Origin of the sequence: Autumnicola psychrophila (genome assembly GCF_031846645.1) — a bacterium.
GTDB lineage: Bacteria > Bacteroidota > Bacteroidia > Flavobacteriales > Flavobacteriaceae > Autumnicola > Autumnicola psychrophila.
In genome coordinates this window covers 57,672-115,342 of the sequence record NZ_JAVRHN010000011.1, presented here as the reverse complement: position 1 = coordinate 115,342, position 57,671 = coordinate 57,672, and the positions used below count along the sequence as shown (strand labels likewise).

General features: G+C 38.6%; 53 protein-coding genes (1 of these 53 only partly in view). 25 read left to right on the top strand and 28 right to left on the bottom strand.

Translation table 11 applies throughout. The features are described from left to right. Nucleotides 1–189 precede the first annotated feature (189 nt). The 3 genes from RM541_RS14290 to RM541_RS14280 are packed head-to-tail and all read right to left on the bottom strand — an operon-like array spanning nucleotide 190 to nucleotide 1,864. Nucleotides 190–453, bottom strand: a complete 264-nt coding sequence (locus RM541_RS14290; protein WP_311500812.1) for a SemiSWEET family sugar transporter — start codon at nucleotides 451–453, stop codon at nucleotides 190–192. Nucleotide 454: 1 nt separating this feature from the next. After that, the gene (locus tag RM541_RS14285) at nucleotides 455–979 is read right to left on the bottom strand and encodes a DUF421 domain-containing protein (RefSeq protein WP_311500811.1); all 525 of its coding nucleotides are present in this window, start codon (nucleotides 977–979) and stop codon (nucleotides 455–457) included. Nucleotides 980–1,015: 36 nt separating this feature from the next. Then, a complete protein-coding gene (locus RM541_RS14280) occupies nucleotides 1,016–1,864 on the bottom strand; it encodes an SDR family oxidoreductase (protein ID WP_311500829.1) in 849 nt (282 codons plus the stop codon). Between the two features lie 207 nt (nucleotides 1,865–2,071). On the opposite strand from RM541_RS14280, the gene RM541_RS14275 reads away from it, so the two are divergent. After that, entirely contained in the window at nucleotides 2,072–2,758 is a 687-nt protein-coding gene (locus RM541_RS14275) for a glycerophosphodiester phosphodiesterase (RefSeq protein WP_311500810.1), read from the top strand. A gap of 153 nt (nucleotides 2,759–2,911) precedes the next feature. Further along, the gene (locus RM541_RS14270; protein WP_311500809.1) at nucleotides 2,912–4,126 is read left to right on the top strand and encodes a BaiN/RdsA family NAD(P)/FAD-dependent oxidoreductase; all 1,215 of its coding nucleotides are present in this window, start codon (nucleotides 2,912–2,914) and stop codon (nucleotides 4,124–4,126) included. Here the strand turns inward: RM541_RS14270 and RM541_RS14265 are convergent. Continuing rightward, entirely contained in the window at nucleotides 4,123–4,599 is a 477-nt protein-coding gene (locus RM541_RS14265) for a TspO/MBR family protein (protein ID WP_311500808.1), read from the bottom strand. The genes RM541_RS14270 and RM541_RS14265 overlap by 4 nt on opposite strands. A 93-nt stretch (nucleotides 4,600–4,692) precedes the next feature. Between RM541_RS14265 and RM541_RS14260 the strand changes: the two genes are divergently transcribed. The 10 genes from RM541_RS14260 (at nucleotide 4,693) to RM541_RS14215 (ending at nucleotide 14,407) form a co-directional block, all read left to right on the top strand. Beyond that, nucleotides 4,693–5,784 carry a diphosphomevalonate decarboxylase gene (locus RM541_RS14260; RefSeq protein WP_311500807.1) on the top strand — a complete coding sequence of 364 codons (1,092 nt, stop codon included), beginning with the start codon at nucleotides 4,693–4,695 and terminating at the stop codon, nucleotides 5,782–5,784. Between the two features lie 23 nt (nucleotides 5,785–5,807). Further along, nucleotides 5,808–6,161 (top strand): four helix bundle protein, encoded by a 354-nt coding sequence (locus RM541_RS14255; protein WP_311484303.1) that lies wholly within the window; start codon nucleotides 5,808–5,810, stop codon nucleotides 6,159–6,161. Nucleotides 6,162–6,198: 37 nt separating this feature from the next. After that, nucleotides 6,199–7,137: a mevalonate kinase family protein gene (locus RM541_RS14250; protein WP_311500806.1), complete on the top strand. Its 939-nt coding sequence runs from the start codon at nucleotides 6,199–6,201 to the stop codon at nucleotides 7,135–7,137. 12 nt (nucleotides 7,138–7,149) lie between these two features. After that, on the top strand, nucleotides 7,150–8,055 hold the full coding sequence (locus RM541_RS14245) for a geranylgeranylglycerol-phosphate geranylgeranyltransferase (protein ID WP_311500805.1): 906 nt from the start codon (nucleotides 7,150–7,152) through the stop codon (nucleotides 8,053–8,055). 100 nt (nucleotides 8,056–8,155) lie between these two features. Next, nucleotides 8,156–9,007 carry a pseudouridine synthase gene (locus RM541_RS14240; protein ID WP_311500804.1) on the top strand — a complete coding sequence of 284 codons (852 nt, stop codon included), beginning with the start codon at nucleotides 8,156–8,158 and terminating at the stop codon, nucleotides 9,005–9,007. Nucleotides 9,008–9,650: 643 nt separating this feature from the next. Then, nucleotides 9,651–11,054: an arginine decarboxylase gene (locus RM541_RS14235; protein WP_311500803.1), complete on the top strand. Its 1,404-nt coding sequence runs from the start codon at nucleotides 9,651–9,653 to the stop codon at nucleotides 11,052–11,054. A gap of 60 nt (nucleotides 11,055–11,114) precedes the next feature. Beyond that, nucleotides 11,115–11,990, top strand: coding sequence for an agmatinase (gene speB / locus RM541_RS14230; protein ID WP_311500802.1), 876 nt, complete (start codon nucleotides 11,115–11,117; stop codon nucleotides 11,988–11,990). After that, nucleotides 11,983–12,954: a deoxyhypusine synthase family protein gene (locus RM541_RS14225; protein WP_311500828.1), complete on the top strand. Its 972-nt coding sequence runs from the start codon at nucleotides 11,983–11,985 to the stop codon at nucleotides 12,952–12,954. Before speB ends, RM541_RS14225 begins: the two co-directional genes overlap by 8 nt. A 103-nt stretch (nucleotides 12,955–13,057) precedes the next feature. After that, a complete protein-coding gene (locus RM541_RS14220; RefSeq protein ID WP_311500801.1) occupies nucleotides 13,058–13,654 on the top strand; it encodes a hypothetical protein in 597 nt (198 codons plus the stop codon). Between the two features lie 117 nt (nucleotides 13,655–13,771). Continuing rightward, nucleotides 13,772–14,407, top strand: a complete 636-nt coding sequence (locus tag RM541_RS14215; protein ID WP_311500800.1) for a lipid-A-disaccharide synthase N-terminal domain-containing protein — start codon at nucleotides 13,772–13,774, stop codon at nucleotides 14,405–14,407. Here RM541_RS14215 and mptB read toward each other — a convergent pair. The 5 genes from mptB to RM541_RS14190 form a co-directional block, all read right to left on the bottom strand. Beyond that, nucleotides 14,397–15,782, bottom strand: coding sequence for a polyprenol phosphomannose-dependent alpha 1,6 mannosyltransferase MptB (gene mptB / locus RM541_RS14210; protein WP_311500799.1), 1,386 nt, complete (start codon nucleotides 15,780–15,782; stop codon nucleotides 14,397–14,399). The genes RM541_RS14215 and mptB overlap by 11 nt on opposite strands. Nucleotides 15,783–15,826: 44 nt before the next feature. Beyond that, the gene (locus tag RM541_RS14205) at nucleotides 15,827–17,296 is read right to left on the bottom strand and encodes a cellulose synthase family protein (protein WP_311500798.1); all 1,470 of its coding nucleotides are present in this window, start codon (nucleotides 17,294–17,296) and stop codon (nucleotides 15,827–15,829) included. After that, complete coding sequence (locus tag RM541_RS14200; RefSeq protein ID WP_311500797.1) at nucleotides 17,296–17,988, bottom strand: glycosyltransferase family 2 protein; 693 nt, start codon at nucleotides 17,986–17,988, stop codon at nucleotides 17,296–17,298. Before RM541_RS14200 ends, RM541_RS14205 begins: the two co-directional genes overlap by 1 nt. Before the next feature lie 76 nt (nucleotides 17,989–18,064). Further along, nucleotides 18,065–19,651 (bottom strand): 4Fe-4S binding protein, encoded by a 1,587-nt coding sequence (locus RM541_RS14195; RefSeq protein ID WP_311500796.1) that lies wholly within the window; start codon nucleotides 19,649–19,651, stop codon nucleotides 18,065–18,067. A gap of 14 nt (nucleotides 19,652–19,665) precedes the next feature. After that, nucleotides 19,666–20,952 carry an NAD(P)/FAD-dependent oxidoreductase gene (locus tag RM541_RS14190; RefSeq protein WP_311500795.1) on the bottom strand — a complete coding sequence of 429 codons (1,287 nt, stop codon included), beginning with the start codon at nucleotides 20,950–20,952 and terminating at the stop codon, nucleotides 19,666–19,668. A gap of 96 nt (nucleotides 20,953–21,048) precedes the next feature. On the opposite strand from RM541_RS14190, the gene RM541_RS14185 reads away from it, so the two are divergent. Further along, nucleotides 21,049–21,756, top strand: a complete 708-nt coding sequence (locus RM541_RS14185) for a DUF547 domain-containing protein (protein WP_311500794.1) — start codon at nucleotides 21,049–21,051, stop codon at nucleotides 21,754–21,756. A 71-nt stretch (nucleotides 21,757–21,827) separates the two neighbouring features. Here RM541_RS14185 and arsM read toward each other — a convergent pair whose 3' ends face one another. The 5 genes from arsM to RM541_RS14160 all read right to left on the bottom strand — a co-directional run bounded on the left by arsM (nucleotide 21,828) and on the right by RM541_RS14160 (nucleotide 25,709). Next, the gene (gene arsM, locus RM541_RS14180) at nucleotides 21,828–22,796 is read right to left on the bottom strand and encodes an arsenosugar biosynthesis arsenite methyltransferase ArsM (protein WP_311500793.1); all 969 of its coding nucleotides are present in this window, start codon (nucleotides 22,794–22,796) and stop codon (nucleotides 21,828–21,830) included. Between the two features lie 3 nt (nucleotides 22,797–22,799). Beyond that, nucleotides 22,800–23,612, bottom strand: coding sequence for a purine-nucleoside phosphorylase (locus RM541_RS14175; RefSeq protein ID WP_311500792.1), 813 nt, complete (start codon nucleotides 23,610–23,612; stop codon nucleotides 22,800–22,802). A gap of 7 nt (nucleotides 23,613–23,619) precedes the next feature. Continuing rightward, entirely contained in the window at nucleotides 23,620–24,234 is a 615-nt protein-coding gene (locus tag RM541_RS14170; RefSeq protein WP_311500791.1) for a TIGR04282 family arsenosugar biosynthesis glycosyltransferase, read from the bottom strand. A gap of 15 nt (nucleotides 24,235–24,249) precedes the next feature. After that, nucleotides 24,250–25,305: an arsenosugar biosynthesis radical SAM (seleno)protein ArsS gene (gene arsS, locus RM541_RS14165; RefSeq protein WP_311500790.1), complete on the bottom strand. Its 1,056-nt coding sequence runs from the start codon at nucleotides 25,303–25,305 to the stop codon at nucleotides 24,250–24,252. Nucleotides 25,306–25,373: 68 nt separating this feature from the next. Continuing rightward, the gene (locus RM541_RS14160) at nucleotides 25,374–25,709 is read right to left on the bottom strand and encodes an arsenosugar biosynthesis-associated peroxidase-like protein (RefSeq protein WP_311500789.1); all 336 of its coding nucleotides are present in this window, start codon (nucleotides 25,707–25,709) and stop codon (nucleotides 25,374–25,376) included. Nucleotides 25,710–26,428: 719 nt separating this feature from the next. Here RM541_RS14160 and RM541_RS14155 point away from each other — a divergent pair. After that, nucleotides 26,429–27,448, top strand: coding sequence for a helix-turn-helix domain-containing protein (locus tag RM541_RS14155; RefSeq protein WP_311500788.1), 1,020 nt, complete (start codon nucleotides 26,429–26,431; stop codon nucleotides 27,446–27,448). A gap of 164 nt (nucleotides 27,449–27,612) precedes the next feature. On the opposite strand, the gene groL is transcribed toward RM541_RS14155, so the two are convergent. From groL to miaB, 7 genes are all read right to left on the bottom strand, one after another. After that, a complete protein-coding gene (gene groL, locus RM541_RS14150) occupies nucleotides 27,613–29,250 on the bottom strand; it encodes a chaperonin GroEL (RefSeq protein WP_311494894.1) in 1,638 nt (545 codons plus the stop codon). A gap of 72 nt (nucleotides 29,251–29,322) precedes the next feature. After that, the gene (locus RM541_RS14145) at nucleotides 29,323–29,598 is read right to left on the bottom strand and encodes a co-chaperone GroES (protein ID WP_311494895.1); all 276 of its coding nucleotides are present in this window, start codon (nucleotides 29,596–29,598) and stop codon (nucleotides 29,323–29,325) included. A gap of 152 nt (nucleotides 29,599–29,750) precedes the next feature. After that, a complete protein-coding gene (gene secG / locus RM541_RS14140; protein WP_311500787.1) occupies nucleotides 29,751–30,077 on the bottom strand; it encodes a preprotein translocase subunit SecG in 327 nt (108 codons plus the stop codon). A 2-nt stretch (nucleotides 30,078–30,079) separates the two neighbouring features. Beyond that, nucleotides 30,080–30,994 (bottom strand): DUF8458 domain-containing protein, encoded by a 915-nt coding sequence (locus tag RM541_RS14135; protein ID WP_311500786.1) that lies wholly within the window; start codon nucleotides 30,992–30,994, stop codon nucleotides 30,080–30,082. Then, nucleotides 30,994–31,497, bottom strand: a complete 504-nt coding sequence (locus tag RM541_RS14130) for an LptE family protein (RefSeq protein WP_311500785.1) — start codon at nucleotides 31,495–31,497, stop codon at nucleotides 30,994–30,996. The genes RM541_RS14135 and RM541_RS14130 overlap by 1 nt, the downstream gene beginning before the upstream one ends. 56 nt (nucleotides 31,498–31,553) lie before the next feature. Continuing rightward, on the bottom strand, nucleotides 31,554–32,819 hold the full coding sequence (locus tag RM541_RS14125) for a sigma-54 interaction domain-containing protein (RefSeq protein ID WP_311500784.1): 1,266 nt from the start codon (nucleotides 32,817–32,819) through the stop codon (nucleotides 31,554–31,556). Between the two features lie 61 nt (nucleotides 32,820–32,880). Beyond that, nucleotides 32,881–34,326 (bottom strand): tRNA (N6-isopentenyl adenosine(37)-C2)-methylthiotransferase MiaB, encoded by a 1,446-nt coding sequence (miaB, locus tag RM541_RS14120; RefSeq protein WP_311500783.1) that lies wholly within the window; start codon nucleotides 34,324–34,326, stop codon nucleotides 32,881–32,883. A 136-nt stretch (nucleotides 34,327–34,462) separates the two neighbouring features. Here miaB and RM541_RS14115 point away from each other — a divergent pair, with 136 nt between their 5' ends. The 8 genes from RM541_RS14115 (at nucleotide 34,463) to RM541_RS14080 (ending at nucleotide 45,422) form a co-directional block, all read left to right on the top strand. Next, nucleotides 34,463–35,701, top strand: coding sequence for an LVIVD repeat-containing protein (locus tag RM541_RS14115; protein WP_311500782.1), 1,239 nt, complete (start codon nucleotides 34,463–34,465; stop codon nucleotides 35,699–35,701). Between the two features lie 153 nt (nucleotides 35,702–35,854). Then, nucleotides 35,855–38,377 carry a type I DNA topoisomerase gene (gene topA / locus RM541_RS14110; RefSeq protein ID WP_311500781.1) on the top strand — a complete coding sequence of 841 codons (2,523 nt, stop codon included), beginning with the start codon at nucleotides 35,855–35,857 and terminating at the stop codon, nucleotides 38,375–38,377. Between the two features lie 3 nt (nucleotides 38,378–38,380). Continuing rightward, nucleotides 38,381–39,544 (top strand): formimidoylglutamase, encoded by a 1,164-nt coding sequence (locus RM541_RS14105; RefSeq protein WP_311500780.1) that lies wholly within the window; start codon nucleotides 38,381–38,383, stop codon nucleotides 39,542–39,544. A gap of 115 nt (nucleotides 39,545–39,659) precedes the next feature. Next, nucleotides 39,660–41,027, top strand: coding sequence for a T9SS ring complex lipoprotein PorK/GldK (gene porK, locus RM541_RS14100; RefSeq protein ID WP_311500779.1), 1,368 nt, complete (start codon nucleotides 39,660–39,662; stop codon nucleotides 41,025–41,027). A gap of 65 nt (nucleotides 41,028–41,092) precedes the next feature. Then, on the top strand, nucleotides 41,093–41,749 hold the full coding sequence (porL, locus tag RM541_RS14095) for a type IX secretion system motor protein PorL/GldL (protein WP_311494905.1): 657 nt from the start codon (nucleotides 41,093–41,095) through the stop codon (nucleotides 41,747–41,749). Between the two features lie 49 nt (nucleotides 41,750–41,798). Next, nucleotides 41,799–43,352: a type IX secretion system motor protein PorM/GldM gene (gene porM / locus RM541_RS14090; RefSeq protein ID WP_311500778.1), complete on the top strand. Its 1,554-nt coding sequence runs from the start codon at nucleotides 41,799–41,801 to the stop codon at nucleotides 43,350–43,352. A gap of 15 nt (nucleotides 43,353–43,367) precedes the next feature. Continuing rightward, nucleotides 43,368–44,261 carry a type IX secretion system ring subunit PorN/GldN gene (porN, locus tag RM541_RS14085; RefSeq protein WP_311500777.1) on the top strand — a complete coding sequence of 298 codons (894 nt, stop codon included), beginning with the start codon at nucleotides 43,368–43,370 and terminating at the stop codon, nucleotides 44,259–44,261. A gap of 102 nt (nucleotides 44,262–44,363) precedes the next feature. Then, nucleotides 44,364–45,422, top strand: coding sequence for an NAD(P)/FAD-dependent oxidoreductase (locus RM541_RS14080; protein ID WP_311500776.1), 1,059 nt, complete (start codon nucleotides 44,364–44,366; stop codon nucleotides 45,420–45,422). A gap of 294 nt (nucleotides 45,423–45,716) precedes the next feature. On the opposite strand, the gene rho is transcribed toward RM541_RS14080, so the two are convergent. Next, the gene (rho, locus tag RM541_RS14075) at nucleotides 45,717–47,465 is read right to left on the bottom strand and encodes a transcription termination factor Rho (protein ID WP_311500775.1); all 1,749 of its coding nucleotides are present in this window, start codon (nucleotides 47,463–47,465) and stop codon (nucleotides 45,717–45,719) included. A gap of 192 nt (nucleotides 47,466–47,657) precedes the next feature. Between rho and RM541_RS14070 the strand changes: the two genes are divergently transcribed. From RM541_RS14070 to mazG, 3 genes are all read left to right on the top strand, one after another. Continuing rightward, nucleotides 47,658–48,068 (top strand): DUF4293 domain-containing protein, encoded by a 411-nt coding sequence (locus RM541_RS14070; protein ID WP_311500774.1) that lies wholly within the window; start codon nucleotides 47,658–47,660, stop codon nucleotides 48,066–48,068. 215 nt (nucleotides 48,069–48,283) lie between these two features. Beyond that, on the top strand, nucleotides 48,284–48,706 hold the full coding sequence (locus RM541_RS14065) for a lipocalin-like domain-containing protein (protein WP_311500773.1): 423 nt from the start codon (nucleotides 48,284–48,286) through the stop codon (nucleotides 48,704–48,706). A gap of 104 nt (nucleotides 48,707–48,810) precedes the next feature. Further along, nucleotides 48,811–49,584 carry a nucleoside triphosphate pyrophosphohydrolase gene (mazG, locus tag RM541_RS14060; protein WP_311500772.1) on the top strand — a complete coding sequence of 258 codons (774 nt, stop codon included), beginning with the start codon at nucleotides 48,811–48,813 and terminating at the stop codon, nucleotides 49,582–49,584. A 74-nt stretch (nucleotides 49,585–49,658) separates the two neighbouring features. On the opposite strand, the gene RM541_RS14055 is transcribed toward mazG, so the two are convergent. From RM541_RS14055 to RM541_RS14030, 6 genes are all read right to left on the bottom strand, one after another. After that, on the bottom strand, nucleotides 49,659–52,100 hold the full coding sequence (locus RM541_RS14055) for a DUF349 domain-containing protein (RefSeq protein WP_311500771.1): 2,442 nt from the start codon (nucleotides 52,098–52,100) through the stop codon (nucleotides 49,659–49,661). Between the two features lie 115 nt (nucleotides 52,101–52,215). Continuing rightward, nucleotides 52,216–52,947: a shikimate dehydrogenase family protein gene (locus tag RM541_RS14050; protein WP_311500770.1), complete on the bottom strand. Its 732-nt coding sequence runs from the start codon at nucleotides 52,945–52,947 to the stop codon at nucleotides 52,216–52,218. Further along, complete coding sequence (locus RM541_RS14045) at nucleotides 52,944–53,960, bottom strand: DUF368 domain-containing protein (protein ID WP_311500769.1); 1,017 nt, start codon at nucleotides 53,958–53,960, stop codon at nucleotides 52,944–52,946. Before RM541_RS14045 ends, RM541_RS14050 begins: the two co-directional genes overlap by 4 nt. Then, a complete protein-coding gene (locus tag RM541_RS14040) occupies nucleotides 53,947–54,885 on the bottom strand; it encodes a DUF368 domain-containing protein (RefSeq protein ID WP_311500768.1) in 939 nt (312 codons plus the stop codon). Before RM541_RS14040 ends, RM541_RS14045 begins: the two co-directional genes overlap by 14 nt. 289 nt (nucleotides 54,886–55,174) lie before the next feature. Next, the gene (locus tag RM541_RS14035) at nucleotides 55,175–56,572 is read right to left on the bottom strand and encodes a tetratricopeptide repeat protein (RefSeq protein ID WP_311500767.1); all 1,398 of its coding nucleotides are present in this window, start codon (nucleotides 56,570–56,572) and stop codon (nucleotides 55,175–55,177) included. A 91-nt stretch (nucleotides 56,573–56,663) separates the two neighbouring features. Continuing rightward, nucleotides 56,664–57,671, bottom strand: partial view of an aspartate aminotransferase family protein gene (locus RM541_RS14030; protein ID WP_311500766.1) — the 3' portion only. The gene runs 189 nt beyond the window's last position; 1,008 of the gene's 1,197 nt are visible here — the last part of the coding sequence; the start codon falls outside the window, past its right edge; its stop codon occupies nucleotides 56,664–56,666.

The following is a 57,671-nucleotide window of genomic DNA, read 5'->3' as shown; positions in this document are numbered from 1 at the left end:
AAATTTAAATGTTAGGCAGAAGATCGGGAAGTTCTTTAAGATTTTCTTAATGCTTATTTATGGAAGATTAACTCGCACAAAGCTTTGGCGTTAATATTTTGATCATTACCGTTACTTTCTCGCGAGAGGAAACGCTGTTTTTGCATATTTCAATAGAGTATAACAGCTTTGATTTTGATTAGCGGGTAATTATTTCTTTTTCCTGTAATGTATCATCAGGTAAAGCATAAAAGAATTTAAAGCAAGCGAGGCGCCGTTAGTTATAATTATCGGCAAATCATTTTGAGTGATTCCGTAAATTACCCAAAGACCAACGCCAAGCATCAAAGTGGCGAACATTCCCGGAGAAACATCATCAACTTCTTTTGTTTTCCACGCCTTACGTATCTGCGGAACCACAGAAGCCGTGGTGCAAATCCCTGCTACTATTCCTAAAACATCTGTCCACTCCAAACTACTTTCGCTTTACGTCCTTAATAAGCCAATCTTCAAAAAATTCACTTTCGTCCTCACTGTGCAATACTGAAATATCGCCGGTGGTTTCGAAAATTACTGCCCGCACCTGTGATAAATTCAGCACATTTGCTTCTCTCAGTTTTGAACGTAAATCCCCCTCGGTAACACGGGCTTTTTTCAGGTTTTCCTGAAGTATTTCATTTCCGTCCATTAGTAGCAAGGGCGAGTTATCCACATGATCACTTACAATTTTAAACCTCCGTAGGTAGGCGACGCTAATCTGTAAAGCGTAAATAGCAGCCAGGCCTACAATGCCCTCAATTAAGGCAACAGAGGAACTTAAAAGTGTTGAAGCGATGATGGAGCCCACAGCTACAGTCATGGCAAAATCGAAACTGGACATTTTTGAAAAACTCCGTTTTCCGACTATGCGCGTGAATAGAATTACAGCCACATAAATGCCAATCCCCGTTAAACAAATTGCTGCCAGTGCTTCCCAGGAGCTGCCAAACCATTTTTCCATTCGATTAAATTTTTATCAAGGTACAACAAAGAAAAATTATCCTCCAATTTGCTCACCTCCATTAATGTGAATCACCTGTCCCGTCATGTAGCTGCTGTCTTCTGAAGCCAGAAACACATAAGCCGGCGCAACTTCTGAAGGTTGGCCGGCCCTGCCCATCGGCACCTTTTTTCCGAAGTCTTTCACATCGTCGAATGTTGAGGGAATTAGCGGAGTCCAGATAGGTCCTGGCGCAACGGCATTTACTCTTATTTTTTTGTCTACCAGCATTTTTGAAAGGGACCTGGTGAAAGTGGTGATTGCACCTTTGGTGCTGGAATAGTCCAGCAGGTGACTGCTCCCGCGATAGGAAGTTACAGAGGTGGTGTTGATGATGCAGTCGTTTTCTTTAAGATGTTTAACCGCTTCTTTTGCAATAAAAAAGTAAGGATAGATATTCGTTTCAAAAGTTTCCTTCATCTGCTCTGTAGAAACATCTTCTATGTTACTTTTCGGAAATTGTACCGCGGCATTATTCACCAGAATATTTAGGTTACTAAATTCTGAAACACACTTCTGTAATGCTTCTTTACAGAAGGATTCATCTTTAAGATCACCTTCAATAATTAAACATTTTTGTCCCTCATCTTCCACCATCTTTTTAGTCTCTAGCGCATCTTCATCTTCTGCGAGGTAAACAATGGCAACATCAGCACCTTCCCGGGCAAAATGTACGGCAACACTGCGTCCAATTCCGCTGTCACCACCAGTAATAAAGGCTGTTTTTCCTTTAAGTTTTTCGCTGCCTTTGTAATTATCCCTTATAATTTTTGGTTCAGGATTCATTTTATGCTGTTCTCCCGGCTGGGATTGATCCTGTTCCGGAAAATTTTTCGATTGTGTCATATCTTTATTTTTATTCTGAATTGTTGCATGTGCCTTCTTAAAGAGCAGGTCGATATTTGCCAATTTTCGACCTCCCCTTAAACTTTTACCAAAACCGGAATCTAAAATTAAGAAGTGTAGCACCAAAAAAAATGTTAAGCGGTACTAAGTCTTTCTAAACAACCCCAGATAGCAGAAATTTCAGAAGCTAATTAATATCTTAGCGGAATGGATTCAATATTAAAAATCGGACATAGGGGCGCAAAAGGGCTTTTAGCTGAAAATACTCTCGAAAGCATTCAGCTGGCGCTGGATTTTGGCATGGACATGATAGAAATTGATGTTCACAAATGTTCTTCAGGAGAAATCGTAGTGATTCATGATTTTACGCTGGACCGCACTACCAATGGCAGTGGTGAAATAGCCACTAAAAGTTGGGAAGAGTTGAAAAAACTGGAGATTTCCGGAAGGTACAAGATTCCGTTACTTACTGAAGTCCTGGATTTGATTGAAGGAAAATGTACGATAAATATTGAATTAAAAGGTTCAAATACGGCAGTAGCCACCTGCAAAATTGTTCAGGATTATATAGATAGTAGGAACTGGAATTATTCCGACTTTATTATTTCGAGTTTTCAGGTAAATGAACTTTTTAAAGCACGAAAATTTAGTGAAGAAATTCCAATAGGTGTTTTGAGCAAAGCAAATATTTCAGAAGCTATTAAAATAGGAAAAGACCTGAAGGCACTGGCCATTCATCCATCCATAGGAATTGTGACACAAAATAATATAAAGCAGACTAAAAATGCAGGTTTTAAAGCAATTGTCTGGACCGTAAATGAGCCTGATGCTATTGCCAGAATGAAACAATGTGGTGTCGACGGAATTATATCTGACTTTCCTGACAGGTTTTAGGTTGAAGTGAAGAGTGAAGTGATAGTTTAAAAGTGAAAGAGAAAATAGGAGAGAGGAAAGATTTCGGGAGAATGTGGACAACTTTTTTGATTATGATTTTTGAACCTATTGCGAACACCGGAAATTTTGATAATTGATAATTGATAATTGAGTATGCAGTATGATATCTTAATAGTAGGAGGAGGGGCCGCGGGTTTTTTTGCGGCTATAAATGCTGCAGAAATGAATCCCGGGGCGAAAATTGCCATTTTAGAACGTGGGAAGGAAGTACTTTCTAAAGTACGGATTTCCGGTGGTGGTCGCTGCAACGTTACTCATGCCGAATTTCTTCCGAAGGAGCTTGTAAAGAATTATCCGAGGGGAGAAAAGGAACTTCGGGGTCCTTTTCATCAGTTTATGACAGGAGATACGATCGCCTGGTTCGAAGAACGGGGAATAGAGCTTAAAATTGAAGAAGACGGAAGGATGTTTCCGGTTTCAGATACTTCAGAAACCATAATCAACTGCTTTTTATCAGAAGCTGAAAGGCTTAAAGTGCAAATATTAAAAAACGAATCTGTAAAAAGCCTGGTTTGGAAAAACCCGTACTGGAAAGTGAGCACTCCAAAAAGCACATTATCGGCCTCTAAAGTTTTGATTGCCACAGGAAGCAATCCCAAAATCTGGAATTTTCTCGAAAAGCTTGGTCATAGCATATCCCCGGCGGTTCCGTCGCTTTTCACCTTCAATATAAAAGATAAACGGATTGCAGACCTTCCGGGAATTTCCACATATGCCGAAGTTAAAGTTCAGGGAGCAAAACTTCAGGATGAAGGGCCGCTTTTGATAACGCATTGGGGATTAAGCGGCCCCGCAATTTTACGATTATCGGCCTGGGGAGCGCGGGAACTTCATGATATGGATTATACATTCAGGATTCAGGTAAACTGGTTACCCGGATTTTCTTCCGAAGAAATTCTGGAGAAAATGAAAGCGTTAAAATTTGAACTTGCAAAACAGCAGGTGCTTAAAAATGCCCAATTTGAACTTCCGAAGCGATTATGGCAAAATCTTGTGATTGCCGCCAAAATAGAACCTACCGTGACTTGGGCAGATATTAATAAAGATCAACTTCTTGATCTTGCACAGCAACTTACCGAGGCTGTTTTTAAAGTCAACGGAAAAAGTACTTTTAAAGAAGAGTTTGTAACTGCCGGTGGCATCGATCTTAAAGAGGTGAACTTTAAAACTTTTGAAAGTAAAGTACTAAAAAATCTGTTTTTTGCGGGAGAAGTACTAAATATTGATGCTGTGACGGGAGGTTTTAACTTTCAGAACGCGTGGACGGGCGGCTTTCTCGCTGCAAAAGCAATGACTTCTACAGCTTAATTAAGACGCCAGATTTCAAAATTAATTATTGCTGCAAACAATACCCAAACTGCATAGGGAACCAGAAGATATGCTGCACGATCGCTTATTATTTTAAACCATTTTATGGTGATAATCAATAGTATAAAAAGTGCGATTATGTCCAACAAGGCCCAAAAAGGTTTATGCAGTCCAAAGAATAATATAGACCAGAAGGCATTGAGCAATAATTGGAATCCGAAGTGATAAAGAGCAACTTTTACCCATTTATGATAAAAGCCTTTGTGCCATACAATCCCCGCAGATATGCCCATAAGTATATACATAAGTAGCCATACCGGGCCAAAAATCCATTCCGGCGGGTTAAAAGAGGGCTTGTCCAGTTGCGTATACCAATCTGTAATTCCGGTTTGTGTAGCCAACGAAGCTATAAACCCGAAAAGCAGGCAAATTGCTACGGCTATAGAACTTCTTATGATTAAATTCTGGCTCATGCTGGGTGTATTCTTTACTAAAATAGAAATTTATTTGAATTTCTTCTTCATCCGGGGCTAACATAAAAGATTATCTTTGTTAAAATTTTCAAGATGACTGAAAAGGATTTTATTCCGAAGAAATATTCAGAAAGTATTGAGGAGGGAAGTGTTTCCTGGCAGGCTCCAAGTAATATCGCATTGGTGAAATACTGGGGTAAAAAGGAGCATCAGATTCCCGCAAATCCATCGGTAAGTTTTACGCTGAAGAATTGTAGGACAATTACGAGACTGGATTTTTCACGAAAGCAAAATCAGGAAGATTTCGAATTTGAAGTGTTTTTTGAAGGGAATAAAAAAGAAGATTTTAAACCCAAAATCAGGACGTTTTTTGAAAGAATTGTCCAGTATTCTCCTTTTCTGAAAGACTACAAATTCGAAATCCATTCAGAAAATACATTTCCGCACAGTAGCGGAATTGCTTCTTCGGCAAGCGGAATGAGCGCAGTGGCGCTGTGTGTTATGAGCCTGGAGAAAAAACTAAATCCCGAAATTTCTGAAGATTTCTTTAGAAAAAAAGCCTCTTTTTTGGCGAGGTTGGGATCTGGCAGTGCCTGCAGAAGTATTGAAGGTGATCTTGTGGTTTGGGGTGAACACCGGGAAATAGCTGATAGCAGCAATTTATTCGGAGTAAATTATACTGATGAGGTTCATGATAATTTTAGAAATTATCAGGATACAATCCTGCTGGTTGATAAAGGCCGGAAGGAAGTAAGTAGCAGTGTTGGCCATAATTTGATGCACAACCATCCTTTTGCCGAAGCCAGATTTGCACAGGCTCACGATAATCTTTCGATGCTAAAGCCGGTTTTTGCTGAAGGTGATCTTGGAAAGTTTATTGAAATTGTAGAAAGTGAGGCTCTTACGTTGCATTCTATGATGATGAGTAGCCGCCCTTATTTTATCCTTATGAAACCAAATACGCTGGAGATTATCAACAAGATTTGGAACTTTAGAAAAAGTACAAATTTGCCCGTTTGTTTTACGCTGGATGCCGGTGCGAACGTACATGTGCTCTATCCTGAAAAAGATAAAGTAAAAGTTTTAGAATTCATTAAAAATGAGTTAGTTGCGTATTGCGAAAATGGGCACTATATTTGCGATTCGGTAGGAAGCGGCGCAAAGCAATTGTCAAATGATAATTGATAATTGACAATGGAGAGAGAAAAATGGAGAGAGAAAATGCGATAAGAAAAAAGAGCTTTCTATTCTCTGTAAAAGTTGTTACTTTGTATAAGTTTTTGGTTTCTACGAAGAAGGAGTTTGTGATGTCTAAGCAACTACTAAGGTCGGGAACGGCAATAGGAGCATTGGTAAGGGAAGCTGAACAAGCAGAAAGTAGAGCAGATTTTATTCATAAGCTATCCATAGCACTAAAGGAGGCGAATGAAACGGAATATTGGCTTGATTTATTGAAGGCGACGGAATATCTAAATCAAGAACAGTATGAGGAGTCGCAAAAGGACATAAAGGAGATTTTGAAATTATTGATTGCTATAGTTAAGAAGATGAAGCAGAAATAATTGTCAATTTTCCATTAACAATTGTCAATTTACATTTATGAAAGGACCTTTATTTTATTCGAAAATTTTACTCTTTGGGGAGTACGGGATCATCAAAGATTCCAAGGGTTTATCTATTCCCTATAATTTTTATAACGGGGCCTTAAAAGTTTCTGAAGATCCTTCTGAAGCAGCTAAAAAATCTAACGACAATTTAAAGAATTTTGCCGGCTACTTAAAAACGCTGGAGGAGAGGCTTCCTGAGCTAGTTCATTTTGATTTTAAAAGCCTTAATAAGGATATAGAAAAAGGAATGTACTTTGATTCCAGTATTCCGCAGGGATACGGAGTTGGTAGTAGCGGTGCCCTTGTTGCCGCGATCTATGATAAGTATGCGACAGATAAAATTACCGTTCTTGAAAATCTAACCCGTGACAAGCTTTTAAAACTAAAGAAGATTTTTGGAGAAATGGAGTCTTTTTTCCACGGAAAATCTTCAGGTTTGGATCCGTTAAATTCCTATTTAAGTATTCCTATTTTAATTAATTCCAAAGATAACATCGAGCCGGCAGGGATTCCTTCTCAAACCGAAAAAGGAACAGGTGCTGTTTTCTTATTAGACAGTGGTATTACAGGTGAGACTGGACCTATGGTGAGTATCTTTATGGAAAACATGAAGCAGGAGCCTTTCAGGAAAATGCTTAAAAATCAGTTTGTAAAGCATACAGATGCTTGTGTGGAAGATTTCTTAAAGGGCGATGTAAAATCACTTTTCACAAACGTTAAAAGTCTTTCTAACGTTGTGTTGGATAACTTCAAGCCAATGATTCCAGCTAAATTTCATGAAATCTGGAAACGGGGTATTGATACGAATGATTATTACCTCAAACTCTGTGGTTCTGGTGGCGGCGGTTATATTCTCGGTTTTACAGAAGATATAGAAAAAGCTAAAAAGGCTTTAAAAGGTTATAACTTAGAAGTGGTTTATAACTTCTAAAACTTCAGTTACATGGCGGCCTTAATGAACAAACGCTTTTTATTGAAGCTACTAAGTTTGTTCTCCGTAGTTCGCGGTTACAACATTTTAATTGTTGTTATTGCCCAATACCTTACTTCAGCATTTATACTTGCACCAGAGCTTCCTTTGCGGGAAATCTTTTTTGATGATAATTTATTTTTTTTGATACTTTCCACGGCAACGGTTATTGCTTCTGGTTATATCATCAATAATTTTTATGACAGTGAAAAAGATCTTATAAATCGTCCTAAGAAGACGATGTTAGATCGCGTTGTGAGTCAGCGTACAAAGCTTTCGGTTTATTTTATTCTGAATTTTGCGGCCATTTTCTTTGCCAGTTACGTGTCTTTTAGGGCAGTGGTTTTCTTTTCACTATATATTTTTGTGATCTGGTTTTATTCCCACCGTCTCAAGAAGATTTTGTTTGTGGGAAATCTGGTAGCTTCCATTCTTTCTATTACGCCGTTTTTCGCCATTTTCATCTATTACAAAAATTTTGAAACTGTCATTTTTATTCACGCTACTTTTCTTTATTTAATGATTGTAATGCGGGAATTGGTTAAAGATCTGGAAAATATGCCGGGTGATATGGCTCAGAATTATCGTACTATTCCTTTAGTGTACGGTGAAAAGTGGAGTAAATTTTTCCTGGCAATCCTTACGTTTCTTGCCCTAATTCCCATTATGCTATTAACCACGACGTTTGAAACCGGTTATATGGATTATTATTTCTATGTTTCTTGTCTTTTTTTGATCCTGTTTTTGCTGTTTCTCTACTTCAGTAAAGCGAAATGGCAATATTTATTATTGCATAACATTCTTAAACTTATTATTGTAGCCGGTGTTTTCAGTATTCTTTTAATAGATATGGACGAGGTACTTAACCGTGTATTCTAAAATTTCTTCGGAAGAGATATAGGATCCTTTGCGTTTAAAAATTTTAACAATAACTTAGTTAACTCACAATCTAACCAGTATCTTTGCAAAAAATATCAGTATGAGCAGGAACGATAAATCTTCAGGAGGAAAAATGAGCGGAAGGCAAGGTGGTGGAGAACGAAAAAAATCTTATTCCAGGGGAAATGCTCCCGTTAAGAAAAATACAGAAGCTAAAGAAAAGTCGAAATCTTCTTCAGCTTCTGATGGAATTCGTCTGAATAAATATATTGCTAATGCCGGAGTCTGCTCAAGACGGGATGCCGATATTTATATTTCTTCGGGAAATGTGACGGTAAATGGAAAAACCGTAACAGAAATGGGTTATAAGGTTCAGCTGAATGATGATGTGAAGTTTGACGGCCGCAGTTTAAACCCTGAAAAACCTGAATACTTTCTACTGAATAAACCAAAAGGCTTTTTTACTACTGGAAGCGTGGTGAAAGGAGGGCGTACCGTAATGGATATTATGGGTAAGGCTTCAAAATCCAAACTTGATCCTGTAGGAAAACTGGATACGCAGGCCATGGGGCTTTTGTTATTCACCAACGACGGCACATTGGCTAAAAGCCTTGCAAAACCAAAGAACGGAATCAGGCAGATTTATCATTTAGAACTAAATAAAGTCCTTAGCCAGGAAGACCTGGAGAAAATAAGGGAAGGTGTTTTTGTAGATAGGACCAAACTTATCGTTCAGGATGTGAGTTATGTCACCGACAGACCCAAGAATGAAGTTGGCCTGGAAATTAAAAGTATAAAGCCACATATTGTTCAGAAGTTATTTAAAACCCTTGGCTACGAAATTGTGAAAATGGACAGGGTGGTATACGGCGGACTTACTAAAAAGGATCTACCAAGAGGACACTATCGTTCTCTTACACAGCAGGAGTTAATAAATCTGAAAAATCTTTAAAGGAACTTCTGTAGGACGAAAATTGCCATTTTGAAGGGTTCATTTAAATTTTGAATTTTATATTCTAAATTGTTTTGATCCTAAAAAGGACAATTTTGTCACTCGAATTCTGAGTTTTCTTTCAGAAAAGGCTGGAGTTGGGTTTAAAAAGGTGCTTGTCTCTTATAGCCTATAAAATGCATCAACTCCCTGATTTAATGCGTTATTTCTTATCAAAAGTTGGCACTTATTAGAGGTCATTTACATTTCAAAATTCAGAATTTAGATTTTTTCACTCCAGAAAATAACAGAGGTCGATAATTGCCATTTTTCAGTTATGGCTCTCTGGATACTGCTACAGAAAATTATTATAATGATTAGCGGTAAAAATTTACGCTCTTATAATAAATTACTTTTTATACATTTGCATCAGTTTTATTTCAACAAAAAAGCTAAAACTACTGATGACCTATATTTTAAAGGGTTGAATAAGATTCTTTTTCATCCCGAAAAAATACATTCCACGTATTGCAGCCGGTTTCCCGTAGAGGGGAAGCTACGACTACTGTTCCCTCAGTTTTTCTTAACAATAATTTATAAATCAAATTTCCTGATAGTATAAATTAATACCTAATTTCTCTCTTTTAAAAATTAAATCAAACCATTGAATACTAAGTATAGCGATCTCATAGACCAAACCTATTATTTCCCGCAAGAGGAATTTAAATTAGAAGAAAATAGCCTCCATTTTCACAATATCGATCTCATGGAACTTGTGGAGAAATATGGTGCACCCTTAAAATTCACTTATTTACCCAAAATTTCTGAAAATATTGGTCGTGCGAAAGGCTGGTTTAAAGCAGCGATAGAAAAACACGATTATAAAGGGAAATATAATTATTGCTATTGTACTAAAAGCTCACATTTTGAGCATGTATTAAACGAAGCACTTAAAAATGATATTCATATCGAGACCTCTTCGGCCTTTGATATTAATATAGTGGAGAATCTGAAGGCTTCCGGAAAGATCACCGATGACACTTATGTAATCTGTAATGGATTTAAGAGGGATCAATATATTTCAAATATTTCCGAATTAATTAATGGCGGCCATAAGAACTGCATCCCGATAATTGACAATTATGAGGAGATAGATCTTTTGTCAGAAAATATAAATGGTGATTTTGAAGTAGGGATAAGAATCGCTTCAGAGGAAGAGCCTAAGTTTGAATTTTATACTTCCCGTCTCGGGATTGGATATAAAAATATTGTTCCGTTTTATAATCAGAAAATTAAGGACAACGATGAAGTGAATCTTAAAATGCTTCACTTTTTCATAAACACCGGGATTCGGGATACAGCATATTATTGGAATGAACTTAATAAATGTTTAAAAGTTTACACCAGCCTTAAAAAGGTATGCCCAAGTTTGGATAGCCTTAATATTGGCGGCGGATTTCCTATAAAAAACTCTCTGGCATTTGATTATGATTACGCCTATATGGTAGATGAAATTATTAATCAGATCAAACTTGCCTGTGAAGAGGCAGATGTGGATGTTCCGCATATTTTTACAGAATTCGGAAGTTTTACTGTAGGTGAAAGTGGCGGTGCGATTTATGAAATTTTATACCAGAAACAACAGAATGACCGTGAAAAATGGAATATGATAAATTCTTCATTTATCACCACACTTCCTGATACCTGGGCAATTAGTAAGAAATTTGTGATGCTTGCAGTTAATCGCTGGAACGAAGAATACGAACGCGTTCTTCTTGGCGGATTAACCTGCGATAGTGACGATTATTACAATTCTGAACAGAATACCAATGCGATTTACCTTCCGAAGTTTAGGAGGGACAAACCGCTTTACATAGGATTTTTTAATACAGGTGCCTACCAGGAAACAATAGGCGGCTTTGGAGGCTTGCAACATTGCCTTATTCCGCAGCCTAAACATATTCTTATAGATAGAGATGAAGAAGGCACAATTACCACCGAAGTTTTCAGTAAACAACAAAATGTGGAAGATATGCTGAATATATTGGGTTATGCATCAGGCAATTGAATTTAAAATTTATAAATTAGTTCTCATAAAATTTCAGTTTAAAACAATCAACAATTAACGATGAGCAAAAAGAATTACGCAGGCATACCAGATAAATATGCTCGTATAGACGACGCAAAAGTGGTATTAATTCCTGTTCCTTATGATGGGACCAGTACCTGGCAAAAAGGAGCAGATAAAGGTCCTGATGCATTTTTGGAAGCTTCAGAGAACATGGAGCTTTATGATATTGAAACCCGCAGTGAGGTGTATAAGAAAGGAGTTTACCTTGCTCCCCCGGTGACAGAAGATTCTTCTCCCGAGAAAATGGTTGAGGCGGTTTACAAAACCACTAAAAACTACATTAAACAGGACAAATTTGTAACCCTTTTTGGAGGGGAGCATTCTATTTCTATAGGCTCTATTCGTGCTTTTAATGAGGCTTTTGAAGAATTAACCGTTGTACAGTTTGATGCTCATGCAGATCTTCGCCCGGAGTATGAAGGGTCTAAATGCAATCATGCCTGCGCGGTTCACGAAGCCAGTAAAACTACAAACCTTGTGCAGATAGGAATCCGCTCTATGGACATTTCTGAAACTGACCACATGGACGAGAATCAGGTTTATTTTGCTCATGATTTATATGAAGACTGGCAGGAGGATGCTATTGGACAAATGACGCCAAACGTTTTTATCACAATAGATTTGGATGCTTTCGATCCATCTATTCTCCCTTCTACGGGAACTCCGGAGCCGGGAGGATTGTTTTGGTACGAAACGCTGGAATTCCTGAAAACCATGTTCAAAAAGAAAAATGTTGTAGGCTTTGATATTGTAGAGTTAAACCCGAATAAAAGTGATAAATCTTCAGATTTCCTTGCGGCCAAACTTTACTATAAGATGTTGAGCTACAAATTTAAATATGCAAATTTTAACGAAGAAGACGAAGATGAGTAAAGGAGCGATCTCCCAATTTATAGAAAAATATTATTTACATTTTAATTCCGCAGCGCTTGTAGATGCGGCCAAAGATTACGAAAAGCAGCTGGAAAAAGGCTCCAAAATGCTGGTTTCACTGGCAGGAGCAATGAGTACGGCAGAGCTGGGTAAGATTTTTGCTGAAATGATCCGTCAGGACAAGGTGCAAATCGTTTCCTGTACGGGAGCCAACCTGGAAGAGGATGTAATGAACCTTGTGGCGCATTCACATTATAAGCGAGTGCCAAATTACCGGGATCTTACGCCAAAAGAGGAGTGGGAACTTTTGGAAAAAGGGCTAAATCGTGTAACCGATACCTGTATTCCTGAAGAAGAAGCTTTCCGTAGAATTCAGCAGCATATTGTAAAAATATGGAAAGATGCCGAAGAAAAGGGAGAACGTTATTTTCCGCATGAATTCGTTTACAAATTAGTGCTTTCAGGAGTTTTGGAAGAATATTACGAAATCGATCTAAAGGATTCCTGGATATATGCTGCTGCAGAAAAAAATCTGCCTATGGTTGTTCCTGGTTGGGAAGACAGTACTTTAGGGAATATCTTCGCTTCCTATTGCTTAAAAGGAGAACTGAAGCCTTCTACCATGAAATCTGGGATTGAGTATATGACTTTCCTTGCCGACTGGTATACAGATAATTCCAAGGATGGAATTGGATTCTTCCAGATTGGTGGTGGTATCGCCGGGGATTTTCCAATATGTGTGGTGCCAATGCTTTATCAGGATATGGAAAGAACAGATACTCCTTTCTGGAGTTATTTCTGCCAGATTTCAGACTCCACGACCAGTTATGGATCATATTCCGGAGCTGTTCCAAACGAGAAAATTACATGGGGAAAATTGGATATCGATACTCCAAAACATATTATAGAAAGTGATGCTACCATTGTAGCGCCACTGGTTTTTGCATATTTACTGGATATGTAGATTTGCTTATAAACAAACCGGGGGTCTAAAAGGCACAATATCGTCCTGCTGAAGATTTGAGCCAGATGAATAATTCCTTTTAGACTCTTTTTTATTTGTTGAAATGAAGAAATTGTTAAATCATGTCTGTTTAGTCCTTTTGCTTTTTCTTACTTCCTGCCATATTCCTTCCTATACTTTTGATCCACGATCTACCAGGTCTGCTATAAAATTTGAAGAAGGCAAATATCTTCTGAATGACATTAAGGCTCCGGAAAGTATCAGGGGAAAGCTTGAAGTAATGGTCACAGAAGAAATTTCGCAGTATCTGCAGGATGAAATCACATTAGTAAGGAATGCAAGGGGAGTCTTTATTCCTTTTACTATTTCAGAAAATCCAGATGCAGAATTTCTTGAACGTTTAAAAACAGGAACATCTGGTTATGACTATTTGATAAATGTTAAGACAGATATCCTTAGTGAAGATATTAGTGACATAGAAGTGGGAAATATTCAGAATTCAGAAGAAAATCTGGTAAGCGTATCTTTGGAAATATTCGACTTGCAGTCCGCTCAAAGTATATATTTTCAGAAAGTTACAGGACATCTTTCTGCCAGGGACGACAGTAAGGATTTCTCGTTTGCCAAAGGATCAAAAAGCATGATCGTGAAAAGCCTTAAGAAAATCCTGAAAAGGATCGAAAAGCGGCATATCCTGTAATGCTCAACTTGCCGCTATTAACAGAGATTTACCAAAAATTACCATAGAACAATTATCTTATTGTCTGATATTGTGCAAACAATTGCCGTCCCTCAATTGTTGAATAATATAATGAATATGAGTAACTGGATCATTTTTTCAATTGGATTTGTAGCCCAATTGCTGTTTTCTGCAAGGCTTATAATGCAATGGTTTCTTTCTGAAAAGGCAAAAAAGGTAGAAACCCCCGTTGTATTCTGGAAACTCAGTTTGTTGGCTTCTGTTCTGCTTTTTACGTATGGATATTTGCGTGAAGACCTGGCAATTATGATGGGGCAGTTCCTGATCTACGGAGTCTATTGGAGAAATTTGGACATTCAGGGCGAGTGGAAGAACAGGAACATCTTCTTTAAAGCATTTGTAGTAGTCTTACCTATTTTAATTCTCACTTATATTCTATTCTTCGGAAAACTAAACTGGGGGGATTTAGTAAAAGGAGAGCATCTTGCGCCCTGGCTCATAGCTCTGGGGATATTTGGGCAATTGGTATACACCGCCCGCTTTTTTTATCAATGGTATTATGCTGAAAAAACCCAGGAATCTTGCCTGCCGCAGGGATTTTGGGTGTTGAGTTTAATAGGTTCTTCTCTTCTGCTTACCTATGGAATATTCCGGTATGATCCGGTTTTAATTTCTGCACATTTTTTTGGAGGTTTGATTTATATGCGGGATATATATCTTTCCCGGAATACTGAAGTTGAGGTTAAGCCGTAAATTTTTTTCTCTGAAAAACCTCCCAAATAAGAACAGAAAAAACCACCAGGTACTCCAGCGCTACCAGCCATAAATTTTCCTGAAATTCCGGATTACTGTAGGCTGAATAACTCAAAATTACAACAAGCGTCCAAACCAGTATGTACCGATAATTGCCAAATATTGATAGGAGCAGTGGCGTGGCAAGATACCAGGGATGAATGGTCGTACTTAGAAAAAAATAGAAGGAAATGCCCAACATCATAGATGCTATCAGAATTTGGGAATTCTCATTTCTTCGGAAGAAGGCGAAATGGATTAAAATTGCGGTAGTAATTACCGGAAGTATTATTCCGGCATAGCGAATAACATTGAAGCCGGCAAGCTCAAACCCTATCCAGCGGAGCACGTAAAAAACACTTGCATTATATTCAAATTTCTGAAACCACAGACCAATGCTCTGGAAAAAATTCTGAAAAAATTCTGAAGATAAAAAAGGAAGAAAAGTAACTGCTGCTGTAGCAATGGTAATAAGGTAGAATCCGCTGAGTTTCTTAAAATCAATTTTCTCAAAAAAAGAGCTATTTATTCTGTCAATTTCGCGCTCAGGTTTTTTGAAATACCTTAGAAATAGCGGAAGAAAAAGCAGGGGCAAAAGTTTTATTGAAATGGAAATTCCGAGTAAAACAGCACTGGGAATCCATTTTCTAAGATGCAGGAGATAAAGTGACCAGATAAGGAAAAACAGCATTATACCTTCAAAATGTAAATTACCGGTAAGTTCTATAATAATAAACGGATTCAGGATATACCAGAAGATCCTGTGCGCCGGCAACTTTAGGTATAATAATAATTTTCTTCCGAAGTAAAGTATACCGAGATCTGCAGCGATTATAAAGCTGCGCATCGCAATAACAGAACCTGGAATACTCTCTCCGGAAAGCCAGGACGAGGCAGCAAAAAGTAGTTGATTAACCGGAGGATAACTAGTGTAATTTCCGGCACTAAGGCTGCCCATTCCATTGATCAACTTTTGTCGTATTTCTGTGCCTCCCGCAAATGTTTTCAGTAACTCATAAGGGGTGTTCAGATACGGGTTTATACCTTCAGCAACTGAATTGCCATCCCAGATAAAGCGGTAGAAATCCTGGGATAAATTTGGAAAAGCTACTAAAAAAATAAGCCGAAAAACTATAGCGGCGATGGCCAGGAACAAGAAATTACGCTTTTCAAGCTGAATAAGTTTAAAACTGACAGCAAAAAGTGCTGCGTAAAGAGTGATTAGTTTTATAAAATCTGTTCGCTCCAGGTCATAGCTAAATGCAAAATAGAAAGCAATTCCAGATAGAAGGAGCAGGAGTGAAAACTTATGGTATTTTAGAAATTGCAGGTCCATCTGGTTTTTTTCCAGACCTCACAGGGCTCCAAAACCTGTGCGGTCTATGGAATTTGTATCGATTTAAAAACCACGAATCCAAAGCCGGCAAACAGCATTAAATGAAAGATTAGCAGGCTAAAATCATTTAGTGCAAAAGCGCTGTAAATAGCAAAACCGAAATAAAGGAAAAGCAGGAATTCGATAATAATATTGGCTGAAAATTTTTTACTGATGTATTTATTGCTTTGCCGGGTGCCTTTCAGCGAATCGAGGTTAAATTTAGGTGTTCTAATAAAGTCCGACTTCTTGCCAAAATGGCCTTCCAGAACCGCGAGGGAATTGTGAACTGAGAATCCCATTGCGACCGAAAAAAATGTGAAAAACATTCCGATAAAGCGAAAGAAGCTTCTAATGCCTTTTCCGTGAATTCTGGAATATGCGATATAGTAACAGAAGAAGAAGATAATCGTACTTATTGCAAAAAAAGCGACTACATTAAAGTACCAGCTAAATTGCGGGTTGTTATTTTTTATAAAAAGAACAGGTACACTTAAAACCCCAAGCAAAAGAACGTTAAGGAACATACTGGAATTTAATAAATGAAAAAATGCGTGGAACTTCGTTCTTCCCGGAATGGTTGAACTTCTAAAAATTTTCCAGTAATTTTTCCTGAAATTCTCTGCGCCGCCTTTATTCCATCGAAATTGCTGGGATTTTGCGGCGCTCATCACCACGGGGAGTTCGGCGGGAGTTTCCACGTTTTCAAGATATTTGAATTTCCAGTTTTTAAGCTGTGCCCGGTAACTCAAATCCAGGTCTTCAGTTAGCGTATCGCCGCTCCAGTTTCCGGCTTCCAGAATGCATTGCTTTCTCCAGATTCCCGCAGTCCCGTTGAAGTTTATAAAATGTTTTCCGAAGTTTCTGCCGGTTTGCTCAAGGATAAAATGAAAGTCGAGGGCAAAAGCCTGTATTTTGGTAAGCAGTGAATAATTGCGGTTTAAATGACCCCAGCGGGTTTGAACTACCCCAATTTCAGGGTTTTTAAAGTGCGGAACAGTTTTCAAAAGCCAGTCTTTCTTCGGCATAAAATCTGAATCAAAAATTGCTATAAATTCGCCTTTTGCAATTTCCAGTCCCTCTTTTAAAGCACCGGCTTTAAATCCTGTACGATTTGTTCGGGTAATGTGCTTAATGTCGAGTCCGTTTTTTTGAAGTTTTCGAATAATTTCAGCGGTTTTTGCTAAAGATTCATCAGTAGAATCATCCAGAACCTGGATTTCAAATTTTTCTGAAGGATATTCAATTTCAGCTATATTTTTCAGCAGGCGTTCTACCACGTACAGTTCATTGTAAAGAGGAAGTTGAATGGTCACAAAGGGAATCTCTTCGGAATTAGAAAAATCAAATTTCTCTGAAGTGTCAACGGCTTTTTTCGCTTTTAAGTAATTCAGCAATAACTGAAGCTGCGAAATGCTGTAAAAAAAAATGAGCAGCAGTGCCAGTGTATAAAGTATGATAATTACCAAATCCATTACTTAAAACTATATTTAAAAATCCAGCTCAGGATTTTTACTCCTGCAAAGATAGCACCTTTCACGGTGCCAGAAACTTTTGAGATGCCAATGCGGTTTTTGTAATGCACAGGAACTTCCTTGTAAGAAAGATTTTGTCGGAGAACTTTTAGCTGCATTTCTATTGTCCAGCCATAAGTTTTGTCCTGCATCTTCAGCGCCAGCAGTTTTTCATATTTTATAGCCCGGAAAGGCCCGAGATCTGTAAATTTTGCATTAAAAAAGAGCTTCATTAAAGAGGTCGCAAGCCAGTTCCCGAAGATTTGCGGAAAGGTCATCGCACCTTTTTCACGCCACTTTTTGACTCGGGCACCAATAACGAAATCTATATCTTCTTCTATAATGAGATCCACAAGATTTGCCAATTCTGAAGGATAATCACTGTAATCACCATCTAAAAAAACCACAATATCGGGTTTGGTGCCTTGGGTTGACAAATATTCTATGCCCTTCAGGCAGGCATAGCCGTAACCTTTCCTTTTTTCTGATAAAACAGTCGCTCCGGCAGCTTCAGCGTTCTCTCTTGTGGCATCTGTGGAGTTATTGCTCACGACAACTATCTCATCTACGATTTTTGGAACCTCGGCAACTACTTTTCCTATAGAGGCTTCTTCGTTGTAAGCAGGAATAATAACTTTAATCAGGTGAGGCATCAAAAATGGCAATTTTCGGCATTATATATAAAAGGAGACCCTAAATTTTCAGCAAATAAAAGGTTTTGCCTGCAAATTATTTGCTTTTTTGGTTAATCAAATCCATCAGGTCAACATCATTTCCTAGAAGAACTTCTTCAGAATTAATTCTGCCTTCCTGAGGTCCGTTTTCAAGCTTTAATACTCCGCGTGGACAAACTGCAGAGCAAATTCCGCAGCCTACACAGCTGGAACGAACAATATTCTCTCCCTTTTGCGCATAAGCCCTTACATCTATACCCATTTCGCAATACGTGGAGCAATTTCCGCAGGAAATACACTGCCCGCCGTTGGTGGTAATCCTAAAACGGGAAAACAACCGCTGCTGCATTCCTAAAATTGCCGCCATTGGGCAGCCAAACCGACACCAGACCCGGTTTCCGAAAATTGGATAAAATCCCACCCCAATAACTCCTGAAAATGCAGCACCAATTAAAAACCCGTACCATTGCCGCAGTTGTCCGCCATGAAAAAAGAAGATATTGCTGTTCCCGCTAAAGTAATTGATGCTGATAATTGCCAAAATCACCACCAGGAATCCTACAGCAGCATATTTGGCATCTTTAGCCAGTTGATCTCTCTTAAAGATCATAATAAGTGCGAACAGAAGCGTTAAGAAACCAGCCGAGCCCCAGAGAAAAACATCCCTGGAAAGCCATGTTTCTGAAGGGTTTTCACTTAAAAAACTATACACCACCGCAATGGTCATCACAACAACAAACACGAGGACACTGTGGATGATCCAACGTTCAAATTTCCACGATCCCAGGGATTTATCGGAAAGGTGACGGTAAGGATCACCGGCTGTTTCTGCGAGACCGCCACAGCCGCAAACCCACGAACAATACCAGCGTTTGCCATATTTATAAGTTAGGATTGGAGTAATGATAAACACGAAAACTATCCCAAAAACGAGCATAATCATTCCGACATTTCCTGCGGAAAAAAATCCTTCCAGCTTATAATCTGCAAAAAGATCGTAGTTCAACGGCCAGATATTTACCGGATTAAAGTACGGCTGATTTAACCGCATAAGGATTTCCGGAATTAAAAATGCAAACCCAAGCTGAAAGAACATTACGGAAAATGTACGCAGTACTTCGTAGCGGTTGTGGCGGTATTTCAAGATAAATTTGTAGCCAAAAGCGAGAATCGCAAGGGTGTAAAGTGTCCCATAAACAAACCACTGACTTGCGGGTTGGCCGCTTATCAACCTGCTTAGTGGGTCGAACAGCGCGATAATACCGGTATTTTCTCCATCAGGATTCAGTCCCAGGTATTGCGGAAACCAGTAAAGGACGATGTAAAAAATTGTTAGTCCCAGCCCCAGAATCCAGGCCCAGAGTCCTCGCGAGGTGAGCGATTTAAACCATAGTCCGTCGTTTTTTATTCCGGCCTGTTTTCCCAGATAAGCATCATTGGCAAAAATGATCGTGCCGATAGCAATAAGGCCTATTGCCAGACTAAGGAATAAAGTTTTATTCGGGAAATTGACATTAAAGACCGCCAGTAGGAGAATAAATAAGCCGGTAAAACCTATTCCCGTAGCCACTTTTTGGGTGGTGGAAATCGTTTCCGGTGGTTCTCCCGTAAGAGACATATTGTGATGGATTTTGTCGCTCATTGTGTTATTAATTGTTACGCCTTTTCAAGCTCATTCTTAAAACTCCTAAAAATTTCCTTTTCATGACGGGTATAAAACTCCGGGTCGAAATTAGCTTCTTTAAGGTTAGCCAGGACATAGCCAATACTCCTCTTTTCATTTAACCAGCGGTCAAAAACTTCGTGGCGCATCCTTATCCCGAAGGTGTTTATTCCGAGAAACTGGCTGGTTTCAGTATTATAACCAATCGTAATTGCTTTCGTGTTGTCTTTATGTTGCCAGTGAAAATGCTGTTCGTTTTCTTTAGGTTTAGCCCAGACCCAACCGTAAGTTTGATATTCAATATCAAAAAATTTAGCGCTGTTAAACCAGTTTCCGGGGTTATATTTCAATCTGTTTCCGGTAAGTGTTTGTGCAAGGGTTTCGCCCATCATTCTGCCGGTATACCATACGGCTTCCACAGCTTTTCGCTGGCCTAAAACTTCCCGTTGTTGTGCGCAATCGCCAATCGCATATACTTCCGGTACATTAGTTTCCAGGTAATTGTTGACCAAAATGCCCTTTTCAATTTCAAGTTCTGTATCCTTCAGGAAATCGACGTTTGGATGCACTCCCACGCAAAGGCCTACAAGCTGACATTCGATTTCTTCCCCGCTCTTGGTAATAACTGCTCTTACTCTTCCGTTTTCGTCCGGTAGGATTTTGTGAAGTTCGGTTTCATGTCGCAGATCTACGTGATGGGATTTAATATGATCAGAAATCATCTGCGCATCTTCATGAGGCAAGACATTACCCCAAAAAGCTTTTTCGCGAACCAGGATGGTTACTTCAATTTTTCTGGTGCGTAGCATTTCTGCCAGTTCAACAGCAATCAATCCGCCGCCAACAATAACCGCATGCCTGCAATTATCAGAGTTTTTTTCGAGAAGCTGAAGGTCCTGCTTTGTTACCAGCCCCTGAACTCCTTCGAGGTTTTCGCCTTCCCAATTGTATTTGTTATACGCAGAGCCTGTGGCGAGCACCAGTTTGTCGTAATTCATAGATTCTTCTGAAGAAAAAAACAACTGTTTAGACTGAAAGTCGATTTTCTCTACATGCGCCGACTTTAAATTGATCCTGTTTTTCTCCCAAAACCAATCAGCATAAGGCTCAAGATGTTCCCATTTCATATGCCCCATATAAACATACATGAGCGCCGTACGCGAAAAAAAGTACTCATTTTCGTCAGAAATAACGGTGATTTTTTTATCAGAATGCTTCCGGATATGTCTTGCCGCAGTAATTCCTGAAATTCCGTTACCTATAATGACGATGTGCTCCATATTTTTTATAGTTTAGAAGGTTTGCAGGATGGTTCGATTATTGAAAGTATAAAAAAATACACGCAATAGTCCGAACAACCTTAATTTTAAGATTTGATGAAGCATTTAACCTTTTTGATTCTGCTGTTTTCCGCAGTTCTTTCAGCGCAAGATACATCTCAATTTTTTAACAAAGCAGACAATTTCTTTCAGTCTTATGTTGAAAACGGAAAAGTAAAATATGCTGAGATAAAAGAAAATCCGAAGGATTTGCAGGAGCTGCTGAACCTGGCAAAAAAAATTAGAACGAGCCCTGAAGAGGAAGAAATTTTCCAGGCTTTCTGGATTAATGCTTATAATCTTGCCGTGATTGACGGAATAGTAAAAAAATATCCTGTTAAATCTCCGCTGGATATTGAAGGTTTTTTTGATGAACAACCCTATAGCCTCGGCTTAAAATCGGTCACTTTAGATGAAATCGAACACGAATTACTTTTTGGGAATTTCCCTTTAGAAGAGCGATTTCATTTTGCATTGGTTTGCGCTGCAAAAAGTTGTCCGCCGTTAATTTCTGAAGCATATAAACCGGAAACCCTTGAGCAACAGCTTGAGGAGCAAACAGTCAAAGTGTTAAATGATCCGGAATTTATAAGAGTATACGAAAATAAGATTTTGCTTTCGGAAATATTTAAGTGGTACAAAGAAGATTTTACGAGCGCAGGAAAGAACCTTATTCAGTATATAAATGGCTACAGGAAAAATAAAATTTCTGAAAGAAAGAATACCGGTTTCTATGAATATAACTGGGAACTAAATGATTGGTAGGAAGGTATAAACTTGTTTTAACCCTCACAGGTTTTTAAAACCTGTGAGGGTTAAATCTGTTAATAAAAAACCTAACAACAACCGCCGCCATCATAGTGAAAGGTAGATTCGCTGATAAAAATATCATTCCTGTTTAAATCTGCCAGTGCTGCCGCTGTCTTGTCACAAACTGCCAATGGCTGGTTTTGTAATAATACGTGACTTTTTTTATCATCGAAGTAATCCTCGTCTCCGTAGTAAATTGCAGCTTTTCCAGTAAAAATACAAGGTCCGTCTTCAGGCATAGGGTCTTTTATAGCCGCCACTTCAACAGATTCTATAAAGATTAATTCGTCTGTAGGATAATGTTTGGGATCAAGAATCCGATAAGGTTTCCTCGCGCGTATTTCTATAGTTCCGAAGCCAACATCGGTGAGCGCTTTTAAATAATCGTTAAGCGAAAGTGAGCCGCTAAGGCATAAAGCCCTTAAACGCTCGTCATTCCGCAGTTCGTCCTTCATTGGTTGCTCGCAGATGGGATCGCTCATTACCAATCTTCCATTTGGTTTTAGCACCCGGTACATTTCTTCAAGTGCTTTTTTAAGATCTTCGGTTTTAAAGATGTTGAAAAGACAATTCTGAGCTGCAACATCAATGGAATTTTCCGCCACGGGTAAATCCAACGCATCACCTTTTTTTAATTTAACAAAATCACTCTTAAACCAATTATTCTGAAGTTCGGCTTCAGTGAAGTTTTTTCTGGAAGCTTCCAGCATTTCATCTACAGAATCTACTCCAATAACTCCGCCTTTTGTTCGGGAAAAATAGGCGAACTGAAGCAGCTCCATTCCTCCACCAACTCCAACATATAAAATCTTTGGGTTTTTAGAAAGATCACGGGGATGAACAGTACTACCGCAGCCGTAATTCATCTCCTGCATGATCTTCGGAATTTTTAATCCCGGTAATTCCCAGATTGGATTTGTAGTGCAGCACAACCCAACATCTGGAGTAAGCGCAGCATCTCGGTAAATATTTCGTGTGGTTTCGAGGTAGCTCATGTTTTATAAATTCTTAATTATTTCCTTAAAAAGGGTAATCATGTTAGGTTCGGCTTTTTCGGCCATGGCAATTATATCCTCGATCTTCACCGGTTCAAGGTTATCAGGATCACCTTCATCAGTAATTACAGAAACCGCCGACACCGGAATTTTTAAGTGATTTGCCACAATAACTTCAGGAACGGTACTCATTCCCACGGCATCTGCACCAATCATTTTCAGGTAACGATATTCAGCCTTTGTTTCCAGTTGCGGTCCAAGCACAGAGGCATAAACCCCCTTGTGCAGGATAATATTGTTCTTTTTAGCCGATGCTTCTAAGGATTTGTTCATTTCGGGATCGTAAGGCTGGCTCATATCTACAAACCGCTCTCCTAAATGCTCCACGCCATGAAAGGCGAGGGGAGAGCCTCCCTGGAGGTTAAGGTGATCTTCAATAAGCATAATTTCACCCTTTTTGAAGTTGAGGTTTATAGATCCGGCAGCGTTGGAAACCAATAATTTCTGAATGCCCAAATGCTTCATTACCCTCACAGGATAGGTAACGTCCTGTAGCGAGTAACCTTCGTATAAATGAAAACGCCCCTGCATTACCACTACTTTCTTTCCTTTCAGGCTACCGTAGATAAGTTTTCCTTTATGAAATTCTACCGTCGCAGTTGGAAAATAGGGGATGTGGTTGTAACTGACTTCGGCTTCTATTTCAATTTCATCAATTAATTTCCCAAGTCCGGTGCCGAGGATAATTCCAATTTGCGGAGCATCAAATCCATGGGAAATAAGAAAGTCTGTAGATTCTTTAATTTGTTTTATCATAATAGTGTTATTTCAGGAATTGCTGAAAAGCAGGATGATCCTTGATATCTTTAAATGTATCGACATCATTCCGGGTTTTTAGTAATTTTACCTGATGGTCTTGTAAATCTTTTAATGTATCCTGAAGAACAGAACTTGTTCCCCAGTTTTTACTCTTGAATAACGCTGAATTTAGGCTTTTCATTCCTAAAAAATAATAGCCGCCATCTTCTGCAGGACCTATTACAAACTCATTCTGCTGAAGTTCTGCAAAAGCTTCTTCTAAATCTTTTTGCTGAATTTCAAACAAATCACTGCCGATAATTGCAATTTTTTGATACCCATCCTGAAAGCCTTCTAAAAAAGCATTTTTCATCCGTTCACCCAAAGAACCGCCTTTCTGAAGCCTTTTCTCAAAAAAATTATTATTCCAAACGTCATTTTCCTGAATTTCTTCAGAATAGTACACCCTTTTCGTGATTTTTAACTCTTTTGTAACCGAGACCGTATGCTTCAGAAGAAATTTATAGATTTCTAACGCATTTTTCTCTCCTGTCTCCTTTGCAAGCCGTGTTTTTACCTTTCCCAACTCCGGATTTCGGGTAAAAATGAGAAGAAGATTACCCTTTGAATTTTTCTGCATCGATAATTGTCAATTTTAGGCTACTGTTCCCTGGCAGCTACTACCTGCACCGGCCGTACAACCGTAGCAATGCTGGGAAATTAGAATTTCTCTGTCATTAAGCAAATCTTCATTATAATCGCTAATGTGTTTCACCTTGCTATTTACTTTTAGATCCAGCATCTGGTTAAAATCGCAGTCGTAAAGCCAGCCGTCCCAGCTTACCGAAATGGTATTGGTACACATTACATTTTCTACCGCCGCAGGATTATAAGCTTCAACCAGGGCGTACATATAATCTTCATAATTTTCTGAAGCTATTAAGAACTCCAGAAACCGGCTTATTGGCAGGTTTGTAATAGCAAAAAGATTGTTGAAATCAATATCGAAATCCTTTTTAAGAGCTGTTTTAAAATCCCGTTCCATGGCCTCCTGATTGGTAGGTAAAAATGCCCCGGAAGGATTATAAACAAGATCGAGTTTTAGACCCGTGTTTTCCTGTGCATAGCCAACTTTATTGAGCATTTGCAAAGCTTTTATGGATTTATCAAAAACTCCGCTGCCGCGTTGTTTGTCGGTTTTCTCCTTTTTATAAAAGGGCAGGGAAGAAATTACATGTACGTTATACTCTTTGAAGAATTCCGGTAAATCGTGATACTTTTTGTTTGCCAGGATAATTGTAAGATTGGAACGGACGATAAAGTCCTTAATTCCGGCTTTAGAGGCTTCCTCCACGAACCAGCGAAAATTCGGGTTCATTTCTGGTGCGCCACCGGTTAAATCCAAAGTATGAGCTCCAGTGTTTTTAATCACTTCCAGGCACTGTTGCATGGTCTCTACGGTCATAATCTCCTTGCGATCTGGACCAGCATCTACATGGCAATGCGAACAAACCTGGTTACACATATAACCCAGATTAAGCTGAAGAATTTCCAGCTTCTTTGGCTTTAGCGGAAGCTTGTTCGTTTCGGCAATTTTGTCTTTAAAACGCGGAAGTTCACCGTCGCTAAAAAGTCCGTTGTTGAGGAACTCCAGTTGTTTTGAAGGACTGGAAAGGTCGTCTTCTCTGGCTTTTAATGATTTTAAAGGCATACGGGAATAGTCAATAAATTGAAAAAAGTTGGGTGCTGTTGCTTTTAGACGAATAACTTCAGACGAAATTACATGCTGAGTTTCTTATACTTATTCATCATTTGTACGCCATGTACAAGGGTGGCCCCACTTTCTATCGCAGCTCCTGCATGTACGGCTTCCATCATTTCTTCCTTTGTAATTCCGCGTTGCAGTCCGTCTTTGGTGTAAGCATCTATGCAATAAGGACATTTAACCACGTGAGAAACGGCAAGTGCGATAAGCGATTTTTCCCGGGCGGTAAGTGCGCCTTCTTCAAATACTTTCCCGTAGTAATCAAAAAACTTAGATCCTAATTCTTCACTCCATTCTGTAATTTCCCCAAATTTCCTTAGATCTGCCGGATCGTAATAATTTTTAGCCATAGTTCTTTTTTGCAATAAATATAAGGGTTTATATGCAGCTCTACGAAATCGTAAATGAAAAGGATATTGAAATGATTATTATTTCAGTAAAAAGATTCGCTATTGATCATGATTCTTACATTTGAGAAAAATGGAGTGCAATAGCTTTTTGAGGTACTGCTTTTAAAATTTCAGTTTAACTGAAATATATAAGAAGAATTGAAGAAAAGTTTCAGCTTAATTAGAAAGAGCCACTATAAATTAATGACTTTATAACAAATGCAGGATAGACTTAGGGAAAGCCGGAATCATTAAAAAGATTTCTCTTTTTTCTTTTTTAATGTCTTGATCATTTTTCTGATAAGGAAATATGAAACGACCAGGACAACTACTATTTCCAGTCCCAGTAATACGTAAACCAATGTCATAAATTGTATATTTAGAAACAGAAGAACATAATCCGCCGCTATTTTAGAAATTAAAGGTCCTTTTTTTCATTAGATCTCATTACTGTTATTCGAATTAATCTTAATTCATATGTTATTTTTAGTGAAAAAATTAGATTGTGTGACGGGAATAACGTTTTTCCCATTACTATTATTCTAATAGCCATAAAATGTGCTGAGTACTCTTTGAAATGGAGGCAAATATTAATTTTACGTTCCCGAAAAAAATTAGAGTATTAAATCAAAAATAGGAAGCTACGGGGCTTGTTAAAATGGCTTGAAGCCTCATAAAGAATGAGAATAGACGTTAAAACCTTACCTGTACATGAAATAATTCAGGATATAGCAGAATCTATAAGTGCTTCTGTCAGAAACGGAAGTGGAGAAATCACACTCGAAATACCTGAAGAAATAGGAGAAGGGTTTATTAGAGGCTCTAGTTTTGATTCCGGAATTGGTTTTATTGCCTATAACTGTAAGTTCTATGAGGACGTTCAAATATGTTTCTCTTTAAACACCGTTCATCCTCTGAAGTTTATTTTTTGTTCAGAAGGGAGCGTAGGACATGCTTTTCAGGATTCTGCAAAGATTCATACCATAGAGACCTATCAAAATATAATTGTTTCCAGCAGTGGCTACAACGGCCATGTGTTACATTTTAAAGCCAATCAGAGTACTCACGTATCGAGTCTGGAAATTATAAGGTCTGTCTTTAGCCGAAGACCAAATCACGACTTTAAAGATCTTGATCCCACATTAACCAGTCTTTTTAGAGATGAGGTAGCAGAGCAGCAATTTTTTTACCAGGGAAATTACAGCATAAAGGCAGCAGACCTTATGGATGAGGTCAACCAGAAAAATTTAACCGGATTTTTACGTTCTATTTTCCTTGAAGGAAAAGCGTATGAAATGTTGGTGATCCAGATTTCACAGTACCAGGACGATGAAGATGAAAACAGGCTGCCGCAAATTTTAAGAAAATCTGATATCGACAAAGTAGATTATGTGGCAAAGAGAATTCAGGGGGATCTTGGTAGCAATCTTACGGTGGAGTCGCTGGCCAAAGAGGCGGGAACCAATGTAAATAAGCTTCAGGAAGGTTTTAAGTATGTTTATGATCTTACTGTAAACAAATACATGCAGCATATAAAGCTGGAAGCAGCAAAGGAAATGCTTATGAATTCTGAAAAGAATATTTCTGAAATAGTTAGTGCGATTGGTCTGAATAACCGAAGTTACTTTTCCAAGATTTTTAAAGAAAAATACGGAGTAAACCCAAAATATTTTCTAAAAACAAGAGGAAAGCAAGAGTAATAATTCTGCGTTTTCCTAAAGTAGCTTAACGACTACTAGATACCGAAAATTGCCCTTTTTCGTAGTACATTTTTTCAGAAGAAAATTTTTATCGGACTAATAGATATTAAAAAACCCGCTTCAGTAAAGAAGCGGGTTTAAGTTTATTCGCTGTGACCGTGCCACTACATCATTCCTGGCATTCCGCCGCCCATTCCGCCTGGCATTCCACCGCCACCGTTATCTTCTGGGATGTCAACTAACGCACATTCTGTAGTAAGGATCATTCCGGCAACAGAAGCAGCATTTTCAAGAGCTACTCTTGTTACTTTCTTAGGATCGATAATACCGGCTTTCATCATATCAACAAAAGTGTCGGTTTTTGCATCGTATCCAAAGTCTTTATCACCTTCAAGTACCTTATTAATTACCACAGAACCTTCACCACCCGCATTCTCTACGATAGTACGAAGAGGAGCTTCGATAGCCTTAGCGATAATTTTAATTCCAGTAGCTTCATCAGCATTTTCAGAAGAAATATCTGAAAGTACTTTTATAGCACGTACAAGTGCAACACCACCACCGGCTACAATTCCTTCTTCCACAGCCGCACGGGTTGCGTGAAGTGCATCGTCTACACGGTCTTTCTTCTCTTTCATTTCAACTTCAGAAGCTGCGCCAACGTAAAGTACAGCAACACCACCTGCTAATTTTGCAAGACGCTCCTGTAGTTTTTCCCTGTCGTAATCTGAAGTTGTAGATTCGATTTGAGCTTTGATCTGGTTAACGCGATCTTCAATGTCTTTCTGCTCTCCAGCGCCATTTACGATTGTGGTATTATCTTTATCAATAGCTACTTTCTCTGCAGTACCTAATTGATCGATAGTTGCATTTTCAAGAGTAAATCCTCTTTCTTCAGAAATTACCGTACCACCGGTAAGAAGAGCGATATCTTCTAACATTGCTTTTCTTCTGTCTCCAAAACCTGGTGCCTTAACAGCAGCAATTTTTAAAGAACCTCTAAGTTTGTTTACAACCAAAGTAGCAAGTGCTTCTCCGTCTACATCTTCAGCAATAATTAAAAGAGGTTTTCCAGATTGTGCTACAGGTTCAAGAATTGGAAGAAGGTCCTTCATTGAAGAGATCTTTTTGTCGAACAATAATATGTAAGGACTTTCAAGATCTGCAGTCATCTTTTCGCTATTGGTAACGAAGTATGGAGAAAGATAACCTCTGTCAAACTGCATACCTTCCACTACGTCGACGTAAGTTTCGGTACCTTTTGCTTCTTCTACAGTAATTACTCCTTCTTTTCCTACTTTTCCAAAAGCTTCAGCGATCAATTCACCTATAAGCTCATCGTTATTTGCAGAAATGGAAGCTACCTGCTTAATTTTTTCAGAAGAATCACCAACCTCTTTAGTCTGGTTGGCAAGGTCTGCAGTTAAAGCAGTTACCGCTTTGTCGATTCCTCGTTTAAGGTCCATAGGGTTTGCACCCGCAGCAACGTTCTTCAAACCTTCTTTTACGATAGCCTGTGCAAGAACTGTAGCTGTGGTAGTACCGTCACCGGCAAGATCATTGGTTTTAGAAGCAACTTCTTTTACCATCTGAGCTCCCATGTTCTCAAGAGGATCTTCCAGCTCAATTTCTTTTGCTACTGTAACTCCATCTTTGGTTACTGTTGGAGCACCAAAGGATTTACTGATAATTACATTACGTCCTTTAGGACCTAAAGTTACTTTTACTGCATTTGCAAGAGCATCCACACCGCGTTTAATTCCGTCACGTGCCTGAATGTCAAATTTTATATCTTTTGCCATTGTTTAAATTTTTTTCCTGAATTATTCAGGGTAATTGGTTAATCTTTAAATTTTCTGAAAATTAAAAAGAGTTTATACTATTGCAAGTATATCGTCTTCTCTCATGATTAGGTAATCTGAACCTTCCAGCTTAAGCTCGGTACCGGCGTATTTGCCATAAAGAACCATATCCCCAACATTTACAGTCATTTCGTGGTCTTTTGTTCCTTTACCTACGGCAACAACTTTACCTCTTTGTGGTTTTTCCTTAGCGGTTTCCGGAATGTAAATTCCTGAAGCAGTTTTAGTTTCTGCTGCAGCAGGCTCAATAAGAACTCTGTCTGAGAGCGGTTTAATGTTTAATCCCATTTTTAGTATTATTTAGGTTAATTAATTTTTTAACTCGACAGTGAATGTTTCGAAAATTGTGCCACTACACAATAACTGACAAATGGCAAAAAAAAATGCCAGCTTGTCATAAGCTGGCATTTATATGCTTTTTAAGGTAAAGAAGTAGTATGCTACTCTTCGTTTGTTACTGGTTGCTGCACAGGTTGCGGTACATTCATTTCAACATCAGTATCACTTTCAAAAACTCCTGTAGAGCCTGGACCATCATCCATAATTGTTACATTGGAAAGTAAAATAAGGACGAGTAGTAAAGTAGCAAGAGTCCATGTGCTTTTGTCTAAAAAGTCATTGGTTTTCTTTACGCCGCCTACCTGTTGTCCGCCGCCTCCAAAAGAAGAAGAAAGTCCGCCTCCTTTAGGATTTTGTACCATAATCACTACAATAAGCAAAAATGCTACTATAACTATTAAGGCTAAAAAAATTGTGAATGTGCTCATTCTTAGTCAGTATTATTTTCTTGTAATTTCTCGATTGCCCGAATTTGGTCTGCAAAGAAACCACTTTTTTCGGGATTTTTCAAAATTAATATTTTATAAGCCTGTATCGCTTTTTTATAGTTTTTCTGCTCCAGGTAAACCTTGGCTAAAGTCTCTGTCATTAAAGCTTCGGGGGTGACAGAGCTCCTTTCGGCAAGATTGGTTTTACCAGTTGATTTTCCCGGTTTTATTTTGGGGCTTTTAGAAATAAACTCATCTATAAGATCAAACTTCTTCGAATGGGCATTCTCGTCTTTATCCTGTTTTTCCCCTTCTATTGTTTCTTTTTCTTCTTTGGAAGAAGAAGTTTCTCTTTCTACCGGTTTTGCAGAAGTCAATCGTAACCATTCTGCAAAAGAATGTGATTCTGAAGCATTAAAGTCCAAAGGCTCCCCAATTTTCAGTTCTTCTTCTTCCGGAGAGGTGTTGGTCGATATTTGCCTTTTTTCGGGTGTCTCTTCTTTTTCCGGTCTTTCAAAAAGAGCAGGATCCATCACTCTTTCAGATTCAGATTGCTTCATTTTTATGGCATCGTCTATAGCCATACTTCTTTTTCCATGGACTTCTTCAGCTTCAAAGACCGTAATTTCTTTCAGTCTTTTTTCCTGCTCTTTAATCTGCTCTGCAATCTGATTTTGATTAAATTCAGGAGAGGTGATATAATCGAACAGCACACTTCTATCTGTAGTATAAGCTGCGGTTTTCTTTAATGCACTGTTATAGCTAAATGACCTGTTTTCTTTAAGACCTTTTAATCTAAGTGCCCGGGCAGCCTGAAAATAAGGATATTTAATAAGGATTTCTTCCAGTTCGCCGGAATGTTCTTTGGTTACATTCCCGGGATGCTGCAGTAAATATGTGAAATCATTTATATCCATTACCAATCTGTTAAAGCAGCATTAAAAACATCCTGGGTTATACGTGTGTAGATTTCATCAAGGGCTGTTTCCAGGTCTCCACCCACTAATTGCGTGGTAGCCGGATAATCGTAATAGAAGGAGAAAACACGCTCAAAGTCCTTTTCTGGCTCAAGTGTATTATAAAATCTCACATTTACAGCAATTGTCAGCCGGTTTTGAGCGGCAGTATTATTTGCTGTGGAGGTCATAGGCGCAACATAATAATCCACAATTTCGCCCTCAAAAATGAGATCCGCATTTTCATTGGCAAGGCTCAGGTTGGTCTGATTCTGAATTAGATCCTGAAGTGCCAGTGTGAAAAGTCTGTCAATTCCCGGCTCCACAAGATCGGCCTGGTTCTGGAAGAAATTCACCTGAAAAGATTCTGCATCTCCTGTGTTGGCACCGGTGAAAGAATATATTCCGCACGACTGAAGACTCAGTAATAAAATGGAACAGAATAGGATGGTGAACTTTTTCATAAATTTTTATCAGTATTGTCGCCCAGTTTAAACTGGCAGCTTAATTTAACCTTTAATCAGAGATCGTATTGTTTTATTTTCCTGTAAAGTGTTCTTTCGCTAATCCCTAATTCTTCGGCTGCAGCCTTTCTTTTTCCTGCATGGCGTTCGAGAGATTTTTTAATTAATTCCAGTTCTTTATCCTGTAAAGAAAGTGTTTCCTCTTCTTCAATCTCTTCTGCGAAATAATATTTATCCCGCGCATCCTGAAGTTCAGACTTGGGACTATTTTGCGGGATCTGCAAAACTTCCATTCTTTCGTTTTCCAATTCTTCTGTGTCTATATCTTCTTCATCTTCACCATAGATTTTCTGAATAAGACTTTCATTTTCATCCTGAACCTTTTTAGAATCTCCATCTTCCATTAACTTCAAAGTAAGCTTTTTAAGATCATTCAGGTCATTTTTCATGTCAAAGAGAACTTTGTAAAGAATTTCTCTTTCGTTGCTAAAATCTCCTTCTTTCCTTTTTTCTGAAATGATTGCAGGCAAGTTACTGCCAATATCAGGCAAATAATGTTTCAGGTCTTCCGCATTGATGCTTCGCTGTTGCTCAAGTACAGATATCTGCTCGGCAATATTCCGAAGCTGCCGAATGTTCCCACCCCAGCGGTATTTAAGTAGCAACTCCACAGCGTCATCTTCCAGTCTTATTGTGGGCATCTTATATTTAAGTGCAAAATCTGCAGCGAACTTCCTGAAAAGCAAGTGGATATCACCTTTTCTCTCCCTTAACGGGGGCAGATTAATTTCTACCGTACTTAAGCGATAGTACAAATCTTCCCGGAATTTCTCTTTCTTGATGGACTCGAACATGTTGATATTGGTAGCTGCGACTATCCTTACATCTGTTTTCTGAACCTTTGACGACCCTACCTTAATAAACTCCCCGTTTTCAAGTACACGAAGAAGTCTTACCTGGGTAGGAAGGGGTAATTCCCCAACTTCATCGAGAAAAATCGTACCGCCATCTGCAACTTCAAAATAGCCGTTACGTGTCTGGGTCGCACCTGTAAAAGCGCCTTTTTCGTGCCCAAAAAGCTCGCTGTCTATTGTTCCTTCCGGAATGGCGCCGCAGTTAACAGCGATGTATTTCCCATGTTTTCTATGAGACAGGGAGTGGATGATTTTTGGGATGCTTTCTTTTCCCACACCGCTCTCCCCGGTTACCAGCACAGATATATCTGTTGGGGCAACCTGAATAGCTTTTTCTACGGAGCGATTCACCTTTGGGTCGTCTCCTATAATTCCAAACCTTTGCTTTATTGCTTGTACAGATTCCATTTAATGCGTGCAGTATTGAGTATTAAGTAATCAGTATCTAATCAACTGAAACATTTAACTGTTAATTATTATCGCTTAGTTCTATAGCTTCGCCAATTAATGTGGCGCTGGTACAATCATTAATCTTTACATTAACAAAATCTCCTATTTTGTAATCTCCCTTCGGAAAAACGGCAACTGTACTTTGCTGCGTTCTTCCGCTCCATTGAGCATCAGATTTTTTAGATTCTTTTTCTATTAGAACTTCTACAGTCTTTCCAATAAAAGTCTGTGTCCTGTATAAACTATGTTTACGCTGAAGGTTCACAATTTCTGTAAGTCTTCTTTTCTTTGTTTCTTCCGGGACATCATCTTCAAATTTTCGCTCTGCCATTGTTCCGGGTCTTTCAGAATAAGAAAACATATATCCAAAGTGATACTTTACATACTCCATTAATTCCAGAGTATCCTGGTGGTCTTCTTCAGTTTCTGTGGGGAATCCGGTAATAATATCATGTGAAATTCCGCAGTCGGGTATTAATTTTTTGATATTATCAATCATTTCAAAATACTCTTTCCTGGTATGCAGACGGTTCATTTTCTTTAAGATTCTATCGCTTCCACTTTGCACCGGGAGATGGATATAGTTGCAAATATTCCTGTAACTGGCCATAGTTTCGATAACGTCCATAGTCATATCCTGAGGATTGGAGGTCGAAAACCGAATTCTCATCTTGGGTTGTGCTTCGGCGCATAACTTCAGTAAAGCTGAGAAATTAACCGAAGTGGCTTTTTGCATTTCCGAAGCATTTTTAAAGTCTTTCTTAAGTCCACCACCGTACCATAAATAACTATCGACGTTCTGACCTAGTAACGTAATTTCTTTAAAGCCTTTTGCTGCCAGATCATTTACTTCTTCCACAATGCTTTGTGGATCCCGGCTTCGTTCCCTGCCCCGTGTAAATGGTACTACGCAAAATGTACACATATTATCACAGCCACGGGTAATAGAAACAAAAGCCGATACCCCAGTGCTTTGTAGCCGTACAGGAGAAATATCTCCATAAGTCTCATCTTTTGAAAGCAATACGTTTACCGCATCTCTACCTTCTTCCACGTCATTGATGAGATTTGGCAAATCCTTATATGCGTCTGGACCCACCACGAGATCAACAATTTTTTCCTCTTCAAGGAATTTACTTTTGAGGCGTTCTGCCATACAGCCCAAAACCCCGACTTTCATTTTCGGGTTTATTTTTTTAACCGCATTGTATTTTTCAAGACGCTTCCTTACTGTCTGCTCTGCTTTTTCCCTAATGGAACAGGTATTTACCAGCACAAGGTCTGCTTCTTCCAATTTCTGAGTGGTGTCAAAGCCCTCTTTAGAAAGTATTGATGCTACAATTTCGCTATCGCTAAAATTCATGGCGCAGCCGTAACTTTCTATAAAAAGTTTGCGGCTATTGCCTTTTCTGGGCTCCATTACCAGGGTGTTTCCCTGTTGTTTCTCGTCTAATATCTTCTCCATAACACAGCAATAACTTTGGGTATTTTCGACGGACAAAGATAGTGTTAAACAAATTTGTGACAAAGTGACAGTGATTATTTTATAAATTTCACGCAACCTTTTTCGATTCCGTGCATCTAAAGGAAAATTAACCATCATGAAAAAACGAACATTTATTCCTTTTCTGGCCCTGTTCCTTTTGTTTTTTACATCTTGTGAGAAAGAAGAACCGGCAGGAGAATATTATGAAGTAGCTGTGCCCATCACACAGTCTATTGCTGAGTTCCGTGCTTCTGTAAAAATTCAGGAGCCGAGGGTAATTACCGAAGTTGGTAAGATATACTCTTATAAAGACTATGTTTTTGTAAATGACAAATATCAGGGCGTTCATGTAATCGATAATCGTGACCCTTATGCACCGAAAAAGATTCAATACATCAGTATTCCCCGGAATTTAGATATTGCTGTGAAAAACGATATGCTGTATGCCGACAGTGGAATGGATCTGGTGGTTTTTGATGTTTCGAATATCGAAAATATTAAAAAGGTGGAAAGGGTGAAGAATGTTTTTCCTAATACCAACTTCAATGTTCCTGCAGAGGCGGCGTTTGTAGATACTAAAAGTTTTGATCCTGAGCAGGAGGTTATTCTTGGATACTCTATGGAGAGAAGACGTATAGAAATGGCTGCACAGCCCGGTTGGGCAGTAGATAATGCTGCTTTTGAAAGTTCTGGGGGGAACAGTACTGGAACGGGAGGTTCTTTAGCCAGATTTAAAATTGTTTCAGATTATTTATATGTCGTAGATCAACAGAATATTTCGGTTTTTGATATAGCGGCTCTTTCGCAGCCCAAAAAAGTTTTTGAAGAGTATGTAGGCTGGGATATTGAAACAATTTTTAATCAGGAGGATCATCTTTTTTTGGGTAGTACCACCGGGATGTATATATATAGTATAGAGAATCCTGAATCTCCTGCTTTCGTTTCCATGATAAGACATGTATTGGGGTGCGACCCTGTGGTAGTAAAAGATGATATAGCCTATGTCACGGTGCGTGGAGGCAATTTTTGTGGACAGCAGGAGAGCGAACTTCTGGTAATTGATGTTGCAGATAAATCCAATCCTCAAACATTAAAGAGCTATGAGATGGAAAATCCATATGGGCTTGGAGTAAGAGGTGATCAACTTTTTATTTGCGATGGTGATGCCGGATTGAAAATTTACGATACAACAAATACCCCCTATCTTACAATGACAGATCATTTTGAGGACGTTAACACCTATGACATTATTCCTCTGGATGAAGTGTTGTTAATGATTGGGGGCAATATTTTACATCAATACAATTACAAGAACAACCAAATTAACCTTATAAGTTCCTTTAGTCTGGATTAGTTCTTGTCTGTTTTTTGTTTTGTGGCCCGCATTTTTGCGGGCTTTTTTGTTATGGTATTGTGAAGTGGAAAAATGTTTTAAGACGGTTTATTGTGAAGATTTATCTGGTTAAAAAAAAAATCATATACTTTTGCACGAATTAATATTTGATTTATGGCAAAGAATTTAGTGATTGTGGAGTCTCCTGCCAAGGCCAAAACCATTGAGAAGTTCCTGGGCAAGGATTTTAAGGTGGCGTCAAGCTTTGGGCATATTGCAGATTTACCCACAAAAGAACTTGGGGTAGACACAGAAGGGGATTTTACACCTAAATATATAGTTTCTAAGGATAAAAAAGATGTAGTCCGCAAGCTGAAAGGTTTGGCAAAGGATGCAGGAATGGTCTGGCTGGCGAGTGATGAAGATCGTGAAGGAGAAGCGATTGCCTGGCATTTGGCAGAAGAACTGAAACTTGATAAAGCTAAAACGAAACGAATTGTTTTTCACGAGATTACTAAATCGGCTATTTTAAAGGCAATTGATAATCCTCGTGATATAGATTATAACCTTGTGAATGCGCAGCAGGCAAGGAGAATTTTAGACAGGTTGGTGGGATACGAACTTTCACCAGTCTTATGGAGGAAAGTAAAAGGAGGACTTTCAGCAGGTCGTGTTCAGAGCGTTGCGGTTAGATTAATTGTAGAACGCGAACGTGAGATTACGGAATTTACCCCTGAAGCTTCTTATAGGATTGATGCTGAATTTTCTACGGAAGAGGGTAAAACATTTAAAGCTAAAATTCCGAAGAATTTTAATACAAAAGAGGAAGCACGCAAATTTCTGGAGCAAAATTTAGAAGCAAAATTTATAGTAGCAGATCTTACTACTAAGCCGGCAAAGAAATCTCCGGCACCACCATTTACCACGTCTACGCTGCAACAGGAGGCTTCCAGAAAACTTTATTTTTCTGTAAGTAAGACGATGACTATGGCGCAGCGCCTTTACGAAGCCGGTCATATCACTTATATGAGGACCGATAGTGTAAACCTATCTGATGATGCCAGAAAAGGAGCTAAGAAGGAGATTTTAAAGGCTTATGGGGAAAAATATGCAAAATCGCGACAGTTCAAAGGAAAAACGAAAGGAGCACAGGAAGCGCATGAGGCGATACGTCCCACAAGTTTTGAGAATCATTCTGTAAATGCAGATAGGGACCAGCAAAGGCTATATGAGCTTATCTGGAAAAGGGCGATTGCTTCACAGATGAGTGAAGCACAACTGGAACGTACCAATGTTAAGATTGAAGCAGATAAACATGATAAGCAGTTTACAGCAAATGGCGAGGTTCTTAAATTCGATGGATTTCTAAAGGTATATTTAGAAGGGTCTGATGAAGAAGATGAGGAGCAAAGCGGAATGTTGCCTGCTCTTAAGCAAAACGAAAGTCTTGAGAATGAATATATTTCGGCCACCGAAAGATTTACCCGTCCACCATACAGGTATACGGAAGCTTCTTTGGTTAAAAAGCTTGAAGAATTAGGTATTGGCCGTCCGTCCACATACGCTCCTACTATTTCTACCATTCAGAACAGGAAATATATAGATAAAGGCTCTGTAGACGGAAATGAGCGTGATTATGCACAGCTTTTTCTGAAGCAGAATAAGATATCTGAAGAAAAATTAACCGAGACCGTTGGTAGTGACAAGGGCAAACTTGTACCTACTGCGACAGGGATGGTGGTCAATGATTTTCTTGTAAACCACTTTTCAAATATTCTAGATTATAATTTTACCGCGAAAGTGGAGCAGAATTTTGATGATATAGCTGAAGGGAACGAGGAATGGACGCATATGATGAAGGAATTCTACAAAGATTTCCATCCACATGTGCAGGATGTTGCAAAGAATGCCGATCGAGAAGTTGGAGAACGCATCCTTGGTGAAGACCCTGAAACTGGCAAGCCGGTAAGTGTGAGATTGGGCAAATTTGGGCCTATGGTACAAATTGGTTCTGTGGAAGATGATGAAAAACCGAAGTTTGCAAGTTTAGGTCCGGACCAGACATTAGATTCGGTTACCTATGAAGAGGCTATGGATTTATTTCAGCTTCCGAAGACACTGGGTGAATATAAAGGAGAGAATGTAGAAGTGAACAATGGGCGATATGGTCCGTATGTAAGGTTTGGGAAAAAGTTTGTCTCACTGGAAAAAGGAGAAGATCCGTTAAATGTGGATTTTGAGCGGGCGATGGAGCTTGTAAAGGAAAAGGAGAAGGCTGATGCCCCAATTTACACCTATGAAGATCTTCCGGTTCAAAAAGGAGTGGGACGTTTTGGTCCTTATCTAAAGTGGAATGGTATTTTTATTAATGTAAATAAAAAATACGATTTTGATAATCTTTCCGCAGAAGATATTGAAGCTCTTATTGAAGATAAAAAGAAGAAAGAGCGGGAAAAGGTGATCCATAACTGGGAAGACGAAGGGATTCGTGTGGAAAAAGCCCGATGGGGAAGATCTAATGTTATAAAAGGAAAAACAAAGGTAGAGCTGCCAAAAACTGTTGATGCCGAAAAGCTTACGCTGGAAGAGGTGAAGGATATTCTGGATAAGAAATCCAAAAAGAAAACACCTGCAAAGAAAAAGTCTGCGGCTAAAAAGAAAACGACAACGAAGAAGAAAACTACTAAAAAGAAGTAGCATATGGATCTTGATTTTCTGAGGCCGGTAAGTGAAGATTTGCTGGGCGAAATTACAAGTTTTGATAAGCAGAGTTTAGGGAACATTATAAAAGTCCACTCTTCTGAATCTGGGATTCCCGACTTGGAAGACGTACAGATTGCAATAATAGGTGTTAAAGAAAACAGGAGATCTGCAGGGGTAGATGAGTTTCTGCATTTTCATAATATTCGTTCTTCCTTTTACCGGTTGTTTCCCGGAAACTGGCACATAAAAATTGCCGACCTGGGAGATATTGAAAAAGGAGCAGAAGTCGAGGATACCTATTTTGCTTTGCAGACTATATTGACCCAGTTGATCAAAAAAGGTATTATTCCGGTAATTTTGGGAGGAAGCCAGGATTTGATATACGCACAGTACCGGGCCTTTGATAACCTCGACCAAATGGTGAATTTGGTCAATATTGACAGTAAATTTGATCTTGGTGATGCAGATCATCCGATTTCTAGCGAATCATATGTAGGAAAAATCGTCGTAAATAAACCTTATAATTTATTTAATTATTCCAGTGTAGGATATCAGACATACTTTAATTCTCAAAATGAAATTGAGCTGATGGAGCGGCTGTTTTTTGATGCCTACAGACTGGGTGAAGTCACTTCAAATATTTCAAATATTGAGCCTATAATGAGGGACGCAAACTTAGTTGGTATGGATTTGGGAGCGATAAATGCTACTGTTTTAGGTGGTGGGTACTATAATAACTCTCCAAACGGCTTTGATGGTAAGGAAATATGTGCCTTGGCAAGATATGCAGGAATAAGTGATAAGGTTTCCTCTTTTGGTATTTATGAATATTCTGTAGATTATAAATCTATTGGAAATATGCTGGTAGCGCAAATATTGTGGTACTTTATTGAAGGGGTGAATTACCGAACAAATGAGAACACTGTTTCAGCTAAGAACGAGTTTGTTAAATATCAGGTGCCCATAGACGATGATGTGTTGGTCTTCTTTAAAAGCCCCTTAAGTGGGCGATGGTGGATAGAAATACCATTTCCTGTGAACGTAAATACTAAATTAAAAAGACATACGTTATTACCTTGCAGTGAAGGGGATTATCTCGAAGCCTGTAATCAGATTATTCCTGAAAGATGGTATAAAGCCAAGAGGAAAAATGAAATTTAGAAATACTTAAACCATTAATTAGTTTTACTGTATTTTTATTGAAAATATTGTTTTTTATAAAATAAATAGATAGGTTTACCGCCGTAAACCAATTGTCTTAACCCAGGAGAAAATTATGAAGAAGTTTATTTCGCTAGTTGCTGTTCTAACCTTGCTTGTTGGTTGTGGTCGAAGCGATCGCGGTCAGTTAGTAGGTGCGGAAGGGAGAAAGTGGAATCCGGAAAAACCGTATGGTATGACATTGATTCCGGGAGGTGCGTTTATCATGGGAAAATCTGATGATGATATTGCCGACCAAAGAAATGCACCGCCAAAAACGGTTACTGTGCGCTCATTTTATATGGATGAAACAGAAATTACAAATGCTGAATATCGCCAGTTTGTAAACTATGTAAAGGATTCTATCATTCGGGTGCGACTGGCAATAATGGCTGAAATGGAAGGCGCTGTTCCTGGTGACGGAGGTATTGGAGAATTTGCTTTTGCTGATTCAGATCCAGAAGATATGACTCCTTATGAAGAGTACATGTTAAATGCTTATGGCACTGGTGGCCCTGGTGACACCTATGAAAACAGAAGGTTGAATAAGGATGTAGATCTTTATACTTCTACAGAAGATTATCCCGATGTTTATTATGCAGAGGTAATGGACTCTATGTATATTCCTTTAGATGAGGTTTATAATGGGCAAAGGACTATCGACGTTAAAAAGTTGAAATTTAAATACTCCTGGATGGATATTCAGGCTGCTGCACGTTCCGAATCTGCAAGTCGTAGTGATTTCATTAAAACTGAAGAACTCGCAATATATCCTGATACCACAGTGTGGATAAAAGATTTTAATTATTCCTATAATGAGCCTATGCACAATGATTACTTCTGGCATAGTGCTTTTGATGACTATCCCGTTGTAGGGGTTTCCTGGAAACAGGCGAGGGCTTTTGCTCAGTGGAGAACTATGTATCATAACGAGTTCCGCCAGGAAAAGGATTTGGAGAATGTGCCAACGTATCGATTACCAACAGAGGGAGAGTGGGAATATGCTGCACGCGGTGGATTGGAAGGAGCTACTTATCCCTGGGGTGGTCCATATGCCAAAAACGACAGGGGTTGCTTTATGGCTAACTTCAAACCTCTTCGGGGAGATTACGCAGCAGATCAGGCTCTTTATACTGTTGAAGCCAAATCCTATGATCCAAACGATTATGGGCTGTATAATATGGCTGGTAATGTTGGAGAGTGGGTTTATTCTTCTTACGATCCTATTTCTTATGAATACATGTCTTCTATGAATCCTTCTGTCAATAATCCTGATGATATGCGAAAAGTAGTTCGTGGCGGTTCCTGGAAAGATGTGGCATACTTCCTGCAAGTCAGCTCCAGAGATTATGAATATGCAGATTCTGCAAGGAGCTATATTGGATTTAGAACTGTGCAGGATTATTTGGGAACAGATGTAACTCTGAGTCAATCCAACAGATAGAAAATCATTTTAACTCAATTTCGAACCTTAACCTATTTACAAGAATTTAATTATTATAAAAAATTATGGCAAACTCAAAATCTACTAAGAAGATAACTAACATGGTGTACGGTTTAGGTGCATCTGTTGTAATACTAGGTGCATTATTTAAAATTATGCACTGGCCCGGAGGTAACCCAATGCTTATCGCCGGTTTGGTAGTAGAAGCATTAGTCTTTGCGTATTCTGCATTTGAACCTGTCGACGATGATCTTGACTGGGCATTAGTTTATCCCGAATTGGCAGGAGGGCCGGCTCAAACCAGAAATACTGCTGTTATAGAAGAAGAAAAGGAAGCAGATGGATTACTTTCCAAGAAACTTGATAATATGCTTAAGGAGGCTAAATTAGATGCAAATTTAATGTCTAGTCTTGGAGAAAGCATCCGAAATTTTGAAGGTGCGGCCAAAGGTATTGCTCCAACAGTTGATTCCATGGCTTCTCAAAAGAAATATAGTGAAGAATTAAGTGTAGCTGCTTCACAAATGGAGACACTAAACAATATTTACAAAGCACAGGTTGAGTCTGCTTCAAAACAGGCCGAGGTGAACAAAGCTGTGGCAGAAAATGCAGGGAGATTGAAAGAGGAAATGGATGCTTTAACAGCAAACATGTCATCTTTAAATAACGTATATGGTGGTATGTTAACTGCTATGAACGGTACAGGAAGAGTTGCTGGTTAATAAGATGTCCATCCCCAAATCAATCTTTATCAAAACATAAAAATAAAATATGGCATCTGGAAAACAATCCCCAAGGCAAAAGATGATAAACCTAATGTATTTGGTTTTCATCGCAATGATGGCCTTGAATATGTCCAAAGAAGTATTAACTGCCTTTGGATTAATGAATGAAAAATTAAGTGAATCCAATAACCTGACTGAGCTGCGTAACAGCGCATTTATGGCTGGACTAGAGGAAAAAGTAAGTGAGCAGCCTGCAAAGTATGAACCTTTGGTAGCAAAAGCAGAACGTATAGATTCGCTTTCCTCAAGCCTTGATTCTTATATACAGGAAATAAAAAATGAACTTGTGGCCGACATGGAAAATCCTCAGGATTATGAAGCCATGGATCAATCTAGCCAGCTTGATGAAATGTTTTTCCAAAGTGGAAGGATAAGTCCGAGAGGACAGGAATTTGTCGATAGAATAGATAATTACAGGGAAACTGTTGCCGGAATTCTTGGTGAAGAGTTTTCTGAAATTGCGGAGAAAGTGAGAAATGATTTTGCCACAGAAGAGCAAAATGTGGATGGAGCTAACGTGGATTGGCTAAAATATAAATTTGAAGGTTTTCCTTTAGTGGCTTCTCTTACGCAATTAACACAAATTCAGTCTGACATTAAGACCACAGAGAATCAGATTTTATCTGCTATGCTTTCAGGACAGTTGCAGAGCGAAGTTTCTATGACAAACTATTCTACTTTACTTCAAACTCCGAAATCTGCCTATTATCAGGGAGAGCAATTTAATGGAGCAATTGTTTTGGGTAGAACAGACCCTACTACAAAACCAAACAGAGTGGAGCTTACTCTTGATGGTAGACTTTTAGATGATTCAGATTATACTATAGACGGCGGGAGAGTTGTTCTAAATGTACCTGCAGGTAGTGCAGGTCAGCACAAGCTTGAGGGACAATTGGTTTTTATGCAAGAAGGTGAAGAAGTGCCTGTAAATGTGTCTTCGGAATTTTCTGTAATTCCTAAACCTAATTCTGCTGTAATATCTGCAGATAAAATGAATGTTCTTTATCGTGGTGTACAGAACCCGCTTACAATTTCAATGCCTGGGGTGCCAGATAATCAAATTAGTGCTAATGCGCCAGGATTATCCAGGGTTTCTGGTAGTAGCTATGTAATTAATGTTACTAATCTTCAACAAAGGGAGGTAGAAATTAACGTGACCGGAACTATAGATGGTGAAAGTTACCCGTCTAGTGAAACTTTTCGGGTAAAAGATATTCCAAGACCGGTTGGAACAATCCGTGGGGAAGATGGATCTGTTTCCATGCAGAGAAACAGTCTCGAAATTGCTACGGTTGGAGCAGCATTACCAGATTTCGATTTCGATCTTGACCTTAATGTTACAGGTTTCAGTTTAAAAGTACCGGGACAACCAACTATTAGGGTTAATGGTAATAGGTTGGATGACAGGGCACAATCTGCTTTAAGAAGAGCCGGAAGAGGAGAGTCTGTACAAATTTTTGATATTCAGGCATCCTTAGCAGGTAATTCTGGTTATAAGCTTAAAAAGGTAGCTCCTGTTGTTATTGAGCTTACTAATTAATAAAAATTGAAAACAATGAGCTGGAGAGGACATATATTTGGAGGCTTTATAATGCTTCTTACCGGAGCATCTTACGGTCAGGCAAATATTTTAAATGCAGATACCCCCGAAGAAATTGGTCAAAAAACGGAGGCTCAAAAACTAGTTGAGCAAAATAACGAGCCGTTAGAGTACGGGTATGTTGGAGACCGGGATATCCTGTGGTCAAAAAATGTATGGGAGATAATAGATCTGGATGAAAGGGTTAATTTTCCATATTATTACCCAGTGGACACCAATAACATTGGGAATAACCGTCGTTCACTCTATGATGTTCTTGTAGCCAGCATAAAGAACGGGGAAATTACAAATATTTATGCCGATTCATATTTTAATGAAAAGCGGACTTTAAAAGATATAAGTGCTACTATATCAAAAGTGGATACTACAGATCTTGGAATTGAACAATACAATGCCGGGGAAGAAGTGGATGAGCAGTTTATTGATCGTCGGGATTTAGGATCGGCAGATATTGCCGAATATCATATCCGTGGTCTTTGGTACTTCGATAAAAAGCAGGCTGAACTTAGGTATCGCTTACTTGGAATTGCACCGGTAGCTCCCGATGTTAACTTTATCGATTCAGGTCAGACCGATTTGGTAGAGCTTTTCTGGGTCTTTTATCCAGATGCGAGGAAAGCCCTTCATGAAGCTAAAGCATATAATGGTGCCAATACAGCACAGGATCTTTCTTTTGATCATCTATTAAATTCCAGGAGATTTAATGGTATAATTTATAAAGAAGATAATGTACAGGGTGATCGTGAAATTGATGAATATATTCCTCAAAATGCGTTCATGCAACTTCTCGAATCAGAGCGTATAAAAGAACAAATCCGCAATTTTGAACAGGATATGTGGAATTATTAAGCATCAATCATTTCTAAAAACATAGAGAAGCCGTTTAAATTATTTTAAACGGTTTTTTTATTGAATACGGTTAAAGAATTTTTCTTTTTTTAATTTTATAGGATGTTAGACTATATCATAGTAGGCTTAGGTCTTAGCGGACTCGCAGTTACATCACATCTCGGGAAGAGAAATAAGTCCTTTAGGGTGTATGAAAACCTGTTTCAGAAATCTTCCCTGGTGGCAGGAGGTATTTTTAATCCAGTAATTCTTAAACGGTTTACTCTAGCCTGGAATGCAGATGAACAATTGAAGATGGCTATTCCCTTTTATCACCAATTTGAGGAGAAATATGAAGTAAAGCTTCTTCATTTCTGGGATATCTATCGGAGATTTCATTCAGCCGAGGAACAAAATAACTGGTTTGATGCCGCTGACAAGCCCGGTTTGGAAAATTTTCTGGATACCCAGTTGATCAAAGAAATAAATGCTCATGTATATGCAGATTACTCCTTTGGAAGAGTTTCCAATACCGGCAACATAGATACTGAAATTTTATTAAATGAATACAGGAATGATCTGGAAAAAAGGGATGTTCTTAAATATGAAAGATTTGATTATAATCAGCTTATTACCGAAGCTAATCATGTAAGCTATAAAGGAGAAAAAGCTAAAAACATCATTTTTTGCGATGGCTTTGGATTAAAGAGAAATCCCTTTTTTAATTATCTGCCGCTTCATGGCAACAAAGGGGAGTACATAACCATATTTTCAGAAGATTTGAAGTTGAATAAGGCAGTTAAATCTTCAGTGTTTATTATGCCTATGGGTAATGATCTTTATAAGGTAGGAGCCACATATGATAATGTGGATAAAACACCATCACCTACAGTGGTTGCAAGGGAGAAGTTGATGAGCCAACTTGATAAAATAATTTCCTGTAAGTATGAAGTAATTGATCAGGTAGCAGGAATACGACCTTCTACAGCAGATAGGAAGCCGCTGGTAGGCCGGCATCCAAAAATGGCAAATGTCTATTGCTGCAATGGTTTTGGTAGTCGTGGAGTGCTCATAGCGCCCAGTGTGTCTAAAGATCTTATAGAGTTTATTGAAGAAGGTAAAGAACTCTCTCCGGAAATTGACCTGAAACGATTTACCCGCAAACATTTTAAAGGCAATTGACGCTTTTCACAATAAAAAAGGAGTAAAATTTCCTGAGAGGGTAAAGAGCGTAAACTTTTATGAATGCATGATATCTTGCAGACAAAAACGATCGATAACAGGTTCGTAAAAGAACGTAAAGGTCGAAAATTGCCAATTATATGCCTCCTTATAGAGTAGCCCAAGAAGAAATACTTCCAGGTCTCGACAATAAAATTGTCTATAGTTGAAGAGAATAAATGAGCAGCCGTCCTAACCTTAAATCATAAAAAAACCGGACATCTCTGCCCGGTTACATATCTTCAGAAGAAAATCTTACCCATTCATTGAGATCAAAAACTCTTCGTTGTTCTTCGTTTGTTTTATTCTGTCGTTGATAAACTCCATAGCTTCGATAGGGTTCATATCGGCAAGATATTTACGCAATACCCACATACGTTGTATCGTAGCTTCGTCCAGTAAGAGATCATCACGGCGTGTGCTGGAAGAAATAAGGTCGATGGCAGGGAAAATTCTTCTGTTAGAGATTCTTCTGTCCAGCTGAAGTTCCATGTTACCGGTTCCTTTAAATTCTTCAAAAATTACTTCATCCATTTTGGAGCCTGTCTCTGTAAGGGCGGTTGCAATAATAGATAAAGATCCACCATTCTCGATGTTACGGGCAGCACCAAAGAAACGTTTTGGTTTGTGCAAAGCGTTAGCATCCACACCACCGCTTAAAACCTTACCACTGGCAGGTTGTACGGTGTTGTATGCACGGGCAAGACGTGTAATAGAATCCAGAAGGATTACAACATCATGACCACACTCTACAAGCCTTTTTGCTTTTTCCAGAACGATATTTGCTACTCTAACGTGCTCATGAGCCTCTTTGTCGAAAGTAGAAGCTACAACTTCTCCTTTTACGTTGCGCTGCATATCTGTAACCTCTTCAGGACGCTCATCGATAAGCAATACGATCTGGTAAACTTCAGGATGATTGGCAGCTATCGCATTGGCAATATCCTTAAGGAGCATTGTCTTTCCAGTTTTTGGCTGGGAAACGATCATACCACGTTGTCCTTTTCCGATAGGAGCAAAAAGATCCATGATCCTGGTAGAGATACTACTTTGCTTTTCAGCAATATTGTATTTTTCTGTAGGGAAAAGTGGAGTTAAATGTTCGAAAGAAACCCGGTCCCGAACAACCTGGGGATCAAGACCATTAATTTTACTGATTTTTATAAGCGGAAAATATTTTTCTCCTTCTTTTGGAGGGCGAATTTGCCCAAGAACAGTGTCCCCGGTTTTTAAACCGAAAAGTCTTATTTGCGATTGTGAAACATAGATATCATCAGGAGAAGTAAGATAATTATAATCTGAAGATCTTAAAAATCCATAATTATCCTGCATAATATCAAGAACACCTTCGCTCTCTATAATAGCGTCAAATTCGTAATCTGGTTCACGGTAACGGTTTCTACTGTCGCGGTTTCCGCTGTTTTTTCCAGAATTGGAATTGTTATTGTCCCTGCTGTTATGGTCTCTGTTTCCAGAGTTGTTGTTGTTGTTGTTGTTGTTGTCTCTGTTTCCGGAGTTATTGTTGTAGTCTTTTTTGTCTCTCGAATCCTTCTTGTTGTCCCTCGGGTTTGGCTTGCTGCTTTTAGGAACGCTCTTTTCATCTTTTGGCGTATTGCTTTTGGATTGATTTTTATGAGTGTTCTGAGGCTTATCAGATTTTGACTTATTAGAATTTGAAGGTGTTTCAGATTTTTCGTCGGAAGTTTTATTTTCTTCAGAAGCTGAAGATTTTTCCTGCTTTCGCGGAGGTTTCTTATTACTTCCAATTTTTCCGCCTTTAGGTTTTTTAGGTTTGTTATCTGATGATGAAGAAGACGGTGCGGGGGCTTCTTTTTCCTCGGTTAAAACCTCCTTTACCTTCACTGGGTTGGAAGCCTGGTAATCTAATATTTGATATACAAGATCAAGTTTTTTAAGGCTTCTGAATTTTGGAACATTTAAGGTTTTAGCTATCTCCTGAAGCTCAGGAAGTTTCTTAGCTTTTAATTCTGAAATTTCAAACATGAATAATTACGAATAAGTTTGTTTGGATTGATTTAACTTCTCCGGGAAGACTAGTAAATTTTTTTGGAGTCTTAAGTAACCTGTTTTGAAGTGGTTACGAAATGTTATTGCAATAATACGACTTTATTTTAATTTTTAAACAGGTTTTTTGAAAAGAATCTTTATTTTTGTCAGTCAAATTTCAAAGTTATCATGCTACAACGCATACAAACGGTTTATCTTTTTTTAGCGGCTATAGTTAGCCTTGGATTAATATTTGTTTTTTATCTTTGGGAAAATTCCGTTGGAGAAACGGTTTATGCCGAAGATGAATTAATGGTGTTTATAATGTTCCTTTTATCAGGTTCGTTATCTTTGGTAAGTATTTTTATGTTTAGAAACAGAAAGCTGCAGTTTGTGCTGGGGCGACTGAATATAATATTAAACTTTTTTTTACTAGGAGTGTTTGTTTATTGGTTGCTAAATGTACCTGGAGAGCAAGATATCTCAGAGAAGGGTATTGGGATGTTTCTTCCAATAATTTCTATCGTTTTTTTAGTGTTGGCCAACAAGGCTATAAAGAAGGATGAAAATCTCGTAAAATCTGTGGACCGATTGCGATAAGCCTATCATCTTAGTAGTATTAGTGCGTAGAAAAACCCGAAGTGAAAGCTTCGGGTTTTTTGATTTGTAAATAAGGTAGGTATTAAGGCTCATTTACTCAATTAATCTCCTCTGTCCTCTATATTCTTTAAGTAAAAAATTCCTTTATTAAAAAGAATACCTTTACCGCACGCAACCTTCTAGTGTAAATTGTATCTAATATTAAACGACGAATTATGAGACTATTTCTTCGATTAACTGCGTTAGCCTTTGTTTTACTTCTTTCCGGATGTGAATCTGATGATGAGCAACAGTTAAAAGTTTTGGATTTAACCACTACCAATCTTGTAGGTACGTGGAAACTTTCAGAAACCTATGTAAGTCCTGGTGGAGAAACTTCGTGGCAGCCTGTAGAGGATGGAAGCTCTTATACTTTTACTCAGGAAGGAACTTTTACTTCAGATAACAATGAAAATTGTGCAGAGGGAGAATATACAGTAGACGATGATAATTTGGCGCTAACTTACACTTGCGAAGAATTGGAGGAAGGACAAGCTGATGTTTGGAACCTGGCAGTACATTCACTTACAGAGGAAGTACTTATTCTAAGAGGCGTTGGTTGCGTCGAGGCCTGTTTGTATAAGTATAAAAAAATCTAATTCGAAAGATAATTGACTTTCAATCCTCCAGTCAATTATTCATCTTATCTTCTTTAGCGTCTCTTTCTTTTATCTTGTATTTTTGGAAAAACTGAAGAACTACAATGAATTCAAGAGAGGAGCAACTAAAGGCGTTTGAGCGCCTTCTGGATATTATGGATGAACTACGGGAGAAATGCCCGTGGGATCGTAAACAGACGATGGAGTCGCTGCGACACCTCACCATCGAAGAAACCTATGAGCTGGGTGACGCCATTCTGGATAAAGACATGGATGAGATAAAGAAGGAATTGGGAGATGTTTTGCTACACCTTGTGTTTTACGCAAAAATTGGAAGTGAGACTAATGATTTTGATATTGCCGATGTTTCTAATTCAATTTGCGAAAAACTCATTTCCCGTCATCCGCATATTTATGGCGATGTAGAAGTAGCCGATGAAGAAGAGGTGAAAAAGAATTGGGAAAACCTGAAGCTGAAAGAAGGAAAAAAAAGTGTGCTGGAAGGCGTTCCGCGATCCTTACCGGCTATGGTTAAGGCCAATCGGATACAGGATAAAGTGGCCGGAGTCGGATTTGATTGGGAAGAACCGCAACAGGTATTCGAAAAGCTTCAGGAGGAGCTGGGAGAACTTCAGCACGAAGTAAATTGTGATAACAGAGACGAAATAGAAGCGGAATTTGGTGATGTTTTGTTCTCGATGATCAATTACGCCCGCTTCCTCAAGGTCAATCCGGAAAATGCCCTGGAAAGAACTAATAAAAAGTTTATTAAGCGTTTTCAGTACCTCGAAGAAAAAGCAAAGGAAAACGATAAAGCATTAAAAGATATGACCTTGGCTGAAATGGACCTTTTCTGGAATGAAGCTAAAAAACTTTAGTGCGGAGCAATAAAGGGTGGAGAGTGAGGAGTCGATAGTTTTTACTCTTCACTCTTCACTTTCCATTTTATAACCTAATACAAAGACTTTACCTTTTGTAACTTCTTTTTCCAGACTTCCAACTGTGCTTTGTGGTCATTAATATTCTTGTGTACGTCCTGTACCAGTGGGTTATCTTCATCTACATTAGAAAAGAACTGAAGGTTGTTCTCGAGCTGTCTAATTTCGGCAGTGGTTTCTTCAATTTTCTTGGTTAAGAAATAATGCTCATTTCTGATTTTTTTCTCGTCATCTTCATCATTTAGCGCCTGGATCTTGTTCTCGTACTTCATCATTTCAGCTTTAGTACGGTTCACATCAAGTTTTCCGAATAACTGATCTAAGACTTTATTGAATTTCCCTTCAATAAAACGCTTGCTGTAAGGCACTTTACCAACGTTTTTCCATGCGGCAATATATTCCTTTATTTTTGCCAGGTCATCTTCTTTTTTGCCTGTAAATTCAAGAGCTTTTAATTTGTCCAGGATATCTTTTTTCTGTTCAAAAGCTTCGGTTTCTTCTTTGTTTTCCTCGTTTTTACTGGCATGTAGTCTGTCAAAATAATGGTTGCATGCAGCCTTAAATTGTTTCCAGACTTTATCACTGTCTTTTCTGGGAACATGTCCAATCTTTTTCCAGTCTGCCTGGATTTTCTTCATTAAGGGAGTGACAGTTTTGAAATCGTCACTGTCTTTATTATCATCTGCAATTTTTATAAGCTCACGCTTTTTCTCAAGATTGTCGTACTGCTGCTTTTTTAGGTTTTTGTAGAAGTTGTTTTTGTTCCGGTTAAATTTGCGAACGCTCTGTTTAAATTCGGTCCAGGTTTCTTCATTTTTAGCTCTTGGAACTTTTCCGGCTTTAAAGAATTCTTCTCTTAAAGCCTCAAGTTCCTTGATCTCTTGTTGCCATTTGTTATGGCTGTTATAATCCTCCTCAGCAATATCCCGGATCTTACCTATGATTTCCTGTTTTTTAATCCAGTTCTTTTCATAAATCTCATCGAGGTTATTAAAGTACTGCTGTCGCTTATCGTGTATTTTTTTGGTCGCATCACTAAACCTTTCCCAAATATCTTCCCGGTATTCCTTTCCGACAGGACCCAGCTCTTCTTTCCACATTTTGTGAAGCATCTGCAGTTCACGAAAGGCGCGGTTAACATCTTCCTCTTCTGCCAGCTCTTCTGCGCGATCTATAACTTTGAGTTTTTGCTCCAGGTTGTGTTTAAAATCTAAGTCTCTGAATTCTCTGTTTAGATGGAGGAAATCATAAAAATTCTCTACGTGGTGATGGTAAGTATTCCAGACATTATTGTAGCGATCACGGGGGATTGCACCCGCCAACCTCCATCGGTCCTGTAAATCCTTAAAATGTTTATAGGTGGTGTTAATATTTTCTTCAACATCGATAAGCCCTTTGAGCTCCTCGATAATTTCAAGACGCTTATTCAGATTTTGATTGAGGTCCTGCTTAAGTTTTTTATAGTAAAGATTTCTTTTCTCCTTATAATCAAAGTAAAGATCATTAAACCTTTTCTTGAGTGGAGTGGAGTAGTGGAAGTCAATAATATTACCGCCATCTGCAAGAAACTCTTCTTTCTTCTCTTCCAGCTCTTCATCAAACTTAGCATTAAACTCCGCTCTTATTTCAGTAACGTGATCTTTAATTGCCTGCACCTTTTCTTTTTTCAGTAAAGCTTCCAGTTCGTCCGTCAGCTGTTCCTTACTCATGGAATGGTAATCTTTCTTCTCAATATCGTGTCTTTCAACTGCACTTTCATCCTCGCTGTCTTCAGCGACTGCTTCATCAACGTCTTCCTGGTGACTTTTAAAAGTCTTTCGGTTTTCATTCACCATTGCACCGGCTACATCTCCCTCCATATCTTCATCGTGCTCGTGCTCAGTCTCGCTGTTCCTGTTTTTAGCAGATAAATCTTGCTGTTTTTTGTTTTCCTGAACAAAAGCATCTGCAGAATCATTGTCAGAATCCTTGCCTTTTTCGAGTTCTGAAACTTTAGAAGCTGCAGCACGTTTTTCTTCTTCTGAAGCGGGATCTGCCTCAATCGCGTCAGGCTTTGCAGTGTTTACCTTCTCCTCCAGGCTTTTCGACTGCTCCTCTTCTTTATTACTGTCAAAAGTAGGGTTAGCAGCAGTTACGTCTTCCTGCTTCATATTTTCCTGTACGATAGCATCTGCCGTGTCATTCTCGTTCTCTTCATTTTCTTCTTCGGAAGCTGAAGATGCCGCAGTGGATTTGTCTTTAGCTGAAGCAGGCGCGTTAGAATTGCCATTTTCAGCAGGCTGAGCTTTTTGTGTATTCTCAACAGGTTCAGAAAATGAATTTTCATCAGTGCTTTCTTCTGCTGCCTTACTTTCACTTTCCTTCATAGCTCCTTTTTCTGAATTGGTACTTTCAGAAGCATTAGGATTAACGCCGGAAAGGTTTTTATTTTCCTTATCATTTTCTTCGTGAGACATATCGTTCAGTGTTAACGTTCGTCGTAAAGTTTATGCCTGAAAGATAACAACTCCCCTAAAATTGGGCAAGGGATTGAGTCTATTTGTAATGAGATGGAATAAAAGGAAGAAGATATCACATATTCCAGATTTCCCATGCTTTTTCTGCTTGTAATTGCAGCATTTGCAGACCGTTACTGGTAGAAGCACCGTTTTTTGCCGCCAGTTCCATGAATTTTGTGGTCGACGGATTGTAAATTAAATCGTAAGCCAGATGATCCTGAGTTAAATAATGGTAAGGAATATCGGGATGATCTTCAGTATTTGGAAAAGTCCCTAAAGGAGTGGTGTTGATTATAATTTTGTACTTCTGAAGGATTTCCTCATTTAGATCCTGATATGAGACCTGGTCTGGCCCGGGGTTTCTGGAAACGTAGAGGTACTTTATTTCAAGTTTTTGAAAGGCAAACGCAACTGCTTTCGAAGCTCCGCCCGTACCCAGGATTAAAGCACGATAATTGCCATTTTTGAGCATCGGCTTTATTGCGGCAGAAAATCCAACATAATCTGTATTATACCCGGTAAGGCTTTTGTCTTCTTCAATTTGAATGGTATTTACCGCTCCAATAGCTTCAGCATTCTCATCAAGACGGTCCAGATAGTTCATAACCGACTGTTTATACGGAATTGTAACATTTAAGCCTTTTAAACCTTCATTTTGCTGAATTATAGATTCAAATTGGCCAATTTCGGCAATATCAAAATTACGATATTCAGCATTTATAGCTTCATTCTGAAACTTTTCAGAAAAATAACTTCTGGAGAAAGAATAATCAATGTTTTTTCCAAGGAGTCCAAATAATTTCATGGTTTTTTAGCTTTTTTCTCATACCACGCGAGTGCAAGTACGATAAATATTCCAAATAATATAAAGAAAATGGCAATCCAGGTTTGCTCATTGGCAAAATCAGGAAAATACCTGTCATAGTTGTCAATAATTCTGTTTCCCTGGCTGTCCGTGAGAATATTTCCGAAATCGTCTATTTTAAAAATGGCTTCTTTCCAGGGCCAAACCACACCTAGCGATCCCGTAATAAAGCCAATTATCACTGCAAAAGTATCGTTTTTATAACGTTTCAAAACGTAACCCAGTAAATGCGACAGAGAAACAAGGCCGGCCAGCGAACCCAATGAAAAAATCACCAATACCTGTAACATTCTTAGCCGTTCCTGGTTGTTGATAAAATCGAAATCCAGGCTTAGAATGTCGGCTACTGTATCGTACAAAGCATTTACAGATTCTACAAGTAGCAGTACATAATTACCAAGTAAAATGAGAATAAAAGATCCAGACAGCCCTGGAAGTGTCATCCCGGAAACACTAATCATCCCGCAGAAAAATACAAACCATAAATTGTCATTTTCCTTAGCGGGTTCCAAAAAACTAATTGCGACGCCTAAAGTTATTCCCGCCAGGACAAAGAGAATGCTTCTTTTGCTCCACTCGTCAAAATCTTTACTGATGTAGTAAATTGAGCCAATAATCATCCCGAAAAATGCGGCCCAAACGTAGAGCTCGTAATAAACAATAAGGTAATCGAGGATTTTGGATACACTAAAATAACTTATTAGCATACCTAAAATAAGAAGCCCAAGAAATTTTCCGTTTATATATTGAAAAAGACTCCGAAACCTGCCGCTTACAAGCAGTTTAAAAGCTTTAAGATTAACTTTTTGGAGAGAATAAATAAATTCTTCGTAGAAGCCGGCGACAAAAGCAACAACACCACCAGAGACACCGGGTACCTTGTTGGCAGCTCCCATGGCAAGGCCTTTGAGCACTAAAAAGAATTTATCGGTAAAGGTCCTAGTCTGCTGCATTAGCACTCAAAGGTTTTTGACTGGCAAAATATTCGAGGGCCAAAATAAGTAAGAAACCTGCTAACATTAAGATGAAAGCAAATAAGGTGTTAGGTTCTCCTTCAAAATTCCATGGTAACACAGATGTTTCTCTTAATACAACTTCTTTGTCACCATAAGTGGCCGTTTCCAGCACTTTTTTCCAGGGCCATATTTTATTCAGTGAGCCGGCTATAAAACCTGTTAGAACAGCCAGGGTAATAGTGCTATAATTTGTAAAAAGCCATTTAAGTAAGCGGGAGAAGGTAAGTAAACCAAAAACAGCTCCGGTGGCAACGACCGCCAGGGTTTTGATGTCGAAATTATGCGCTGCTTCACTAATCGTCTTGTAAGATCCCAGCAGTAATAAAATAAAAGCTCCTGAAATCCCCGGCAGAATCATGGCGCATACTGCTACAGCTCCTGCAAAGAATAAAAAAAGAGAACTGGAACTACCGGCCATTGGCGGGAGAGAGACGATATAAAAGGCAACCAATGCTCCAATTAATAATGCTATCACAACCTTAAAATTCCATTCAGGGATCTGTTTTCCTACAAACCAGATGCTGGCCAGTACCAGGCCAAAAAAGAACGACCAAATTAGGACAGGATGAGCTTCCAGAAGATAGTTGGTAAGACGCATGACGGTGAAAATACTGATTAAAATCCCTGATAAAAGAGCAACAAGAAAAGAGCCATTCAGTTCCTTCCACATTGCAACGAATCCATCTTCTTTCCAGGTTTTAAGCAAGGAAATATTCACTCCGCCAATGGTACCAATAAGTTCTTCGTAAATTCCTGAAATAAAAGCTATAGTTCCCCCGGAAACACCAGGAACAACGTCTGCAGCCCCCATAGCCATACCTTTTAATGTAATTGTAAAATAATCCCTGATACTTCGCTGCATGTTCTTAAATTAAGATTCAACCAAAGGTATAAAAAAGTTAAAGGTGGAAAGTTTAAAGTGAAACGTAAATATAGAAACTTAACGAGACAGGAATAAAATGATTTACAAAAATATATGCATTCTATGTTATCAGTTTCTCAGATTTAAGACAGCTTTTAGATATCTGAGTGATTGATAGGGAGAAATGTAGCTGTCAAAGGTTATAGATATGAAAATTTATCTTTGGTTGAAAGCTCAATGAAAAAAATAAACAGATATCCACAGGAATTTTATGTTTTCTCGGTAAACTTTAGGAGGTTTTTACGTAGGAATTGATAATCTCTTTTACGCTCTTGCGCCTAAAAATAGTAGGAAATAACTCTTCTATAATGATGTAGTATTCTGCATCAAGTTTAAGGCCGTTCTTCAAATGGAAATATGCTTTTTCTCCTTCGTTAAGGGAGAAGAATAATCCCGCGAGGCGATATTCAATTTCGGCAGTTTCGGGATAGAATTCCATTGCCTGCATCAGGTTTTGTATAGCAGTTTCAAATTCTCCCAGATCTATGAGAATGTCACATCGTTTGATCCAGGTTTCCAGCTCATAATTTCCCAATTCCAGGCTCTTCTTGTAGCCTTGTTCAGCTTCTTCGTAAAAGTTTAACCGATTATTAATTTTTGCGTACCGTTTCCAGTAAAGCACGTTTTCTTCATCTATATTAATTGCTTTGTTGATGTAATAGAGTGCTTTTTGATAATTTCGTTTTTTGATGTAGAAGTCTGTAATAGCAATCCAGCCTTTATCAAGAAGCGGGTCTTCATGTACCGTCATTTTGAAATTATCCAGTGCAAGTTTATCTGCTCCAAGTTTCTCAAAACATTTTCCAATTCTCAAATAAGCAAAAGAAGTGGGATCGTCTAGCTCCAGTGTTATACGGTAATTCTCAATAGCTTCATTGTATCGACCAAGCTTTTCCAATACCTTTCCTTTTTCCAGGTAGGCACCAATAAAATAGTCGTCACTAATAATGGCAAAATCGAATGCTGTAAGTGCTTTTTCGTAGTCCTTTAAATCAAAATATTGTTTTCCAACCTGGTGCCATGCCACTTCGCAATATGGATTCTTGTTCAGGTACATGTTGAGATACTCTATTGCTTCATTTTTTTGATCAAGAAAATCAAAACAATACATCACATTATACAATGCCGAATAGTCTTCCTCATCTGCTTCCAGGCACTTCATAAAACTATACTTGGCATTTTCGAAATCTTCAAGAAAAAGATATTCCATTCCTATCAGAGAATGCACATCGGCTTCATCTAACGTTATTTCAAGTGCCATTTCTAGCGCATGAATAGCAGCCTGATGGTTGTCTCTTTTGGATAGTATTTGTGCTTTTTGGATATACACCTCTTCATTGGAAGCTTCCAGACCCTGGAGTTCATTAAGTAAACCGTCAGCTAAATCCAATTTATCTTCAAAAACAAGTATTTCTACCTTAAAGAGCTTAAGATTTGTGGAGGTTGGGTGTTGCGCGAGCCCTAATTTAACAGCCTTTTTTGCCAGTGCAATTTTGCCGTTCTCTAAATAATGATGAATGATGTTCTCAAACTCATTCGAGTCAAAGAAAAGAACATCGTTTGTTTTCAGCATCGATTCAAAGCGGGTAAGCGAGAAATTGTTTTCTTCGTTATGGCTCAATTGCATAAACAAGGTGTTACGGGATTTCTACTGTAATAAAATTAAAAATCATAACAAGCGTTTCCGGTAAATGGTAATTTTGTTGTTAACAATTTAATCAACAGGAGCGGCCGCCGTCATATATTTCTTCTAGTAGGTCAATAATAATGCCACAACCTTCTTTTATTTCTTCTTCTGAAATAGTTAACGGAGGAGTGATACGAATTGCTTTCTTTTCAAATAAAAGCCAGAATAAAATTAGTCCTTTATCCTTTGCTTTGAGTATAATTTCTGAAGCGATTTCCTCAGAAGGAAGAAGGGCTGCGAGCATCAAACCTTTTCCGCGTATATCCATTATTAGCGGGTGCACGAGCAATTCGCGAAACAATTTCTCTTTTTGAAGAGTGGCGGGTATAAGGTTTGTTTCTGTAATCTCTTTTAAAGTAGCCAAAGCGGCAGCCGCAATCACAGGATTGCCCCCAAAAGTGGTAATATGGCCAAGTTTAGGATTGTCTGCCAAAAGGTCCATTAATTCTTCTGAAGCAGCAAAAGCACCTATAGGCAGCCCTCCACCCATACCTTTTCCTAAAGCAACAATATCTGGTGTAACATCGAAATTTTGAAAGCCAAATAGTTTGCCTGTTCTTCCAAATCCCGGCTGAATTTCATCCAATATCAACAACGTTCCGGTTTTTTCGCAACGCTCTTTTACCTTTTTCAGAAAATTGTTTTCCGGAAGAATAAAACCCGCACCTCCCTGGATCGTTTCAAGAATGACACCTGCAGTTTTTTTGCTGATCTTCTCCAAATCAGCTTCATTATTAAAAGTAATAAAGGAAATATCTCCAATTAATGGCCTGAAAGGCGCCATACGTTCCTCCATGCTCATAAGGCTTAGCGATCCCATCGTGTTGCCGTGATAGGCATCTTTGGCTGCAATAATTTCACTGCGGCCAGTAGCCCTTCTGGCAAGTTTTAACGCACCTTCAATAGCTTCGGTTCCCGAATTGGTCAGGTACGTTTTTTTGATATTATCGGGAAAGTATGTGGCCAGAAGCTTTGTAAGTTCGACTGCTGGTTCCTGGGCATATTCTCCATAGACCATCACGTGCAGGTATTTCTCTGC

Bases quoted from the DNA above. Each gene is read 5' to 3' on its own strand.
- RM541_RS14285 (WP_311500811.1), bottom strand. From the start codon at position 979: ATGGAAAAATGGTTTGGCAGCTCCTGGGAAGCACTGGCAGCAATTTGT.
- RM541_RS14280 (WP_311500829.1), bottom strand. From the start codon at position 1,864: ATGACACAATCGAAAAATTTTCCGGAACAGGATCAATCCCAGCCGGGA.
- RM541_RS14275 (WP_311500810.1), top strand. From the start codon at position 2,072: ATGGATTCAATATTAAAAATCGGACATAGGGGCGCAAAAGGGCTTTTA.
- RM541_RS14270 (WP_311500809.1), top strand. From the start codon at position 2,912: ATGCAGTATGATATCTTAATAGTAGGAGGAGGGGCCGCGGGTTTTTTT.
- RM541_RS14265 (WP_311500808.1), bottom strand. From the start codon at position 4,599: ATGAGCCAGAATTTAATCATAAGAAGTTCTATAGCCGTAGCAATTTGC.
- RM541_RS14260 (WP_311500807.1), top strand. From the start codon at position 4,693: ATGACTGAAAAGGATTTTATTCCGAAGAAATATTCAGAAAGTATTGAG.
- RM541_RS14255 (WP_311484303.1), top strand. From the start codon at position 5,808: ATGGAGAGAGAAAATGCGATAAGAAAAAAGAGCTTTCTATTCTCTGTA.
- RM541_RS14250 (WP_311500806.1), top strand. From the start codon at position 6,199: ATGAAAGGACCTTTATTTTATTCGAAAATTTTACTCTTTGGGGAGTAC.
- RM541_RS14245 (WP_311500805.1), top strand. From the start codon at position 7,150: ATGGCGGCCTTAATGAACAAACGCTTTTTATTGAAGCTACTAAGTTTG.
- RM541_RS14240 (WP_311500804.1), top strand. From the start codon at position 8,156: ATGAGCAGGAACGATAAATCTTCAGGAGGAAAAATGAGCGGAAGGCAA.
- speB (WP_311500802.1), top strand. From the start codon at position 11,115: ATGAGCAAAAAGAATTACGCAGGCATACCAGATAAATATGCTCGTATA.
- RM541_RS14225 (WP_311500828.1), top strand. From the start codon at position 11,983: ATGAGTAAAGGAGCGATCTCCCAATTTATAGAAAAATATTATTTACAT.
- RM541_RS14220 (WP_311500801.1), top strand. From the start codon at position 13,058: ATGAAGAAATTGTTAAATCATGTCTGTTTAGTCCTTTTGCTTTTTCTT.
- RM541_RS14215 (WP_311500800.1), top strand. From the start codon at position 13,772: ATGAGTAACTGGATCATTTTTTCAATTGGATTTGTAGCCCAATTGCTG.
- mptB (WP_311500799.1), bottom strand. From the start codon at position 15,782: ATGGACCTGCAATTTCTAAAATACCATAAGTTTTCACTCCTGCTCCTT.
- RM541_RS14205 (WP_311500798.1), bottom strand. From the start codon at position 17,296: ATGGATTTGGTAATTATCATACTTTATACACTGGCACTGCTGCTCATT.
- RM541_RS14200 (WP_311500797.1), bottom strand. From the start codon at position 17,988: ATGCCTCACCTGATTAAAGTTATTATTCCTGCTTACAACGAAGAAGCC.
- RM541_RS14195 (WP_311500796.1), bottom strand. From the start codon at position 19,651: ATGAGCGACAAAATCCATCACAATATGTCTCTTACGGGAGAACCACCG.
- RM541_RS14190 (WP_311500795.1), bottom strand. From the start codon at position 20,952: ATGGAGCACATCGTCATTATAGGTAACGGAATTTCAGGAATTACTGCG.
- RM541_RS14185 (WP_311500794.1), top strand. From the start codon at position 21,049: ATGAAGCATTTAACCTTTTTGATTCTGCTGTTTTCCGCAGTTCTTTCA.
- arsM (WP_311500793.1), bottom strand. From the start codon at position 22,796: ATGAGCTACCTCGAAACCACACGAAATATTTACCGAGATGCTGCGCTT.
- RM541_RS14175 (WP_311500792.1), bottom strand. From the start codon at position 23,612: ATGATAAAACAAATTAAAGAATCTACAGACTTTCTTATTTCCCATGGA.
- RM541_RS14170 (WP_311500791.1), bottom strand. From the start codon at position 24,234: ATGCAGAAAAATTCAAAGGGTAATCTTCTTCTCATTTTTACCCGAAAT.
- arsS (WP_311500790.1), bottom strand. From the start codon at position 25,305: ATGCCTTTAAAATCATTAAAAGCCAGAGAAGACGACCTTTCCAGTCCT.
- RM541_RS14160 (WP_311500789.1), bottom strand. From the start codon at position 25,709: ATGGCTAAAAATTATTACGATCCGGCAGATCTAAGGAAATTTGGGGAA.
- RM541_RS14155 (WP_311500788.1), top strand. From the start codon at position 26,429: ATGAGAATAGACGTTAAAACCTTACCTGTACATGAAATAATTCAGGAT.
- groL (WP_311494894.1), bottom strand. From the start codon at position 29,250: ATGGCAAAAGATATAAAATTTGACATTCAGGCACGTGACGGAATTAAA.
- RM541_RS14145 (WP_311494895.1), bottom strand. From the start codon at position 29,598: ATGGGATTAAACATTAAACCGCTCTCAGACAGAGTTCTTATTGAGCCT.
- secG (WP_311500787.1), bottom strand. From the start codon at position 30,077: ATGAGCACATTCACAATTTTTTTAGCCTTAATAGTTATAGTAGCATTT.
- RM541_RS14135 (WP_311500786.1), bottom strand. From the start codon at position 30,994: ATGGATATAAATGATTTCACATATTTACTGCAGCATCCCGGGAATGTA.
- RM541_RS14130 (WP_311500785.1), bottom strand. From the start codon at position 31,497: ATGAAAAAGTTCACCATCCTATTCTGTTCCATTTTATTACTGAGTCTT.
- RM541_RS14125 (WP_311500784.1), bottom strand. From the start codon at position 32,819: ATGGAATCTGTACAAGCAATAAAGCAAAGGTTTGGAATTATAGGAGAC.
- miaB (WP_311500783.1), bottom strand. From the start codon at position 34,326: ATGGAGAAGATATTAGACGAGAAACAACAGGGAAACACCCTGGTAATG.
- RM541_RS14115 (WP_311500782.1), top strand. From the start codon at position 34,463: ATGAAAAAACGAACATTTATTCCTTTTCTGGCCCTGTTCCTTTTGTTT.
- topA (WP_311500781.1), top strand. From the start codon at position 35,855: ATGGCAAAGAATTTAGTGATTGTGGAGTCTCCTGCCAAGGCCAAAACC.
- RM541_RS14105 (WP_311500780.1), top strand. From the start codon at position 38,381: ATGGATCTTGATTTTCTGAGGCCGGTAAGTGAAGATTTGCTGGGCGAA.
- porK (WP_311500779.1), top strand. From the start codon at position 39,660: ATGAAGAAGTTTATTTCGCTAGTTGCTGTTCTAACCTTGCTTGTTGGT.
- porL (WP_311494905.1), top strand. From the start codon at position 41,093: ATGGCAAACTCAAAATCTACTAAGAAGATAACTAACATGGTGTACGGT.
- porM (WP_311500778.1), top strand. From the start codon at position 41,799: ATGGCATCTGGAAAACAATCCCCAAGGCAAAAGATGATAAACCTAATG.
- porN (WP_311500777.1), top strand. From the start codon at position 43,368: ATGAGCTGGAGAGGACATATATTTGGAGGCTTTATAATGCTTCTTACC.
- RM541_RS14080 (WP_311500776.1), top strand. From the start codon at position 44,364: ATGTTAGACTATATCATAGTAGGCTTAGGTCTTAGCGGACTCGCAGTT.
- rho (WP_311500775.1), bottom strand. From the start codon at position 47,465: ATGTTTGAAATTTCAGAATTAAAAGCTAAGAAACTTCCTGAGCTTCAG.
- RM541_RS14070 (WP_311500774.1), top strand. From the start codon at position 47,658: ATGCTACAACGCATACAAACGGTTTATCTTTTTTTAGCGGCTATAGTT.
- RM541_RS14065 (WP_311500773.1), top strand. From the start codon at position 48,284: ATGAGACTATTTCTTCGATTAACTGCGTTAGCCTTTGTTTTACTTCTT.
- mazG (WP_311500772.1), top strand. From the start codon at position 48,811: ATGAATTCAAGAGAGGAGCAACTAAAGGCGTTTGAGCGCCTTCTGGAT.
- RM541_RS14055 (WP_311500771.1), bottom strand. From the start codon at position 52,100: ATGTCTCACGAAGAAAATGATAAGGAAAATAAAAACCTTTCCGGCGTT.
- RM541_RS14050 (WP_311500770.1), bottom strand. From the start codon at position 52,947: ATGAAATTATTTGGACTCCTTGGAAAAAACATTGATTATTCTTTCTCC.
- RM541_RS14045 (WP_311500769.1), bottom strand. From the start codon at position 53,960: ATGCAGCAGACTAGGACCTTTACCGATAAATTCTTTTTAGTGCTCAAA.
- RM541_RS14040 (WP_311500768.1), bottom strand. From the start codon at position 54,885: ATGCAGCGAAGTATCAGGGATTATTTTACAATTACATTAAAAGGTATG.
- RM541_RS14035 (WP_311500767.1), bottom strand. From the start codon at position 56,572: ATGCAATTGAGCCATAACGAAGAAAACAATTTCTCGCTTACCCGCTTT.